Source organism: Halopolyspora algeriensis (genome assembly GCF_003337235.1).
Lineage (GTDB): Bacteria > Actinomycetota > Actinomycetes > Mycobacteriales > Pseudonocardiaceae > Haloactinomyces > Haloactinomyces algeriensis.
This window is the reverse complement of record NZ_QPJC01000001.1, coordinates 623,079-680,749: the sequence shown is the minus strand read 5'-3', so window position 1 is coordinate 680,749 and position 57,671 is coordinate 623,079. Positions and strand designations below refer to the sequence as shown.

Sequence of the window (57,671 nt, the reverse complement as noted above, 5' to 3'; positions counted from 1 at the left end):
ACTCGCCAGCGCCACCGGCCCCACCCAGCGCCCCTTCGGGAACCGGCCGCGGCGGGTGAACCACAACACCCCGGCGGCCGCGGCAGCGGCAACGGAACCGAAGCCGATCATGAACCGGAAACCCCAGTAGGTGACGGGCAGGTTCGGGGTGTAGTCGATCGGTTCCCCGGCGAGCTCGCCGAGCCGGGGATCATCCGGGTAGTGGGTGCCGTACTTCTCCCGGTACTCGGGCAGCAGTTCCTGCACGCCCTTGACCTCGCTGGTGACGTCGCCATTGGCGAGATAGGACAGCAGGTAGGGCACGGTGACGCTCTTGACGCTCTCGCAGTCGGGGCGGCCGACATCGCCGTAGGCGAAGACCGAGAAACCGGCGGGTTGCTCGGTGTGGCACAACGCCTCGGCGGAGGCCATCTTCATGGGCTGCTGGGAGAACATCAGCTTGGCCTGAACGTCACCGGAGACCGCCAGTCCGGCGAAGGCCACGACGCCGACCCAGGCACCCAGGCGCATCGAGGCGTGCCAGAGCCCGCGGTCCTCGTTGTCCACAGCGGACTCCCGGTGGTGCCGGGCGATCTTCCAGGCGGCGATGCCGACCAGGAAAGCACCGGCCACGGCGAAGCAGCCGAAGAGCGTGTGCGGGAGCGCCGCCAGCACGGTGCTGTTGGTGAGCAGCGCCCAGACCGAGGTCAACTGCGGCTTGCCGTCGACCATCTCGATGCCGACCGGGTGCTGCATCCACGAGTTCGCGGCCAGAATGAAATACGCCGAGAACACAGTGGCCAGGGAAAAGGCCCAGACGCAGGCCAGGTGCACGCCCTTGGACAACCGATCCCAGCCGAAGATCCACAGGCCCAGGAAGGTCGACTCGACGAAGAAGGCCACGATGCCTTCCATCGCCAGCATGGAACCGAAGACGTCCCCGACGAACCGGGAGTACTCGCTCCAGGCCATCCCGAACTGGAACTCCTGGACGATGCCGGTCACCACGCCCATCGCGAAGTTGACCAGCATGAGCTTGCCCCAGAACTTGGTCATCTTCAGGTAGCGGGGATTGCCGGTGCGATACCACGCCGTCTGCATCCCGGCGACCAGGATCGCCAGTCCGATCGTCAACGGCACCATCAGGAAGTGGTAGACCGTGGTGATCCCGAACTGCCATCGGGCGATGTCGAGCACGTCCACGGGATTCACGGTGCCCGCGTGGGCCGCCGGTCCCGTAGAGCCGAGCGTCCTGTTGCCGCCGGACACAGGTCCCGTTCGGCCGGGGACCTTCGTCCCGCGTGCCGGAATCCGCCCCCGGAGCGAGCCGCGTGAACACCGCCACCCGGATCGCCAGTTGTATCAGGTGAAATCCCGGCACGGAAGGGCCGTGCGTGGCCTCGGCACCGGAAGGTGGCCTCGACGAGGCGGTCGCCTCAGCGCAGGGCCTCGGCCACGGTGGCGCTCGTCTCCAGTACGAGAGGGCCGACCTCGTCCGGGGACAGCGGTTCCATCGTGATGACACCGACGCTGGCACGCAGTCCCGGCACACCACGCACCGGAGCCGCCAAGCTGTAGGTACCGTGCTGCAACTCGCCGGTGGCGGCAACCCACTGCGGCCCGCCCTCCGGCAGGTCGACCGCTCGCCCCGCGGCACCGCGATGCACCGGATGGCGGGTCCCGGCCCGGTACGACACGTGATAGCTCGTCCACGACGGCTCGACGACGGCGATGGCCTGGGCCTCGTTGCCGTCGGCGACGGTGAGGTGCACGGTGGCACCGACCCGCTCGGCCAACTCCCGCAATGCGGGCAGCGAGGCGGACCGCAACTGCGGCAACACCCGCCCGGCCAGCCACAGCACCCCCAGCCCCAGGCGCACCTTGGAACCTTCCCGGCGCACCAGGCCGCGAGCCTGCAGCGGCCCCAGCAGGCGGTACACGGCCGCGCGACTGACACCGACGGACGTGGCCAGATCGCTGATCGTGGGTGCTGCACTGTCGGCACCGGCGATGGCCTGCAGCAGGTTGAGTCCCCGCTCCAGCGTCAGGGAACTCTCCTTGGCCTGCGGGGGCTCCGCCGGGCCCGGGGGCCGGTTCGCCGGAGGCTGGGCTGTCCGGTCGGCATGCTCACCTCGATGCACTCGAGCCGAGCGGCCCGATCGCGATGGCCGGCCGGGCCCGGGGACGTGTCCGCTCACCAGATCACCTCCGAGCCGCGGGCAGGATCGTGCCCGTCACTTCACCGAGCCCGATCACCGTCCCCTCCGGGCCGGGAGCGCTCCCGGCCAGTGTCACCCGATCGCCGTCCTGCAGGAAGGTGCGTTGCTCACCGTCGTCCAGGGTGAGCGGCTCCGTACCGCCCCACGTCAGCTCCAGCAGGCACCCTCGCTGTCCGGGCTCCGGCCCGGACACCGTGCCCGAGGCGAACAGATCGCCCGGACGCACGGTGGAACCGTTGACCGTCATGTGCGCGAGCTGCTGGGCGGGCGACCACGCCATCTCGGCGAACGGCGGCCGGGACACGACGGTGTCGTTGCACTGCACTTCCAACCGCAGGTCCAGCCCCCACGGCTCGGACTCGACGAGGTAGTCCTGCAACGCCTGCTCGGGCTCGGGTACGGACACGCGCGCGCTGTCGAGCGCCTCCAGCGGGGTGATCCAACCTGCGACCGAGGTGGCGAACGACTTGGCCAGGAACGGCCCGAGCGGCTGGCTCTCCCACGCCTGAACGTCCCGCGCCGACCAGTCGTTGACCAACGCGACGCCGAAGACGTGCTCACCGATCTCGGCGGTGGGCACCGCCGAGGCCTGCTCGCCGCCACAGACGAATCCCACCTCGGCCTCGAAGTCCAGTCGCCGTGTCGGCCCGAACACGGGACGCGAGTCGCCGGAAACCTTGCGCTGACCGCAGGGACGCTCGATGTCGGTACCGGAGACCACCACGGTCCCGGAACGACCGTGATAGCCGATCGGCAGGTGCGTCCAGTTCGGCGGCAACGACGCGGAACCGCCCCGGAGGATGCTGCCGACGTTTTCCGCATGGTGCCGCGACGAGTAGAAGTCGACGTAGTCGGCCACGGTGAACGGCAGCATCAGCGTGTGCCAGTCCGCGCGCAGGAGTTCGGCTCCCGCGGGAGCGCGGTCGGCCGTGACGATGTCGATCAGCCGCTCCCGCAACTCCCGCCACGCCCGGCTGCCCGCAGCCAGCAGTGGGTCCAGGCAGGTGCCGTCGACCAGGCTCGCCAAGCGCGGCCCGAGAGCCTCGGCGATACCGCGCAGCGGGAGCGCGTGCCTGCCCACGCGGACCGCCACGGCCGGCCCGGAGGAGGTGCCCAGGACGCCATAGGGCAGTGTTTGCGGGCCGAACGGTTTGCCCGTCGCGAACTCCGGGTCGTCGATCCAGCTCACAGGAGTTCCAGTTCGTTGAGTTCGGTCACGGGACCATCGAGGGAGCTGGAGCCGTACGTGCCGAACACGCTGCGCACGGCATTGGCGGCCTCCTTCGACAGCGAGCGTGCTTCCTTGGCCAATGCCGCCGAGTCGGTGCTGGCCAGCGCCTCGTGTATGTCCTGCCCGGACAGCGAGCGCGCGGTGGCGACCAGCAGATTGAGAAACCCGTGGTGCGGAAACCCGGTTTCCGGGTCGGTGTGGCGAACCGCCCTGGGCATGCCCGAGGTGGTCTTGAACGGTACGTCCAGCGTGCTGACCACGGTCAGGAAGTCGGCGACGACATCGACACCGGGGAAGGATTCGTAGGTCTGGCCGCCTGCTCGCAGTTTCGGTGAGCACCCGTGTTCGGCGACCCGGCGGACACCGTCCAGCCATCCCTCGCCACGTCGGGGCTCGACGACCCGCACCACGTCCTCGGGGACGAACTCGGAAACCCGTTCCAGCCACACGTCGTCGACGTCCGAGGGGGCGGGCATCTCCACCCGCTCCAGAGCCAGCAACTCCTGCCGATCCTCGATGATCGACAGTGCCTTGGGAACTCCACCGAGTCCGTTGTCACACACCAGCGACAGCGGCACCGGCCGGTCCGGCTTCGCCTTGGCCAGCTCGGTGATCAACTCTGCCAACCGGGACGCCTGGCACAGCAACGGCCCCAGCATCCCGGAGTACTCCCCCGCGCGCGCACGGAGATGACTGTCGACCGCTTCCGGAACCGCAGCGTTGTGCGGGTGGAACAACGAGGCGTCGTCGATCAGCCGGGCGAACAGGGGTGGGATGCCACGCGGACCGGGCGCGCGGAGTTCAACAGCACTTGACACGGCAGACACGCTAATGCCGTACCGGCCAGTGAACAAAGGTGCCCGAAAAGCGCACACCCGTCGGGGTGAGTCGCCGGGCGCCTCGAGGGTATTCCCGCCGCGCCACGGCGGCACCGTGGCCGTCGGACACATCCTCGACACCACCGGCACCGCGATCGGATGCGCCGAGCGGCCCCCACCCCGACCGGTCCATGCTCCGAACGGGTCGGCTGCACCCTCGGCCGTAACTCCGATGGCGGCCTTCGCCTGTCCGCGGCGGCTGGTATGAAGAGATCCGCGTGACGATTTCCCCTCCGCGACCGTGCAAGTTAGGCTTGCCTAATCAGGAGGTGAGCAATGGGCGAGACGACGACCCGCCGCCCCGCGGCGCCGAGCCCGGCCGAACGTGCCCGGACCATCGCCATGCGGGTCGGCCGTGCCGCCCTGCTGCCGTCGAGCGACACGTCGACACGGATCCAGCCACTGCTGCACCACGTGCATCCCGACGGCACGGCCACCGTGCTGCTGGCCGATGAACACCCCCTCGTCGGTGCCGCCTGGCAGGCCCCTCGTGGCGAGCTCGGCGCGATGCTGGAGGTCACCGATCCCACACCGGTGCGGCTGCGCGAACCGGTGCGGGGACTGCTGTGGCTGAGCGGGTGGCTGCGCGTCCCCGAGGCGGCGCACGCGCACGCCGATGTTCTCGCGGTCGCCGAGCAGCGGCCCGACCCGCGCCTGCTCGACGCGGGCCACGGGGCGACCGTGCTGCGCCTGGAGCCGGCCTCGCTCGTACTGGCCGACTCCGAGAACACCTGCCCGATACTTCCCGAGGAATTCACCGCAGCGAGCGCGGACCCGTTCTGCCTCCAGGAGGACGAGTGGCTGCGGCACCTGGAACTGTCACACCGCGACGTCGTCGGGTCGCTCACCCGGCACCTGCCGGATCAGCTACGGGGCGGGCACGTACGCCCGCTCGGGTTGGATCGGTACGGGATCCGGCTGCGGGTGGAATCCGTCGACGGCGACCACGACGTGCGGCTGGCCTTCTCCCGTCCCGTCGCCGACGCCGAGCACCTCGGTCGCGAACTGCAACGCCTCCTCGGTTGCCCCTTCCTGGCCGCTCAACGCCGGCAGTGAGGTCGCGCGACAATCGTGTCGTCACCGCCGCACCACGCTCGGCAGGTAGCGTGCTGCGGCGTGAGCACGCCCTCGCACACGCGGCGCACCGGCCTGCACGCGTGGCTGGTTCCCGCTCGGCCCGACGCGCCCGCCACCGTCACCGACCCCGGCGAACGCCGAGCACTGATCGTCGAACTGGTCATCGTCTTCACCGTCACCCTCGGGGCGGCAGCCCTGCAGAGCCTGCTGTCCCTGCTCGACGCGCTGCTGCGCACCACCCCCCTCGCCGAGCAGAGCGCGGGGATCAACGCTCCGCAGGCCCACCTCGGCCTGCTGGATCTCATGCAGCAACTCGCGGGAGCGGCACACCTGTTCGCCTGGGGAGCGCTCGGCGCCTACCTGCTGTGGCGCGGCGGGATCGCACTGGCCCGCATCGGGCTCGACCGCACTCGCCCGCTCCGGGATCTCGCCGGGGGTGTGGGGCTGGCCGCGCTGATCGGCATCCCGGGGCTGGGGTTGTACCTCGTGGCGCATGCACTGGGCCTGAACCTGACCGTACAGCCGTCCACCCTGGACGATACGTGGTGGCGGGCACCGGTCCTGGTGCTGGCGGCTTTCGGCAATTCCGTGGCCGAGGAAGTCCTCGTCGTCGGCTACCTGCTGACCCGGCTGCGCCAGCTCGGTGCCTCGGAGAATCGCGCGCTGTGGCTCTCGGCTCTCCTGCGCGGTTCCTACCACCTCTACCAGGGTTTCGGCGGGTTCGTCGGCAATGTCGTGATGGGCCTGGTCTACGGCCGGATCTGGCAACGCACCAACCGGCTGTGGGCGTTGATCATCGGGCACGGGCTGATCGACGTGGTGGCTTTCCTCGGCTATGCACTGTTGCGCGACCAGGCGTCGTGGCTGCCCTGATCGCACAGCCGATGCAACGAATCGCTCGAATACCGCCATATATCGTTAATATTCTTTCGAATATGCGGAGCAATACGGCCGATTCCGCTCATGACGACTAGGCTTTCACGTCGTGAGCACACCACACGTGGCCAGTGAAGTCGGCCCGCTGCACACCGTTCTGCTGCACCGTCCGGGCACTGAACTGAAGCGGCTCACGCCGCGCAACAGCGACCAGTTGCTGTTCGACGCGATCCCGTGGGTCGACCGCGCGCAGGACGAGCACGACGCATTCACCGATCTCCTGCGCAGTCGGGGTGTCGAGGTCCTGCTGCTGCACGAACTACTGGCCGAGGCACTCGACGATCCGCGCGCCCGGGCGGCGGCGACGCACAGCGGCGTGGACGAGCGCAGGCTCGGCACCGAGATCGCCGACACCCTGCGCTCTCATCTATACAGTGTGGACAACGATACCCTGGCCCGAACCCTGATCGCCGGGATGACGTTCGAGGAACTGCCCGCCGCCGAGGGGCAGTCCCTGGTGCGGCGCATGCACCACGCACACGACTTCGTCATCGACCCGCTGCCGAACCTGCTGTTCACCCGCGACTCCTCGGTGTGGGTGGGTGACCGGGTGGCCATCACGGCACTGGCGATGCCCGCGCGGCGCCGCGAGTCCGCGCTGACCGATCTCGTCTACGCCTACCACCCGAGGTTCTCGCGCACTGCCCGCGCCTACGGTGCGCACTCGGCACCGGTCGAAGGTGGTGACGTGCTGCAGCTCGCACCCGGCGTCGCCGCGATCGGTGTCGGCGAGCGCACCAGCCCGGCCGGCGCCGAATCGCTCGCCCGCTCGATGTTCGCCGACGACCTCGCCCACACCGTGCTCGCGGTGCCGATCGCGCAGACACGCGCCTCGATGCACCTGGACACCGTCTGCACGATGGTCGACCGCGACACCGTGGTGATGTATCCGGCGGTGCAGGACACGCTGACGGCGTACTCGCTGCAGCCCGCCGGCGACGACATCAAGGTCTCGGGACCGGAACCGTTCCTGGAATCCGCCGCCGAAGCGATGGGCATCGACCGCATCCGCGTCATCGACACCGGCCTCGACCCGGTCACCGCCGAACGCGAGCAGTGGGAGGACGGCAACAACACCCTCGCCGTGTCTCCGGGCGTGGTCGTGGCCTACGAGCGCAACGTCGAAACCAACGCCCGCCTGGAGGAAGCGGGCATCGAGGTGCTGCGCATCCGCGGCTCCGAACTCGGCTCCGGCCGCGGTGGGCCCCGCTGCATGTCCTCGCCGATCGCCCGCGGAGCCCTGTAGCGCACGGAGTGAACGGAACTTTCACTCCTGCAGAAGGAACGAAAGTTCCGTTCACCCTTCCCGGGACGGACTCGCGACCCTTCCCGGACGAGGGATCCGACAGTGCCGGCCGCGAGTCCGCTTCCGGTGCCGATGCGACCGCACCGGAAACCGTGGGGCGGTGGCAGACCTTCCGCGTCACCGACTACCCGCCCGCGGTGCTGCGCCACAACTCGCGCGTGACCTCGAGGGTGTCCCGGTAACGCCGGTACCCCGCATCGTAGTGATCGCGAACCCGAGGATTCGGGGTGACACGGCGATTGACCCCGGTCCATTCCTGGACGTCGACGGAATCCCCCAGCGCCCGCGCGGCCGTGATCGCCGCACCCCGCGCACCCATCCCCGGGTCGTCCGGGATGTGCAGGGTGCGCCCGAGGATGTCGGCGAAGACCTGGGCCCAGGGCTGTGAGCGGGTTCCGCCACCACAGGCCACGAGCCGGCCTTCCAGCCCCGCGGCGTCGAAGCAGTGCCGTGCGGCGTAGGCCACGCTCTCGCAGACCGCCCGCACCACATCGCTTCGAGTGGTGCCGAGTCGAACACCACTGAGCTGACCGCTCGCACGAGGGTCGACGAACGGGGCACGCTCACCTCCGGGCGCCAGGAAGGGCAGTGCCGAGACGTTGTGCGCGCCGGGAGGGCTCTCGTCCAGCAGGGCACCGAGGTCGGCGATGGTCAGACCGAACAGGTCGAGGATCCAGTCGAGGCCTGCCGTGCCGACCATGGCGGGCATGCCGTGCAACAGCCGGTTCTCGTCCGGGGTGCACAGCCACATTCCCGAGGGTTCGGCGTGCTCGCGCGTCGCGTTCACGTCGGTGAGTACCTGGCAGGCCAGCGTGGTTCCGACGGTGAGCAGGCCATCCCCCGGCTGCTGGATTCCGCCGCCGATGGCGCAGGCGGGCAGGTCGAACGGTCCCGCGGTCACCGGCAGGCCGCTCGGAAGATCGAGCAGTTCGGCGCCGGTGGCATCGAGCTGGAACAGTTGGCGGGGTTGGGCCGGTTTGGGCAGCAGCCGCTGATGGTCGGTCAGACCACAGGCCGCGAGTGCTTCCTGGTCGTAGCAGCGGGTACCGGCGTTGAGGAACGGGACCGATGCATCGGAGGCATCCACGCTGATCTCACCGGTGAGCACGTGCAATACCGAGTCCACGCAGTAGCCGGCGACCACGGCCTGTTCGAGGGAGGCGGGTTCGGTATCGCGCAGGTACGCCAGCAGCGGTGCCTGCGCACCGGGGAAGAGACCGTTGCCGGTGCGCTCATAGACCCGGTGACTGATCCCGGTGTCCTGCCACTGCTCGACGAGTCCCGCCGCGCGGCCGTCCATCCACGAAATGGGCGGGCGCACGGGACGGCCGTCGGCATCGCGCAGCCACAGTCCGTCCCCCTGGCCGGTCAGAGCCACCGCACGGGGGCGCTGCGCGGTGCGCGCGTTCACGTCCCGGACCACGGTGGCCACAGTGGACACGACGTCGTCGAGGTCCTGCTCCACACGACCGTCCGGGTAGTGGACCAGACGGGACTGCTCGCCGGCCTCGGCCAGGATCGTGCCGTGTTCGTCGAAGCAGGCGGCCTTGGTCAGCGAGGTACCGATATCGACAGCGATGATCATGGCTGGTCCTCGGGATCGGGAAGTGCGGACTGTCGCGAAAGGGAGTGAACGGAACTTTCACCCGCGTAGAAGTGACGAAAGTTCCGTTCACCCGGTTCGGGGGTTGGCCATGTGTGCCAGTGGTTCCCCTCGGGCGAACCGTCCGACCTCGGCCGCCACGATGTCGGCGGCCCGGTGCGCGGTCTGACGGGTCGCCCCGGCCAGGTGCGGAGTGGTGATGACATTGGGTGCCTGGTGCAGCGCCCAGTCCGGCGGCGGGGGCTCGATGTCGTAAACGTCGAGGGCCAGTGCGCCGAGGCGACCACTGCGCAGCATCTCGGGCAGTGGCGCGTAGTCGAGCAGCCCGCCCCGCGCGGTATTGACGAGCACGGCTCCGTGCGGAAGCAGCGCGAGTGTGTCGGCGTTGAGCAGCTGCTTGGTTTCCGGAGTCAGCCGGGCGTGCAAGCTCACCACGGTGCTGCGCGGAAGCAGCTCCTCCAGGGGGAGCAGCTCGACGCCCTCGCGCGCCAGCTCGTCGGGATCGGCGTAGGGATCCGAGACCAGCACGGTGGCCCCGAAGGCACGCAGCACGCGAGCCACGATGCGGCCGATGGCGCCGTAGCCGACCAGCCCGACGGTGGTGCCGTCGAGCTCGACCCCTGCCTCGGGATAGGCGTAGAGGTCACCGCGCCACCGGCCGTGTTTGAGTTCGGCGTCCGAGGCCGGGATGCGGCGCAGTGCCGCGAGCATCATCCCGATCGCGTACTCGGCGGCCGCGGCGGCGTTACGCCCCGGCGCGTAGGTGACCGCGACTCCGGCCCGGGTGGCGGCTGCCAGGTCCACGTTGACGGGCCCGCCACGGCACACCGCGACCAGTTCCAGCTCGGGGGCCGCGGCGAAGACACGCTCGGTGAACGGCGCCATCTGGGTGACGCACGCGCGAGCAGCACCGAGGGCTGCGATGAGTTGCTCTTCGGTACCGCTGGCCTCCTCGACGCCACCGACAGGGCCGAAGGGCTCGACCGGCCAGGGCAGTTCGAGCGTGGTGATCTCGGGAGCGTCCAGTTCACGACGCAGGGCCGCATCGAGCAGACCGGGGCCGACGAAATGGTCGCCTGCTGCCAGAACGCGCACGGTGGGTTCCTCCTTCAGCGACCGGAGGCCGCAGATGTCGAGTGGTGGTGCTCGTAGTCGGTGATGTAGGCCACCTTGGCAGCACTCGCCGAAGTGGGGTCGAAGGTGTATCCGATCCACTCGGTGACCAGGCGTTTGGCCAGCTCGGGGCCGATGACGCGGGATCCCATGGTCAGGATCTGGCAATCGTTGGACTTGATGGAGCGCTCCACCGAGTAGGAGTCGTGCGCGACGGTGGCGCGCACCCCGTCGACCTTGTTCGCCGAGATGCACATACCGATTCCGGTGCCGCAGATCAGCACTCCCCGCTCCGCCTCACCGCGCGCGATCGCCTCGGCGGCGGTCAGCGCCAGACGGGGATAGGCACGATCGTCGGCTTCGTCGGGCACGCCGAAGTCCAGCACATCGGCAACGCGGTGGTCCCCGCCGAGCAGTTCGGCAAGGCTGTTCTTGAGCCGCACACCCGCGTTGTCGGCCGCGACGGCCACTGTCAGACCGGTCATGTCAACCCTCCTTGTCGGGATTCCGTCGACGGCTCCGCCGCACAGGCGCCGCCGGTCAGCGCTTCACCGAACGCAGTGAGCATCAGGGCGAGCGAAGTGGCGCCGGGATCGGGTGTGCCCAGGTCACGAGCGCCGAGCCGGGAGGCCCGTCCGCGAGCGGAGACGAGCTCGGCCGTGGCCTCGGCGGCCTTGGTGGCCTCCAGTGCGGCCACGGACACCGCCGGGACGACGTCGGCTCCGGAGTGCGCCTGTTCGGTCAGCGTGTCGCGGAACGGCTCCAGGGCATCCAGCAGCGTCTTGTCCCCCCGCTGCGCACCCCCGAGTTCGGCCACGGCGCCGCAGGCACTGCGGACGGCGTCGGCGAGCAGGGTCGTGTCGACCGACGAGCCCTCGCGGAGGCGCAGACCCGCACCGGTCTCACCGAGCAGCGCACCGTAGAGCGCACCGGAGGCACCGCCTGCGGCATCGGCCAGGGCGGTTCCCGCCGACAGCAGCGCATCACCGACGGAGCGCGCGTCGCCGGAGTGGCTTCCCGCTCGGTCGGCGGCGTCGACGGCAGCACGCAGACCGCGCACGATGCCCTGGCCGTGGTCACCGTCTCCGGCCACCGCATCGAGGCGGCCGAGCTCCTCCTCCTGCCCGGACACGCGATCGAGCGCGGCCACCAGCAGGGCGTGCACCACACCGCCGTGACGGGCCTCGTCCGGGACGCCCTCGCTGCGATACGGCGCTTCACGGGTTTCGTTCTCCCCGGAGACCTGCGGGATCAGCGCACGAAAGCCCGGTGTCGCACAGCCCGCGTCGTAGAGTTCTGCGAGCTCGTCGTCGAGGACCATCAGCGACAGCGACAGACCCGCCATGTCCAGCGAGGTGACGAACTCGCCCACCTCGGGACGGTGCGGTCGCAATCCGGCGCTGCGCAGGCGGCGCTCGATCTCGGGATAGCAGGCGAACAGCTCCTCGTACTTCGTGCGGCCCAGGCCGTTGAGCAGCACCGCCACGCGATCGGCACCGTCCGGCAGCTGCGGCAGCAACGTGTCCACGAGTTCGGCGGCCAGTTCCTGCGCGCTCATCCGGTCCACCGTGCGCGCGCCGGGCTCACCGTGGATGCCCAGTCCGAGCTCGACCCGGCCGGGCTCCACCGTGAACAGCGGATCGACCTGCCCCGGCAGCGTGCAGCCGCCGAAAGCGGCACCGTAGGTGCGGGTCCGGACATTGGCCTTGGACGCCAGGGCGGCCACGGTGTCGAGGTCGTCACCGCGCTCGGCCGCCGCGCCCGCGACCTTGAACACGAAGAAGTCGCCCGCCACGCCCCGGCGCGCCTCGGTGTTGTCGGCGGTCCCGCTGGCGACGTCGTCGGTGACCAGCACGGTACGGCTGTCGATGCCCTCGGCGGCCAGCCTGCGCGCGGCCAGACCGAAGTGCATCACATCGCCGGAGTAGTTGCCGTAGCTGAACAGCACCCCGGCACCGCCGTCGGCCGCGCGGGCGGTGCGATAGACCTGCTCCGCACTCGGGCTGGTGAACACGTCGCCGATCACGGCGGCATCGGCGAGGCCCGGCCCCACCAGACCGGCGAACGCCGGGTAGTGCCCGCAGCCACCACCGATGATCACCGAGACCTTGCCCGGACGGGGCGCATGACGCCCGACGACGCCGTAGGCTCCGGGCACCTTGCGCACAGTGCGGCCGTAGGCGGTCACGAAACCGTCCAGCCAGGCGCTCTTGAACGAGGCGGCATCGACGAGACCGGTCATCACGCACCCTCACTTTCGGTGGTTCGATCGCCGAAGCAGGCCAGCAGCGTGTGGCGCACGTGCTGCAACGAGGTCGCCACGACCCTGGCCGCGGCGATGGCGTCGGGCTTCGGCGGATAACCGACGCTGGGAATGGCGACCACGGCCATCCCGGCGGCGTGGGCCGCGCGGATGCCGTTGCCGGAGTCCTCGACCGCCGCACATTCGTCGCCGGTCACTCCCAGCCGGCCCGCCGCCTCGACATAGACGTCCGGGCTCGGCTTGCCACGGGGCACTTCGGCACTGGAGACGGTGGCCGTGAACCGGTCGGACAGGTCGTGACCTGCCAGCACGGCGTCGATCAGCCGCCGCGGCGCCGAGGAGGCCAGCGCGATCGGGACCACGGAACCGACGTCGACGACCATCTCGCGGGCGCCGTCGAGCAGTTCGATCTCACCGTTCCGCAGGGCGGCGACCATCTCGTCGACCACGGCCCGTTCGACCTCGTCGGCCGGTTCCGGTGAGTCGCACACGCGCCGGAGGTAGTCCGACCACTCGGGGGAGCTCATCCCCTGCACGGTCGCCGTGTCCTCGGCACTCCACTCGTGCCCGTGGCGCTCGGCGTAGCGGGTCCACATGCGCTCCCAGAGATGCTCGCTCTCCACCAGCACCCCGTCCATGTCGAATACCACCGCGCGCAGCGCCTCTCCTGGCTTGGCGAGCGGTTCCGCGGGCTTGCCGACCGTCATTGACACCCCGTCCTTTCACGAAGTTGTTGTTAAATTAACAGCATACAGTTTAACTGTCCAGGATTCCGAGACGCGGCCATACCCAACCGCCCGATCTGCCCACCGCATGGCCGTATGCTGCGCAGGAATGCGAGAACCGGACTCGCCGCCATACCGGCAGCGGCGGGAATATGACCACGAAAAGCGTGCGCAATGAGCGGGACATCGAAGGGGGCGCGCTCACGGGAGCAGCGCCAGCAACGGATCGTCGACCACGTGCTGAACCAGGGCTCGGCCAGCGCATCCGAGCTCACCGAACTGGTGGGCGTGAGCCTGATGACCGTGCACCGGGACCTGGACGAGCTGGTGCGGCGCGGATTGCTGCGCAAGTTCCACGGCGGCGTCTCCGCGCAGCCCTCCACGGTGTTCGAGGGCAGCTCGGAGTACCGGATGGGCGCACAGCGGTCGCAGAAGGAGGCCATCGCCCGGACCGCGCTGACGCTGGTGGAGCCCGGCGGCTCGATCCTGCTGGACGACTCCACCTCGGCACTGGCGGTGGCACGCCTGCTGGCCGACATCGGCCCGCTGACCGTGGCGACGAATTACCTGCCCGCCATCGAGGTGCTCAAGCAGTTGCCCGAGGTGCACCTGATCTGCCTCGGCGGCAACTACTCGGCCACGCACGACTCCTTCCTGGGGCTGCCGTGCATCGAGGCCGTCGGCGCGCTGTCGGTGGACATGGCGTTCTTGTCCACCTCGGCGATGAACGCGACCATGACTTATCACCAGGAGCACGAGCTCGTCCAGGTCAAGCGGGCCATGCTGGCCGCGGCCGAGACCAACGTCCTGCTCATGGACTCCAGCAAGATGCCGCGCAAGGCCCTGCACCGGATGGCGCCGCTGTCGGACTACGACCGTCTCGTGATCGACGACGGTGCCGACGAGGAGCTCGTCGCCGCCGCGCGGGACGTCATTCCGACCATGATCGCCCCGATCGAATCGTGAATAACATCTTGCGAGTTAATATAACTGTGTGCATGATGCTGCGATAACACCGTGCGTGCCGCGCATCACAGGATCCCGATGAAAGATCCCACCAAGAGATCCCCGTGCAGCTCCGCCGGTGGCCCAGCACCTTCTCAGTCACTACGGAGGCGGGAGCCATGGCACAGCAGCCACCTGCACCAGACACCCCACAGGATGACGGCGTCCCGGAAGCGGGCCTGAACACCGATCAGGCGAGCGGACACCACCGCACGTGGCTGGAGCGCATCGGGATCCCCAAGCCCCTGTTCTGGGGATTCGTCGGAGTGTTGATCTTCATGATCGGCGACGGCGTGGAGATCACCTACCTCACCGACTACCTCAAGCGCCCCGACGGCGGCGGACTGCCCGGTTCCCAGGCGACCTTCGCCACCGTGACGATCTACGGCCTGGCGGTCATGATCGCCTCGTGGTTCTCCGGAACGCTGTCGTCGATCTGGGGGCCGCGACGGGTCATGTGGCTCGGCGCGGCCTGGTGGATCGTGTTCGAGGTCCTGTTCCTGTGGGTGGCCATCCCTTCGCAGAGCTTCGCGCTGATCGTGACGGTCTACGGCATCCGGGGCTTCGCCTACCCACTGTTCGCCTACGCCTTCCTCGTCTGGGCGCAGGTTGCCAGCCCGGTGGGCATGCGTGGCTCGGTCGCGGGCTGGTTCTGGTTCGTGTTCACCGGCGGGCTGCCCACACTGGGTGCGGCGGTGGCCGCGCTGGCGATCGGACCGCTGGGAATGAGCCTGCACGCCACACTGGTGCTGTCGCTGGTGCTGGTCGCCATCGGTGCGGCCATCGGCTGCTTCGGAGTCCGGGAACCGCACGGCACCCGACCCATCGCCGACGAGACCGTCGAAAACCCCACCAGCTTCAAACGCCTCTTCGAAGGTGTGGACATCCTCTGGCGCGACCGCAGAACCATCTCGGGCGGGCTGACACGGATCGTCAACACCGCCCCGGAGTTCGGCTTCTTCGCCATGTTCCCGTTCACTTTCGGACCCCAGGCCGTGGACGGTGGCTTCCTGACCGCCGCACAGGTGGCCGCACTCAGTTCCATCGCGTATGCGGCCAACATCGCCGCCAACCTGTTCTTCGGGGTCTTCGGCGACTACTTCGGCTGGCAGCGCACCGTGACCTGGTTCGGCTGCGTGGGTTGTGCGATCGCCACACCGCTGTGGTACTTCGCCTCGATCGCCTCGGGCAGCTTCGCGGTGGCCGCCGCACTGGGCATCGTCTACGGCATTCTGCTGGCCGGTTTCGTACCGCTGTCGGCACTGATGCCCTCGATGGTTCCGGGCAAGGACAAGGGATCCGCGCTGGCGGTGCTCAACTTCGGCGCGGGCGGTGCCGCCTTCCTCGGCCCCATCACGGTCTACGCGCTGTATCCCTTCGTCGGCGGCGGTGGCGTGGCGATCGCCTTCGGCCTCATGTACGTGCTCGTGGCGTTCCTGTCCACCACCGTGAAGGACCCCAGCGACCCCGGAGAGGCCAAGAAGACCCGGCCGGCCACGACCGCCGCACCGTCCCAGCCCGCGGTGGGATGACCCCCACCTCCTGCCGAAGAAGGTGCGGTCACCGCGGTCGATGGCCGCACCTGCACGACATCCCCGGTACGGCAACCAGAACAGGAGAACCACCTCATGAGCACCGACCCGTTCTCGCTGCACGGCACCACCGCTCTGGTCACCGGAGCCGGCCGGGGAATCGGCTTCCAGATCGCGCGGGCACTGAGCAACCAGGGCGCGCGCGTGGTCGTGGGCGAGATCGACCACGACAACGGTCCCCGGGCCGCCGAGGAGATCGACGGCGAGTTCGTGCCTCTCGACGTCACCGACTCCGGCCGGATCGCCGAAACCGTCGAGTACATCGTCTCGACGTACGGCGCTCTCGACGTCTCGGTGCACAACGCCGGAATGGTGCGCAACGAGCCCGCCGAGTCGATGAGTGACGAATCCTGGCGCGAGGTGCTGGGACTGAACCTGGACGCGGTCTTCTACTGCTGCCGGGAAACGGGCAAGGCCATGCTGCGGCAGGGATCGGGGTCGATCGTCAACATCGCCTCCATGTCCGGGATCATCTCGAATCACCCGCAGGCACAGGTTTCCTACAACGCCTCCAAGGCGGGCGTGATCACGCTGACCAAGTCCCTGGCCGGGGAGTGGGCCTCCCGGGGTGTGCGGGTCAACTCGATCTCCCCCGGATACATCGGCACGGATCTGCTCAAGCAGGTCGAGCAGACCCAGCCCGAATGGTTCGGGGCCTGGATGGAGCAGACTCCGATGGGGCGTGTCGGCGAACCTCACGAACTCGGGCCCCTGGCGGTGTTCCTGGCCTCGGAGGCCAGCAGCTTCATGACCGGGAGCAATGTTGTGGCAGATGGAGGGTTCACCTCCTGGTGAGCCTTCGAGAATGTGAGGGCCTCGCTGCGTTGGTGGTCACCTACCGACGTCTCAGGCGGCGCCTTGCCGCGTTGGACCTCTCTTGAGTATGCCGATACGCGGCGAGAGGCCCTGCCTTGCAATGCATCCACCTGAAACGCCGGGGTGGGGCACTTTCCGTAGGGACCACATTGCTCACCGTGAAAGCTGACCGCAGCCCACGGGGCCGATTCCGGAACGCTTTTCCGACTCACCGAGGAAAAATGACGACACATTCCGAGCCGATCGAGCTGGTGCTGCTGGATGTCGGCGGACCGATCTACGACGACGCCGTCTACCGCGACGCGCTCCTGCGGGCCACCCGCGAGCTGGCCGACGGCGAGATCGACGAGGCCGAGTTCCGGGCCGCCTACGATGCCCAGCGCCAGCGCCAGTCCGGGTCGCTGCGCAGCACGATCGCCGAGCGGTTCCTGACTCCCGGCGATCGGGAGCGGCTGTCCGCACTGGCCGCACGGTATTGGGACCACCCGCCCGACGCGCTGTACCCGGACGTACTGCCCGCGCTGCACGAGCTGGCCGGGCAGTACCGGCTGGCCATCGTGGCCAACCAGCGCGCCCTGGTGCTGGAGGCGCTGCGGCGCGACGGGATCGCCCGCTACATCGACGTGTGGGCGATCTCCGAGATCGTGGGTGCGGAGAAGCCGCACCCGGCTGTCTTCCGCCACGCGCTCGACGAGGCGAGCGTGCCCGCGGGCCGTGCCGTGCATGTCGGCAACCGGCTCGACACCGATGTCCGGGGCGCGCAGGAAGCGGGCCTGCGTACCGTGTGGGTACTGCGCGGCGAGGCACCGCCGGAACCGACCGACGAGCAACTCGCCGAGCCGGACACGTCGATCCGCACTCTCGCCGAGCTCCCGTCGGCGCTGGAGCGGTTGTCGGCGGTCGCACCATGAGCGGCGATTCTCCGGGCGACGTCGATGCCCCGCTGGTCGCCGGGGTCGACGTGGCCACCGCGACCGTGCGCGTGGAGGTACGCGATGCCGACGGGAAGCCGGCCGCCGCCGCCTCGGCTCCGCTGCCCCGACCGGTGCGCGGCCCCGGCGGAGAGTCCGAACAGGACGCCGGAAGCTGGTGGCCTGCGGCGCGAGCCGCGCTCGGGGAGTGCACGAGGAAACTGGGGCGGCGACGGCACGCGGTGCGGGCGCTGGCGATCGCGGCGACCTCGGGAACCGTGGTGGCCGTTGATGCGGCCGGTGACCCGGTCGGCCCGGCGCTGATGTACGACGACCGGCGAGCCGAGTCCGAGGCGAGCATCGCCCGCGAGGCCGGATCCCGGCGCTGGGAGCGCATCGGGATCACCCCGTCGGCCGGTTCCGGCCTGGCCCGCATCGGCTGGCTGGCCGCCCACGCCGACGACCCGAAGGCGCGGTTGCTGCACACCCCCGACCTCATCGCCGAGCACCTGGTCGGCCGACCGGTGGCCACGGACACCAGCCATGCGCTGAAGAGCGGCTACGACCCGGTGAACGCGGAATGGGCGGGCGAGGCGTTGACGGCGCTCGGGGTCGATACCGACCGGCTACCGGACGTGGTGCGCCCCGCGCAGCCGTTGGGCCGGGTCTCCCCTGCCGCTGCCGCCGAGACGGGCCTGCCCGCAGCCTGCGAGGTGCGGTCCGGAATGACCGACGGGTGCGCGGGCCAGCTCGCCTCCGGAGCAGTCGACCCCGGGCGGATCGTCACCGTGCTCGGCACGACACTGGTCGTCAAGGGAGTTTCCGCCGAGCTCGTGCACGATCCCACCGGAGCCGTCTACAGCCACCTGCATCCGGACGGCGCCTGGCTGCCCGGCGGTGCCTCCAACACCGGCGGTGAAGCACTGTCCGATGTGAATCCAGGACGGCTCGCCAGGTTGGACCGCGCGGCTGGGGAGCACGGCCCGTCCGGCACCGTGTGCTACCCCCTGCGCCGCGACGGTGAACGCTTCCCGTTCCCGGCACCACAAGCACGGGGCTTCCTGCTCGAGCCGGCGAGCGACGAGATCGACCTGCACCGGGCGAGGCTGGAAGGTGTCGCCTTCTGCGAGCGCCTCGCGCTGGAGCGGATGGGCAAACTCGGCGTTGCCGTCACCTCACCGATCCTCACCACCGGCGGCGGTGCCCGTAGCCGATTGTGGTGCGGCATCCGGGCTTCGGTGCTCGGGAGGCCGGTCGCCCGCGTGCCCCGAGCAGGGACCGCGCTCGGAGCCGCGCTGCTGGCCGCCACCGGCACACTGCATCCGGACCTGAGCACCGCTGCGCACGCCATGGTGCCCGCACCCGAGCGGATCGACCCGATCGTCGAGGAGGCCGGGCCGCTGGCCGCGAACTACCGGAGGTTCCTGGAGGCCCTCCACGAGCGTGGATGGCTGAACTCGTGAGTGGCGCTGTCCTTGCCGAATTCTCGCCCGCTCTCCGGATCGAGACGGTCCCGCCACACCGGTACGAGTCTCCGCACTGTTCAGCGATCCGGGCCCGGGCATCGCGCCGGACATGCTGGGAAGCCCGCTCCCAGTCACCCTGTAACCAGTAAGCAGGCAATCGAACGGTGATCCGTGCCACCGAGGCCTGCCGGTATCGAAAGTCGTCAGCGAAGAGTCGGACAGAACCAGCACCACTCGCGACCTGTGGCGTGCGCACACATGAAATGCCCGGGGAGAAAGGAAGTTCGCCGACCGCAGAAACGAGGCCAGGGGCGGGAATGCGCGTGACAAGAGAGATCGAGGGGACTGCGCCACCGCGGCGTTCGCTGCTCGGCCGTGCAGCACTGTGGGCGTTGCGGGCGCTGCTGGTCGCGGCGGCGGTCTACGTGGGCGTGCAGGTGCTGGTGCTGCTCGACCTCGCTGTCATACCCGTTATCGCCGCGTTGCTGTTCACCGCACTGCTGTGGCCGCTGAACAGGATGCTCAGGCGCCCGATGCCCAATCTGCTCGCGGCATGGATCACCCTGATCATCGCCGTTTTCGTCCTCGGCGGCATGGGCTACCTCATCGGGATGCGGATCGCTGCGACCCTTCCGCTGTTGATCGATCAGCTGATCAACACCGTCCGCCGGCTCGGTGATCTGCTGGCCCAACTGGGCTTCGGGCAGGTGACGCTGAACAGCATCGAGAACGCCGTCGTCAACTGGCTCCAGAGCCACCGCAGCATGCTGAGAAATGTCGCACGGACAGGGGCTCGCTACCTGATCAATCTCGTGACCATGCTCCTGCTCACCATCTTCGTGACACTGTTCTTGCTCTACGAGGGAGAGCGGGTCTGGCGCTGGCTGATCTCGCCACTCGAGCAGGGTCCCCACCGGCGGCGCATCGACCGCGCAGGGCATGCCGCTTGGAACACTGTCACCGGGTATGTGCACGGCACCGTTGTCATCGCGATCATCCACGGCATCGTGATCGGGCTGACCCTGTTCCTGCTGGGGGTGCCACTGGTCCTGCCCCTGTCGGTACTCGTGTTCCTCGGCAGCTTCATCCCCATCGTCGGAGCGATCGTGGCGGGCACGATCGCTGTCCTCGTCACCCTGGTCACCCAGGGAATTGTCGAAGCACTCATTCTTCTCGCGGTTCTGCTTGTGGAAAATCAACTGGAAGGCAATGTCCTTCAGCCGCTGGTGATGAAGAACTACGTCCGCCTGCATCCCTTGGCGATCGGCCTCGTTCTTGTCGTAGGGGGAATTCTGGCCGGGCTCGTCGGCATGATCATCGCGGTACCGACCGCGGCAGTCGTCCACCGCATCTGGACGCCGCTGATGGGAAGCGACGAGCAGGAAGAGCAGACGGCAGAACACCTGCCGGAAGGCTGGACACCCACGGAACGACCATCGAGCGAGGAATCGTGACGGAGGTTGTGTGCCGGCCGGAGAGCAACCGGTCCTTCGATGCTCGCGAGTGAACGTTCCGGCCGGAATCGGCCGTGGGCACTCCGCACTCCGGCAGGCACCACTCCCGGCAGCGGCCGTTGCTGGTGCCGACGAGGCGCGTGGAGGTGACAATCGGTGTGGTAATGACCACAGACGATCACCGGCGAGGCTGATGTGGCAGACGGCGTGGAGATCGACACGGGTACGTTCGGGCGGCTCGACGTGCGGGGATGGCAGGTACATCCGGAGCCGCCGAGCACGGTGGACGCCTCGGCCGACCGGCGTGCCCTGCTCCTGGTCGAAACCGGCCACCTCCTGGTCTGGGCAGCACTGGCCGCCTACGCCGTGCTGGCCGTACTCGCCCTCACCGCAGGCGGCCCGGAACCGCTCGGCGGGCAGTGGTGGTTGCCCATGTTGTGGATCGGCGGGCTCGTGGGCTTCCCGCTGGGATTGCTGTGCATCCGGTTCGGCGAGCGCGTGCGCCGCAGGACCGGCTTCCCCGTGCCACTGGCCGTGTACGACGTGGTCACCAAAGGGGCCGAAGCAGCGCGCAACGTTCACGAGATGTTCGAGATGATCGCCCCGGCCGAGCAGCGGCCCGGATTCGTGGGCGACACCCACCACGTGAACGCCAGGCGGCTACGCCTGATCGCCCGGCACTGCGAACACGCCGCCCGGGCACACCGGTGGCACATGCCACCGGTGGTGCTGCACTACCGCATCCGCTACATCACCAAGCTCACCATTCCCCTGCTGGAATCGGCCGAGCGGACCGCGGACCGGATCCTGGGCATGGAGCCACCGCGCGACCCGGAACGGGAGTGAGAGAGCAAGGCTCCTGTGCGCAGGATTACACAATTGTGGTCGGCATCGAGCACAGCGGCCCAAAATTCCGCAGGAATACGGTAAGGCTCGCCTTCACCCGGCAAGGCAACCCTGTCTCGAGCAAGGACAGGCTTTTCTTGGCGAAACCCTCTTCTCTCAGGTGAGGCAAACTTTTTTGAGGACACCCTTATTTGAAACACCGGCAAAATTCTGATGTATATTCGCGGTATGGCTTTGAGCACGAAGAGGATCGAACGTCAGGAATCGAGGTTCAACGAACTTCTCCAGGATCAGGTCCGCAACGAGTTCACCGCCTCGCAGCAGTACATCGCGGTGGCGGTGTGGTTCGACAGCGAGGACCTGCCCCGCCTGGCCGCGCACTTCTACCGGCAGGCTCTCGAGGAGCGCAACCATGCCATGATGATCGTCCGGTTCCTCATGGACAACGACATCAAGCCGACGATTCCCGCTACCGAGAGCGTCCGCAACGACTTCACCGAGACCCGTGAACTCGTCGCTCTCGCGCTGGAGCAGGAGCGCGAGGTCACCGAGGAGATCACCACCCTCGCCAAGGCCGCGCGCGACGAGGGAAATTACATCGGCGAGCAGTTCGTGCAGTGGTTCCTCAAGGAGCAGGTCGAAGAGGTCTCCCAGATGTCCACCCTGCTGACCGTCGTCGATCGAGCGAAGGGCAACATGTTCGAGGTGGAGAACTTCCTCGCCCGCGAAGGCGTCGGGGAGCACGGGGAGGACCCGACCGCACCGCCTGCTGCCGGGGGCGCCGTGTGACTCACGGCGGCGCCGGCGGAGCCGGAAACTCCGGCTCCGCCGGCGCCGCTGCGACCGGCCCTGTCACTGCACAGGCCCCTGCCTCAGGGGGCCGCTGCCTCAGCGGACGGTGATCTGACGACCGCGCAACCCCTCCCTGGCACGGCGTTCGGCCGCATCGAGCGGCTCGGAATCGAGCGAGGTGAGCACCTCCTCCAGGCGGTGGCCCATCGCCGCCGCGGGCTGCTCCCACTCGCGCGCGTGCTTCTCCCGGTCCACGTCCCACACCGGCACGAGCAGCCCGTGCGCCCGGAAGGAGCCCGCATAGCGGCTGTCGGCATCCAGGGCGAGCTCTCCCCGCGCCGACAACCGAGCCAGCGCGGCCAGCAGCTGCTCCTCCGGATCCGGCCGCACCCAGCGCACATGCGCCTTCTCTCCCGCATCCACCCAGTACGCCGAGTGCACGCCCTCGGCGTCGAGCCGCCGGGTCGGCATGATCGCCGCGTTGGCCCGCTCCAGCGACAGCGCCACGTCACCCGTGGGCTCCACGTCGTCGGGCATCCACCAGGAGAAGTCGTCGTACAACTCGGCGTCGAGCAGCGCATCCGGATCGACGAGATCCTGCAACCGTGCCGGTACGGTGCCCTCCGGGGCGTCCTCCGGGCCCACTGCAGGCAGCGAAGCACCGGGCTCGGCCTGCTGCGCCCACTCCACGGCTCGCGCCAGGTCCCGGCTGACATCGCCGGAGCGGGTCTGAACCTGCAAGCCCACGAACGCCTGCCCGTCGCTGCGCACCATGGCCGCCGCGGCCATCGGCAGCACCGTGGCCAGTGTGACCACGCGGTCACCGGACCGCAGCGACAACTTCGCCGTCGCCGAGGGCACGAACTCCCGCAACGCCACGAGTTCGCACTCGGCCGCCAACCCCGCGAACGGGCGGGACACGATCACGTTCGCGGCACCACCGGCCGCACCATGGCACGCCTTGTAGCGCTTGCCCGAGCCGCACGGGCACGGCTGCCGCCGCCCTGTGCCACCCTCGGTACCCGGCTGCTCGGCCACCGTTCGCTTCGCCACCGGATTCCTCCTCACCTGGACATTGCCGACTCACCGGTCATCGTCGCCCGCTTTCGCGGGGTGATCTGCGGCCTCGGAGTGACCGAGACGCTATCACCGGTTCGACACGGGTGCGCCGACCGGAAACGGCGGTCGGCGCGCGAATCACCGACCCGGGTCGCGGTCAGCGCGGAGCGACGGCGGAGCGCTCCGGACGTGGAGGCGTGGGAGCGCCACGCACCCCCAACACGCGCAGACGGGGGATCGCGGTGGTGTCCACCGGTACGAGCAGCCGCGTGAGGTACTTGACGACGCGGATGGTCACCACGGCCAGCACAACCACCGCGGCGTTGGTCCAGGCATGCAGCACCACCCCGTTGGCCAGCGCCTGCACCCCCTCGGTGAACCCCCACAGGAACGTCACCCAGCCGAGAACCACACTCGCAGCCCAGGCCGACCACCACAGCCGCACCAACCAGGACGGCTTCGGACGCGTGCCCGGATCACGAACGTGCTCGGGAACGAGAGCAGTGTGCTCCAGCTCGGCCAACGCCGAACCGGGCACGAACAGATTCAGGCCCGGTACCAGCACCCCGGCGACGAACTCCGCGTCCGAACGCGCGGGACGCACACCGGCCCGCGCGGCCGCGCAGGCGCGCGCTCGCAGCGCCCACAGCACCACGGCCACACCGCTGAGCATCCCCACGACCCAGGTCAGCATTCCCGCCGTGATCACGAGCGCATCCGAGAAGGCGAGAAGGGACCGCGACAGGGCCTCGTTCCGACTGCGCAGCAGCAGCGCATAACGCCACAACTCCGCGGCGGTGGCCACCCCGGCGAGGCCGGCCGTGGTCCACAGCACCGAGGTCGCCGTGGCCGACAGCGACTGCACCCGTTCAGCCGGATCGACACGGGTGCGGTTGGGCAACGCCAGCGGCCACCGCCACGCCACCTGCGGAAACCCCCAGCGCGGTACGGACGGGTAGGACGGCGGGCCGGTGTAGCGGCGCAGTGCGCTCCGCCTCCGTGGCGGGCGCTGCCCACCCGGTGGAGTGGCCACCCACTCCACCGGGACACCGGAACCGGGCGACTGCCGCCTCACAGCACGTACGGCTCGCTGTCGGGGTTGTCGGCGACCACCGGCCGCCCACCGGCGGCCCAGCCGTTCATCCCGCGCTCGACATTGACCGCATCCCAGCCGTTCGCATTGAGGTAGGCGGTCACCTTGGACGAGCGCCCGCCGGAGCGGCACACGACGTAGAGCTGGTCGACCTCCGGAATCTCGTCGAGCCGTTCCGGGAGTTCACTCATCGGGATATGCACCGCACCGGGCGCGTGTCCGGCCTCCCACTCGTCGCGTTCGCGAACATCGAGCAGCGCGCCCTGCGGCAGTTCCGCCGGAAGTTCCTCGGGGTGCACTCCGGGAACCCGGCCGTGCATCGGTGTAGTCACACCCCGATGCTGCCACGGATCCCGCGGTTTCTCCGCGAGGGTGCCCGCCCGGATTTCGGAAGCACCCGAGCCACCTGGCTCGGTGGATCCGGCGCGCGCGGGAATCCGGTGACCGAACTCCACCTGTGCCACACTGCGACGAGTGGTACGGGTCACCGCAACCGCACGAAAGGACGGGACGCGCGATGGCCGAGGAGATCCGCAGCGATCCGATGGCCGGCGGGCGCCACCCGGTCGAGCGGGAAGCTCGGCAGTCCCCACCGGACAGTCCCTCCCCGGCAGGCAGCGAGCCGACCGGGGAAGGGCCCGTCGGCGAGAGCGAACACGCCGCCGGAGAGACCGACCAATCGGCACCGCACCATCGCCGCCCGGAAGGGGTCGACGATGCCACGCTGACCGCGGTGGGCACGGTGACCGAGGCATTGGAAACCGTCGAACGCGCCCGCGGGCGTCTCTACGACTTCCACCAGTTGACCGGTGCGGCCGACGCCAAGCTCGCCGAGGGAGTGGAGCAGCTGCGCCGCAGCGGACACGTCGAGCTCGCCGCCGAGATCGAACGGGAACTGGTGGGGCGCAATGTCCTTCCGGGCAGATGGACCTACCAGATCGTCGAGGACTACGACGACGGCTACTGGAGCTGCTTCCGCAGACACGAGCAGCACGCCCGTCGACTGCTCCTGGGCGGCCGGCGGCACGTCTACGAAGCGGAGATGAAAGAACGCGAGCGCAGCAGGCGAGAGGACGGTTCGCCCTTGCCGTGGCATGCCGCCACCCCGGATTCCGGGACGTGAGAGGGTGCTCCGGGAATTCGGCCAGGGGTCACTGAGCCGACATCCGGGCGGTGCCCTCAGCGGTGGTGACGTCCCCGCGCATGCGGCTGCCCGCCCTCGCCGCCGGAGGACTCCAACCGATCGTGGACGAAACCCAGCCGGTCCGGGGCGTGCATCCGCAACATCACACGCGCGGTCCCCGGCGGTACCCGGTGCCGGGTGGCACGGCTGACCACGAACGTCACCAGAAACGCGATCGGCACCGTGATCGCCGCCGGCTGCTGCAGCACCGTCGCCCACCAGCTCTGCGTGTCCGCCACGAACATCCCCAGCACGACCGCCGCCAGCACCAGGGAACCACCGGTCAGCAGCCCGGCTGCCGCCCCGGCCGCCGTCAGGCGGCGCCACCAGACGCCCAGCACCAGCAACGGAAAGAACGTGGACGCCGCCATCGCGAAGGCCAGTCCCACACTCTGCGCGATGTCCCTGCCCATCGCGCTCAGGGCCAGGGCGGCCGGGATCGCCGCCGCCCCCAGCGAGATCAGCCGCACGTCCCATGTCCGACCCGGCAGGACATCATCGGACAGCACTCCCACCACGCTCATCACCAGGCCGCCGGACGTGGCCAGGAACGCCGCGAACGCACCCGCCGCCGTGATGGCACCGAGCAGCCCACCGGCCCAGTTGCCGAGCATCGCACCGGGAAGCTGCAGCACCGCCGCATCGGTTCTGCCCGTGACCAGCAACTGGGGCGCATGGAACCGCGACAGCAGGCCGAACACCGTCGGGAACAGGTAGAACGCGCCGAGCAGGGCGAGTACGAACAGCGTCGTACGCCGGGCGGCGTGCCCACTCGGGTTCGTGTAGAAGCGCACCAGAACGTGCGGTAGTCCCATCGTGCCCAGAAAGGTCGCCAGGATCAGCGAGTACGTCTCGAACAGGCCGCGAGCGCCATCGTCCTGCGGCAGCAGCCAGGACCGGTTTTCCGCTACCGCATCGTCGACCACCGGAACCGGCGCACCCGCGGGAAACCGCAACTCGGTACCCGCCGAAACCGGATACTCCCCCGGGGAGACGTAGACACTGCTCGGCCCCGGCGCAGGATCGTCGCCGAGCACACCCGCGCCGGTACCGCCCTCGACCCGCAACCACACCGGTTCGGTGACCTGCAGCCGCACATCGATGGACAGGCGCACCGTGGTGTCCCGTTCGAACACCGGCGGCACCGCCTCGTCGAGCCCGCGCCGATGCTGCGAGTCCCCGTCCAGGAACACCAGGCACAGCACGAAGGCGGGCACGGTGATCGCACACAACTTCACCCAGTACTGGAACGCCTGCACCAGGGTGGCCGCGCGCATCCCGCCGAGCACGCCGAGCAGCACGAGGACCGCCACCACCACGATCCCGCTCCAGTACGGCATGTCCGTGATCGTCGACAGGGTCAGCCCGGCCGCCTGCAACTGCGGGACCAGATACAGCCAGCCGATCAGCACCACCAGTACGGTCGCCAGTTGCCGCAGCCGGTACGAGTCCAGCCGTGCCTGGACGAAATCAGGCAGCGTGTAGGCCCCGGACCGGCGCAGGGGCGCGGCCACGAACAGCATCAGCACCAGGTATCCGGCGGTGAAACCGATCGGGTACCACAGGGCCTGCACACCGTCCTTGAGCACCAGCCCCGCGACACCGAGAAACGATGCCGCCGACAGGTACTCACCGGAGATCGCCGTCGCGTTGCGTTCCACGCCCACCGTGCGGCGCGCGGCCAAGAAGTCCGATGTGGTGCGTGCGCTCCCCGCTCCCCGGGCCGCGAGCGTGAACGTCACCGCGGCGAGCACGGCGATGCCGCCGAGCGCCCAGAGATCCGGTTCCATCTCGCTGCCCCTGTCAGGGTCGGTTTCTCACCACGCACGGGTGATCCATGCACCACCGTGCCGCGCGGGGCCCCGACTCGGGCGACCACCGGCGAGCACTACTTCTCCACCATTCGCAGAAACTCGCGCTCGTGCCGCTCGGCATCGCGCGTGCTGAGGTAGCCGATCAACACCATGAAAGGGAACGGCAACACCCCCAACAGCAGCCAGGGCAGGCTCACCCCGAACACGGTCGCCTCCGCGACCGCGGGGACGAGCCAGAACAGCACCGGCAGGCCGCACAGTGCCACGGCGATGATCCCCGCCAGGAGCAGCGAGCTGCGCAACTGCACCTTCATCAGGTGACTCACCAGCGCCTCACCGACGCTGTTCTGCTCCTCCAGTTCCATCATCGTGCGGGGAATCTCGCGGGTGCCTCGGCGGTCGGCCAGCACCACACGCTTTCGGCGCGGCACGCGCGGATCGGTCGCTTCGGAATCCCTGCCCGTCGTCATCTCAACCCCACCCCGGGCGCGGGGTGTGCACGAGTCGGTCCTTGAGCTCCCGGGTGTGGCGGCGACTGACCGGCAGTTCCCGCAGCTCACCACCCGTACGCAGCAGTACCGAATGTCCGGACGACGACGTCCGCAGCTCACTGACCAAGCCCAACGCCACCAGGTACGAGCGATGGATCCGGACGAATCCCGCTTCCGCCCACTGTTCCTCCAGCTGGGCCAGCGGCATTCGCACCAGGTGCGACCCCTCGGTGGTGTGCAGCCGCGCGTAGTCGCCCTGAGCCTCGACCCACAACACCGACTTGCGGGGAATCAGCTTCGTGGTGCCACCCAGCTCGACCGTGATGAAGGCGTGGGGGTCGGTCTCGCCCCCCTCGATCGCGCGTCGCTCGCGCCCGGATTCGACCTGCCTGTCCGAGCCGGCGGAAGGATCGGTCACCCGCTCGACGAACCGCAGAGCACGATCCACCCGCTCGGGATTGGCGGGTTTCATGATGTAGTCGATCGCGCCGAGCTCGAAAGCCTCCAGCGCGTTCTCCTCGTGCCCGGTGATGAACACGAGGGCGGGTGGATTCTTGAACGCCACGACCACCCGGGCCAGTTCCATCCCACTCAGCCCCGGCATCGCCACGTCGGCGAACACCGCATCCACAGCAGCCTCGTCGGCACCACCCGACCGGAGCCGCGCGTCGTCACTGCGCAGCAGCCGCAGTGCCTCGGGTGCGTCGGAAGCGGTCACGACCCGACCCACTCGCGGGTTGCTCTCGAGCAGATGCTTCATTTCGTCCAGGCCGGCACTCTCGTCGTCCACCGCCAGGACGACGAGACCCGAAGTGTGCTCCTGAATACTCACTGCAACGCCATATCCTGCCGTGCCGATGGACATCCTGTCCACGATCAAGCCCGGCACCGGCGTGCCGCGCTGTGCCGGAACACCACCCCGCTTGCCGAACCGGCCGTGATCCGGCCACGCACAGCCGTCTCGTCCGTCGAGCAGCCCTGCGGCAGCAGGCAGTTCGGCCCACCGGAGCCTCACATACGGTGCTCAACCTACGACCCCGCGTTCACCTCCGAAACGGCGGGGTGTCAAAACCGGCACACGCGGTCACAGGCCGAATCGGGACCACAGAGCGCGCTGCTCCAGCTCGTCGACCGCCGCCAGCATCGAACCGGCCGCGGCAGCGGCGATGCCCGTACCACCGGACCGACTACCGGGCCCACTCACACCCAGGCGCGCAAGCAGTGGTTTACGCGGTTCGACCTGCACCACGTGCGCGTCGGGGAACCGTTCGCGCACGATCTCGCGCAGCGTGCCGGTTCCGTCGACAAGCCCCAGCTCCTTCGCTCGAGCACCGGACCACACCTCCCCGGAGAACAGTTCGTCACCGGAAGCGTCGAGTTTGTCGCCACGGCGGGTGCGGATCCACTCCGCGAACTGCTCGTGCATCTCCGTCTGCAGCGACTGCAGCCACTCGACGTCCTCTTCCTTTTCCGGGCGGAACGGGTCCAGGCGCACCTTGCGGTTACCGGCCGTGTGTATCCGGCGCTCCACCCCGACGCGATCCAGCAGGCCCTCCAGCCCGAATCCGGCACTGACCACACCCACCGAACCGACCATCGAGGTCGAGTGCGCATAGACCTCGTCGCCCGCGCAGGCCAGCCAGTACCCTCCCGAGGCGGCAAGGTCCTCACAGAAGGTCAGCACCGGCACGTTCTTCGACTCGGCCAGCTCCCGGATTCGCTCGGCCACCAGAGCCGATTGGGTGGCCGCACCGCCGGGAGAATTGATCGACAGTGCCACCGCGGACGTTCGATCGTGACTGAACGCTCTGGTCAGAGCGGACTCGACGGTGTGCAGGGAGATCGACGACCGATTCACCGGTGACGGCGTCGGCGTGATCACACCGTGCAATCTCACGACGGGCACGACGGGCCCGCGCTCGGCACGTTCGGCCAGCTTGGCGGGCAGCCGGGAGGACAACTTCTCGCTGAGCACGCTGGTGAGCTTGTGCGGCACCCTCTCGTTCATGCCCCGACGTTACCGGCTCTACCGCACGGGCGTGGGTTCTTGCTCCGGCACGTCGAGGTCCGCGTCCTGCGCCGAGCCGTCCGGCAACGGTTCGGGCGGAATCGGATGCACACCGGGAGCGAATTTCGGCACGCGCATGATGACCTTCATTCCCGCGCCCTGCTCGGTCTCGACCACCAATCCGTAGTCGTTGCCGAACGTGGCCCGCATCCGGTCGTTGATATTGCCGAGGCCGACGTGCGCACCGGTGAGATGTGATTCGCCGAGCTCGGATTCCAGAGCCCGCGGGTCCATGCCGACCCCGTCGTCGTCGACACTGATCAAAGCCTCGTTGCCGTGATCGGCGGCCACCACCGAGACCGTGCCGCCACCCGGCTTGCTGAGCAGGCCGTGTCGCACCGCGTTTTCCACGAGGGGTTGCAACGCCAGGAACGGCAAGGTCACGGGCAACACCTCGGGGTCGATCCTGAGCTGTACCTTCAGCCGCTCCGGACCGAATCGCGCCCCCTCCAGCATCAGATAACGATCGATGTTGCGCAGCTCCTCGGCCAGCGTCGTGTACAGGCCGGTGGTGCGGAACGAGTAGCGCGTGAAGTCGGCGAACTCCTGCAGCAGTTCCCGCGCCTGCTCGGGGTCGGTGCGAACATGCGAGGAGATCGTGTTCAACGCGTTGTAGATGAAATGGGGAGAGATCTGCGCGCGCAGTGCGCGCACTTCCGCGCGCGCCAGCTTCTCCTTGGACTCCTGCAACTCGGCCAGTTCGAGTTGTGCCGAAACATGATCGGCGAGTTCCTCGGCGGCACGCAACAATCGCTTCTGATCGCCACCGGTGATCACCACCAGCGCACCCCGGTTGCGTCCCTCGACTTCCAGCGGCACCACCACCGCGTGCCGCATCGGGCACGGGCGCTGGTCACAGGGCACATCGGAGTGATCGACGTATTCACGTTTGCCGCTGCGCAGTACGCGCTCGATCGGGGTGGTCACGTCGTCGTAGTGGTGGTTGGCCTCCCCGTCCCAGGTCAGCAGAGTTCCGTCGGCATCGACCACTCCCACCGCGGCGCAGGACAGCAACTCGCGCAGATACGGCGCGGTCTTGTCCGCCGACTCCTGGTTGAGGCCACTGCGCAGGTAGGGGGCGGCACTGGTCACGCGATGCAGCGCGGCCAGCGTGGCATCCTCCATCGACGTGCTCACCCGGCGCGATCGACACAGCATGACGAACATTCCGAGTACGCCAAGTGCCGCGATCAGGGTCAGCACTGTCCGCTCAGTCAGCAGCTCGGGCACGCGACCATACTCGTGACGAGCCGGTCGGTAAGCAAGGATGCACACCGCTTGTCGAGCTCAGCGGCTCGTAATGATCGGTGAGCGGCAGAGCACTCTTCCACTCAACGGAAATGCGCACGCTGTTCGGCCGTGCGCACGGCATCACGCCACCGGCTGCAGCGGACCGTTCATGTCGGGTTCGGAGTAGACCTCGATATCGCGGGCCACGCGGCCGGCCCGCTGCCGGGCGGTGACGAATCCCCGGACGACCCCGACCCAGCGCTCCGGCGGACGCTCGTCGGAATCCCCGGGCGTTTCCGCCAGCACCGTCCACGGCCGCCGCACCAGCCAGCGGAGCGGGAAGAACAGCACGATCAGCGCCAGGGCCACAACCAGCTGGATCGGGACGTACACCGACGACGGGGTCCAGACGACGAACCCGACGAACAGCAACAGCAGAATCACCCCCATGGCCACGCCCGGGCCGGGGCCACCGCTGATGTCGTGCTCCCACTCGTCCACATCGATCGGATTGGACCACTCGATGTTGGTCCGGACATTCCACATCCGCCCGTCGGAGCCACGCACCACCCGGTTCATCGCCGCCTCCCTGCCCAGGCCGGGCCACTCGCATCGGTCGGGGTGCCCGGCCGTGCCGCCGTCCGGCCGGTTCGATCATCAAACGTGCGGCCACCGTACCGCGATCTCCCTCGGTCCCGCGGGCGATATCACCCGTCTCACCGAGTCACATATCGTCCGCACGCGGTGCTCGGTACCGTGGCGAACCTGCGGATCGGCGATACCACAACACCATCACCGGAAAGGTGCCCGGATGAACCTCGACGAAGCACGTTCCGCCGTGCGCACACAGCACCACGCGGTGCTGAGCACCATGCGCGAGGACGGCACACCGCAGATGTCACCGGTACTGGCGACGGTGGACGGCGCGGGCCGGGTCGTCGTGAGCACCTCGGCGGGCACGGCCAAGGTGCGCAACCTGCGGCGTGACCCCCGCGCCTGGCTCTGCGTGCTTCCCGACCGGTTCTTCGGCTCCTGGATCCAGGTGGAGGGGGACGTGCACATCGTCGAACTCCCGGAGGCGTTGCCCCTGCTGGAGGAGTACTACCGCAGCATCTCGGGCGAACACGAGGACTGGGGTGCCTACCGTGCCGCCATGAAAGCCGAGAACCGGGTGCTCATCCAGGTGACACTGACGCGCGCGGGACCTTCTCGCCCGAGTTGAGCACCGGTGCCCACCCCCGTCGAAGCGGGCACCGCGGATGGGTTACAGTGGTTGTCACAAGCAGCCGGAAGGGGCCGAGCGGAAATCCGAACGGTCGCCGGAAGGATCTTGCGAACACATGCGGATGTAGCGCAGCGGTAGCGCATCAGCTTGCCAAGCTGAGGGTCGCGGGTTCGAATCCCGTCATCCGCTCCGACAACGGGCCCGCCGGAGATGTACTCCGGCGGGCCCGTTTCGCTGTTGCGGCCCTTACGACGAAAGCGGCCGGGAAGCCCGGCACCGAGCACTCTCACTCGTCCAGTCGGAAGCCGATCTTCAACCCGACCTGGAAATGCGCGACGTTGCCGTTCTCGACGTGGCCCCGGACCTCGGAAACCTCGAACCAGTCGACCTCCCGCAGTGTCTGGGAGGCACGTCCCACTCCCCTGCGGATCGCATCGTCGAGACCTTCCGAGGAGGTGCCGACGATCTCGGTCACCCGGTAGATGTTGTCAGCCATACCCGGATCGTCGAGTCGTCCCCACCGGGCCGCAACCGAGAGACCCTCGGCCCACTCGTGCGAGTGATGGCAGCCCGCGTGGTCGGAGCGATACAGCCGGTCGTTCAGACGGCGAGGCCGGTGGGGCAGGCGACACCGGTGCCTTCGATCCCGCAGTAACCGTGCGGGTTCTTCGCGTCGCTGAGGTACTGCTGGTGGTAGCCCTCGGCATAGTAGAACTCACCCAGCGGGGCGATCTCCGTGGTGATCGCGCCGTGGCCTGCGGTCGTCAATGCCGCCTGGTACTGCTCGCGGCTGGCCTCGGCGGTCACCCGCTGCTGCTCGTCGGCGTAGTAGATGGCCGACCGGTACTGCGAACCGACATCGTTGCCCTGCCGCAGACCCTGAGTCGGGTCGTGGTTCTCCCAGAACACGCGCAGGACCTGCGAAAGGCCGATGACCGCAGGATCGAAAACGACGAGCACGGCCTCCGCGTGCCCGGTCAGACCGGTGCACACCTCTTCATAGGTGGGGTTGGGGGTGTATCCGCCCGCGTATCCCACGGCGGTGGACCACACGCCCTCGGTGCGCCAGAAGGTGCGCTCGGCTCCCCAGAAGCAGCCCATGCCCACCACCACGGTCGACATTCCCTCCGGGAACGGCGGCACGATCCGGCGCTCGCCGTACACCGCGTGGAACTCGGGCACCGCAAGCGGCGTGGACCGCCCCGGCAAAGCCTCCTCGGCCTCGATCATGCGGGTCTTGTTACCGAACAACGCCATACCCGCACGATACCCACTCACCCGGGCCGGGTGGAGCGTCATGCGGACACGTCCCGGTGCACCGGACGGCGCCCGCACCGCCGGACATCTCGTCAGCGTGCGGTCCCGGCGGTGGCGACGGTGGCGAGAAGAGCCTGCAAGGTGGCACGCGAGACGTCGGGGCCGAACTGTGCCGCGACAGCCGCCTGCCCCGATGTGGACAGTCGTTGCCACGCCCGGTCGTCGGTGAGCAGCCGCACGATGCCGTCCGCGAGTCCGCGCGCATCGTCGGCGATCAGCACGTCACCGCCCGGCGTGAGGTGCACACCCTCCATCGCCGGCGCCGTCCCGACCACGGGCACCCCCGCTCCGAGGCTCTCGCCGACCTTGCCCTTCACCCCGGTGCCGAACCGCAGCGGAGCCACCGTCACCCGGGCGGCGTCGTACAGCGGCGCGAGATCGGCCACCCAGCCGTGCACCTCGACACCGTCTCCGTCCAGGCGCAGTATCTCGGCGGTCGGGTTGCCGCCCACGACATGCAGCACCGCCTCCGGACAGCGCTCGCGCACCAGCGGCATGATGTCCCGAGCCGCCCACAGGACGGCGTCGATGTTCGGCGGGTGATCGAAATCGCCCACGAACAGGACATCGCGGCGACCGCCCGGATACCGCGATCGGCACTGCACCTCGTGCACCTGGGACAGCACGCGGACATCGGCATCGGGCACCGATTCGCGCAGCAGAGCCTGCTCGGCTTCGGACGCCACGAGCGTGACGTCGCAGGCGTGGACGAGCCCGAGCTCCCGTTGCCGGGACACGAAAGCCCCCCGCCGCAAGGCGTCCGCGAACGCGGCATTCCCCTCGGCGTCGGCCAGTTCCGCCTGCCGCTGAAGCCGCCGGAAGTGCACCCCGGCGGTGTCGTGGACGAGCACGCATCGCGGTGCCGAGATCCGCAGCTCCTCCGCCAGGCTCCAGGCCGACCACGACCGTGACACCAGGGCCAGATCGATCCGCGAACCGGCCTCGGTGAGAAAGGCCCGCTGCAGGTGCGGTTCGGGCAGTACCGTCACCCCGAGCTGCTGCAGGGCGGCGGTGTAGGAATCCGCGGGCGTCCGGTCGGCGGGGAGGAACACCACGCGGCAACCGAGCCCGACGAGCTGCTCCAGGATGTGACGCATCCGCCCCGAGCCGGAGTCGACATCCGGGTGCGGCACCCGCTGATCGGTGACCAGCACCAGCGGGCCGAAATGCCCCCCGCTGCCCCGCTGCCGAGCCAGCCACAGACCGGCCGGCGTGCCTTCCGACACATGTTCGGCGAAGAGGGTATCGGCCCACTTGTCGACGAACACTCCACGGTTGAGCTCCCGGTGCTTGTTCGCCCCCCTGCCCGTGCGGGCGGCGTGGGAGGTCCCCTCGTGGTGCACGACGGCGGCCCGAGGTTGCACCACCGTCCGAAACCCCGCCGCACGCACTGCGAAAGCGAGATCGACGTCCTCGTAGTAGGCCGGTGCGTAGCGCGGGTCGAAGCCACCGAGCTGCCGGAAGAGGCCCGCCCGCACCAGCAGCGCCGCACTCGAGCAGCAATCCACGTCGCGCAGCACGTTGTACACGGGCGCATCGGCATCGTCCTCGCGGCCGAGATGCCGAACGGTGCCGTCGGACCACACGGCGCTGCCGCATTCCCGCATCCGGCCGTCGGGGCCGAGGAGTTTCGCGCCGACCAAACCGATCGACTCGTCGGATTCGAGCGTGGCGACCAGGATGTCCAGCCAGGACTCGGTGACCTCGGCATCGTTGTGCAGGAAGAACAGGTACTCGCCCCGTGCCTGCTCGGCACCGAGATCGCATGCCGCACCGAACCCGAGAATGCGTTCGGTACGTACCGACCGCACCCCCTCGCAGGCGGCCAGATGTTCGGCGCTGCCGTCGGCGGAGGCATCGTCGACCACGATCACCTCGAACGGCACCGAGACCGGGTGCCGGGCGAGCAAGCGCAGGCACCGGCGGGTGTGCGGCCACTCGCCGTGCACCGGCAGGATCACACTGACCAGCGGATGGTCGCTGCGCGGCACGCGAAGCGGCCCGGTCTCCCCGCCCTCCGGTGAGTCCGAAAGTCCTCCCCCACCCCCGAACAGCAGCGCACGGACCACCCGGCGAAAAGTGCCACGCGGCGCGATCCGGTCGAGGGCACGCCGAGGTGCGACCGGGCCTGCCGCGCGCTGCTCGGCGTCGGCGACCCGTGCCTCCAGGTCCGCCACGGTGTCGCGCAGCCACTCCATCCGCGCCGAGTCGCGCCGGCCGGTCGCCTGCGCCTCGTGCAACTCGGCACCGAGCCGGTCGATTTCCAGGCGCAGGCGGGCCTGCTCGTGCGCGCTTTCGTTCACACGCTGCTCGGCGTCGGCGCGAAGCGACTCCGAGCGCGCGAGCGAGGATTCGAGCTCTGCGATCTCGGCCCGTTCACGGCGGCAGAGCTCGTTGAGCCGGGCGATATCGACGGTGGCGGCGTCCCGCTGTTCGACGATCTCGGACACGTCCCCGTCGGGACCCGATGCAGTACGCTGCACCAGCCCCTGCTCGGCGTCGAGCAGGGCCGCCACCGCGGGCAGCCGCGGCAACTGGCGATCCGAAGCCAGCCCCAGCAGGTAGGTGTACGGCACCCCCTGGTGCACCGACCAGGAACCCGCGTCCTGCCTGCGCAGGGTCTGCAACCGGACCCCGTCGATGGCGGTGTCCGGATCACCGGGGTCGGCGGGGGTCATCAGCGAACCGACCGCGACGTTCTGCTTCAACATCGCCACGTGGCGGAAGAACTCCTCCAGCAGCGACTCGAACTGCGGCGCGGCGAGTTCCTTGATGTGGAAGGGATTCTCGTTGCCCTGCCGATCGTGGTACATCGTCGTGTCGGGGGTGCTCACCAGAAACAGCCCCCCGCCTGCCAGCCGGGCGCGCACCAGCCGCAGCACGGCCGCGTGGTCGGCGACGTGCTCGATCGCCTCGAAACACACGATCACGTCGAACGGTCCGCTCTCGGCGAGCAGTTCGGGATCGGTGATCGAGCCGGTGCGAAAGCTCAGGTTGCGGCCGCCGTAGTGGTGCTCGGCGTGCTCGACGGCGTCGGTGTCGATGTCCACCCCGACGACGTCGGCGGCTTCGGCGGCCAGCATCGAAGCGCCGTACCCCTCGCCACTGGCCAGGTCGAGCACCCGCTTGTTCCGGACGAACCGGGCCGCCATCGCATAGCGGTGGTAATGCTCGTAGATCGCCTGCGCGTTGTCGGCCCACGGCACGCAGCGTTCCCCGGTCCAGTCGATCAACCGCCGCTGCTCCCGCCTGTTGCGACCGCTGCTGTCGTCCATTCGGTCCCTCTTGGCACAGCCGTAGCCGACGCTTGCGCGTCACTGCACACTCTCATCGCAGAATACCGCCCTTACCAGCGGTTATGTGCCGAAGTAGCCCGAATGGAGCCGTGCGGAGGAAAGGGCTTTCACCCGCTTTTCCTGCCGGAGTCCTCCCGGCCCGGCTTCGCGAGCCGGTCCGGTACCGACGGACAGACGGAACCGCTCACCTGATCGGGGACAGCACTACCCGCGGAGTGTCGATGCCGATGTTGGAGGGCACCCCCGTGGACGGTCGCCGGTATCGATCAACAGCAAGGTAGGTGTGCTCATGCCACCGGCATTCACGGAGTCGATGTTCCCGCCGCTGGCCCTGGGGTTCTTCGGGTTGGGCACCGGATATCTCATCTGAGGTCCGCAGGAGCTTTTCGGCTTCCCGCAACGAGGCGAGTCGGTCGACCGCGCCTCCGGTACCTGGGCGATCTGGATGCCCGGTGTCTGCCAGATCGTCACCGGAATCTTCCTGTTCGCCGGGCTGACCCTGTTCCAGGTCTTCACCTACGATGCACCGCTGTACATGGCGGCGCTGGCCTTCTCGGCCTACGGGATCCACTGGCTCGCGCTGGGCTGGAACCGCTACCGACAGCACGATCCCCGGCCCAACGTCGGCATGGCCGTGGCGTTCGTGATCCTGTCGGTGCTGGGAGCCGTCGTGTTCTACGCGGTCGGCAACTGGGCCGTCGGCATCCTGTTCACCGGGCTGACCTGGGTGTATGTCAGCGAGATCCCCGCCAGCCTCGGCACCACCCGCGGCGAGCGCTCACTCGGCGCGGCACACACGGCCACCGGCATCTGGCTGATGTATCTCACCTTCGCCGTGGTGCTCAACTACGCCCTCGGCTTCGGCCTGCCCGCCTGACCTGATCCCGCCGACCCGGCCGAGGGCGGTCCTCACCTGCCCACGGCGTAGCCCTGGGCGCCGCGGGCGTTGGCGGCCGCACGCAGCAGCCCCGTCTCCGGGTCGCGGGAGACCGCCGACAGCCGCCCCAGCGCCCAGGGCCCGGCGTCGACGACCTCGTGACCGCGTCGTTCGAGGTCGGCGATGCGTTCGGGACCGAGTCGCGACTCCACCATCAGCCTGCCCGGCTGCCATGTGCGGGGATAGAACGAGGTCGGGAACGCGCGGGAATGCCACGCGGGGGCATCGATCGCCTCCTGCAGGTTCAACCCGCCGTGCACATGAGCGAGCCAGAAGCACAACTGCCACTGATCCTGCTGATCCCCACCGGGCGTGCCGAACGCGAGAACCGGCACCCCCTCCCGCAGTGCCAGCGACGGACTGAGTGTGATGCGGGGCCGCTTGCCCGGCACGAGCGAGTTCGGCAACCCCTCCTGCAGCCAGAACATCTGCGCACGGGTCCCCAGACAGAACCCCAGTTCCGGAATCGCGGGCGAGGACTGCAACCACCCACCGGACGGAGTCGCCGAAACGATATTGCCCCAGCGATCCACGACGTCGAGATGCACCGTGTCCCCCCGGCTCTCCCCGGACGGTGACACGGTCGGTTCTCCGAGGCCGACGCCACTCGGATCCTCGGGACCCCCGGCTCCGCGGCCCTCGGCCACGAATGTCGGTAACCGCACCCGGCGACCGCCGGGAGAACCCGGCCGCAGCTCCAGGGAAGCGTGCTCATCGATCAGCCCTCGCCGGGAGTCGGCATAAGCACGGGAGAGCAGGTCAGCCACCACGCCCGGTTCCGCGGAATCGCCGTACCACGCCTCCCGGTCGGCGAAAGCCAGCTTCGCCGCCTCCACCGCGACATGCACCGTGTCGGCGTCGGGCAGGCCACCGGTATAGCCGATCCGGTCACCCATACCCTCCAGCAGGCGCAACTGCTGCGCCAGGACCGGCCCCTGCGACTCCATCCCGACCTTCGCCAACGTCCAGCCGCCCGGCAGGTCGGTCAGCACCGTGTCCGCATAGGTCGCGCGGAAAGCGGCCATGTCCTGCCCGGTGAGCAGCCCGGCATGGTCGTGTCCGGAATTGTCCCGCACGGGGGTGCGCACGAACTTCTCGATCGTCTCGGCAACAAAGCCCTGCGACCAGGCACGGCGCGCGGCGTCGATCCGCGCCTGACGATCACCGCCCACCGCGTCGGCCTCGGACAACAGCCGCTGCCAGGTATCGGCCAGGGTGGGGTTGCGCAGCACACTGCCCGGCTGGGGTGCGGCATCGTCGACCAGCCACAACCGCGCCGAGGACGGCCAGTGTTCGCGGAACATCTCGCGCACCGTGCCGATGGTGGTGCTGAGGCGCTCGACGACGGGGACCCCGGTGCGGGCGTAGGAGATCGCATGGCCGAGGACCTCGCGCAGCGACTTGGTGCCGTGGTCGCGCAGCAGGGTCAGCCAACCGTCCCAGGCCCCCGGCACGGTGGCCGGGAGCAGGCCGCTGCCCGGGACGAGGTCCAGGTCGAGCTCGTCACGCAGATACGGGACGGTGGCCGCGGCAGGAGCGGGCCCCTGCCCCAGCAGAGCGCGCGGGTGCGGATCACCGGCCGTGGCGAACAGGATGGGAACCTCCCCTCCGGGGCCGTTGAGGTGGGGTTCGACGACCTGGAGGACGAATCCTGCGGCGGTCGCGGCGTCGAACGCGTTGCCCCCGTCCTCCAGGACGGCCATTCCGGTCGCGGAGGCAAGCCAGTGAGTCGTGGCGACCATGCCGTGCGTGCCGGCCAGTTCCGGGCGAGTGGTGAACATCATGACCACCCTAGACGCATGATCCCGGACCGCCCATCAACGATTGTTGTCAAGCAGTGACGGGACGGTGATCGGCCATTTAGGCTCACTGCCCGTGGAACAGCGACGTCTGGGCGAATCCGGTCTGGTGGTCAGCGCCGTGGGCCTCGGTTGCAACAATCTCGGCAGGCCGGGTACAGCGACCGAGTCACCGGCAGGTGCCCGAGCGGTGGTGGACCGGGCACTGGAATCGGGAATCACCTTCTTCGACGTGGCCGATGTGTACGGTGCCCCGCGCGGACGCAGCGAGGAGCTGCTGGGGCAGGCACTGTCCGGCAAACGCGAGCACGCCGTGATCGCCACCAAGTTCGGCATGGACATGCAGGGAGCCAACGGTCCCGACTACACCGCCCGCAGTTCCCGCCGTTACGTGCGCCGCGCGGTCGAGTCGTCGCTGCGGCGCCTGGACACCGACTGGATCGATCTCTACCAGCTCCACCGGCCGGACCCCATGACGCCGCTGGGGGAGACCCTGTCGGTGCTCGACGACCTCGTCCACGAGGGCAAGATCCGCTACGTCGGGCACTGCAACCTGGCCGGATGGCAAACCGCCGACGCGGCGTGGACGGCCACCTCGTCCGGGCTGACCACCCCGGTATCGGCGCAGAACCACTATTCGCTGCTGGAGCGGGAGGCCGAGCGTGAGGTGATTCCCGCCTGCACCCGATTCGGCGTCGGAATCGTCCCGTACTTCCCGCTGGCCAACGGACTGCTGACCGGCAAGTACCGCAAGGATCAGCAGCCACCGGCGGGCAGCAGACTTTCGGGCCGCGACCGGGTGCTCGCCGACGCGCCGTGGGATCGCATCGAACACCTGCGCACCTTCGCGGACGAGCGAGGGGTGTCGATGACCGCGGTGGCGATCGGCTGGCTGGCGGCACAGCCCGCGGTCGGTTCGGTGATCAGTGGTGCGACCTCACCGGAACAGGTCGAGGCGAACGCCCGTGCCGGGCAGTGGCGCCCCTCGGAGGACGACCGCGGCGAACTCGACGCGATCTGCCCTCCCACCCGCAGGTGAACCGAGCCGGGTTACCTCCGAAGCGGTCAATCGGGGACCCGGAGTGACAATGCGTCGTCTCAAGCCCCGAAAAAAGCCACTGATGGGCGAAGCGCGTCGGAGCGACATCGACCACCATCGGTCCATGGAACTCCTCGGGCTCGTCGCCGCATTCCTCGGCCTCGCGCTCCTGGCAGCACTGCCGCTGATGGCGTTGTTGCTGGTGGCCGGGTCACGGGCGCGGCGCAACTCCCGAAACGAGCATCGATCCACGCGACGCTCCGGGGTCGATCACAGGTCGCCCACGTAGGGAACCCGGTACTGCGCCTCAGCCGACATCCAGCGACGGATCGCCAGCGTGGCGCGAACATCATCCTCGTTGTACTGCAGCAGGCGCTGCCGCTGCGACTCGTTCGGCGCGGCCCCGTCCAAGCCCACCGCGTCGCGATACCAGCGCATCGAATTCTCCCCACCGGCCTGCGCATCCCGCCAGGAAAAGCCCGCGTTGGGAGCGATCACCTTCAGGCCCTTGCCGTTCGGGCACAGGAACCGATCACTGACCACGGCGAACAGGTCCACCCACTCGTCGGAATCGATGAACTCGCGAACCTCTTCCACGGTGGGGATGCCGGGCTTGCCCGCGAACCTCTCGGCCGAGGCGAGCATCCAGCGGTTCTCCGCAAGCTCGTTGTAGCAGTAGGCACGGAAGGTCAGGCCTCGCGCACGGGTGCGGTCCCGCACCGAGGTGAACCACGACCAGAACTCCGCGAACGAGCGGGCCTCGTCGTCGGACGGCAGCGGATCCCACGTGGCGAAGCTCCGGTAGCCCTCGACCTCGCCGAGATCGGTCTCCGTGCCCGTGGCGGTCCGGGAAAGCCAGCAACCCCACAGGTAGGCGCCGGAATCGGCGTAGCTCTCCATGTCGACATCGACCTCGACATCCCCGCGGGGAACGTCCAGGGACGGGACACGGCGAACCAGGGGAAGGTCCCGCAGCCACGCCTTGGCCAGCAACACCGCATCCGAGACCTTGGCCGCGCTCAGCGGCAGCGCCTCGGCGACGGCCGGAGTCACCTGCGCGAGCTCGTCCACGGTGGAAACGCCTGCATCGCGCAGCAGCACGGCGTCCTCCCCACGCACCACCAGGCTCACATCCCTGGCCGCCCGCAACTCCTGTTCACAGACCGGCCACCACGGGCACCCCTTGCACTCCGAGATCCGCGACGGTCGCGCGAGCGGCTCGGCTTCCGAAGCCGCAGCACCCGCCACGGCAAGGCGATCCGCGAACCGCTCGTCGTACTCGGACAGCACGCTGTGCCCACCGGGGCAGTTCGGCGTTTCCAGGTCGTGCCAGAGCACCACGTCGGCATCCGAGCCGATGACCCCGCCGACCACGTGGCCGGAGGCATGCATCCCGCACGCCTGCAACAGCCGCACACTGTGCGCCAGGCGAAGTTGGTCCCTCGGCTGTGCACGCCCCTTACGTGACGGGTCCGCCCGCGCCGAGTGCGGCTGCGGGTCCGTCAGCGGCGACGTCCGTGCACCCCGGCCGGGATCCGTCACCTTGTGCCGGACCACGAGGACCGGTACGTAACCGTCACCGCTGCGCACAAGCAAGTCCACCCCACCGCGCCTGCCTCCCGTGGCGTCCTGGGGGAGCTGGGCCGCCGACACGTAGGGCACCGCGGCGCGCATGGCCGCCAGGGTCGCGCGCTCGCGGCTGCTCCGGCTCGCCTCCCGGGGGATCTCCGTCCAGCCCGGGCCCAGCAGCCGGCCCAACCTGTCCGCGAGATCGCGACGGTGCTCGGTGGCATCGGCGATGCGCTGCTCCACGCCCGGGTCCGGTGGTGCCTGCGGAACCGCACGCGCCGTCGGTTCGTGCTCGAGATGCACGCGGCGACGGCAGCGTGTCACCACCCCTCCGTCCAGCAGCACCTCGGAATCCACGCTTGCAGGGTATGTCCTCAACCCGGCAGGTGCGCCGGTCACCCCGGTCACACTCCCCACACACGCGGTCAATGTCACACAGGGCGCTGAGCTCGTCCTGCGTTGCAGTCGTGCCGATCGGCCCAGCGCACTAGACTGATCACACGAGAGCCAGCCACGCGGCCCGAGGGGCCGGTCGGAGGTGTTCGCTGCGATGGCACGTTTCACGAGGAACCCAGCGGACGAGCAGAAGTCCGCCACCCCCGGGTCGTCCTCACCACGCCGGTACCGCAAGGATGTGGCACAACGAGCAAAGCTCGATCGGAAAACCGCGAAGACCACGGCGAAATCCGAAAAGCAGAAGGCCAAGGCCACGGCCAAAGCCGAGAAGGCCGCTGCCAAGGCCCAGAAGAAAGGCGAGCACGGCCGGATCACACCGGGCAACACGAAGAAGGCCGTCGGTGTCTTCAAGATCGTCGCTCCGGTCCTCGCCCCCTACATCGCCAAGGCCGCTTTCACCGCGCGGGACGGTTACGACCGGATGCGGGCCCGCCGGCTCGGTGTCCCCGTCGGGGATCTGGCGCGTTTCTCCGGCAGGGGTGCGGCCCTGCACGCTCGGATCGCAGGTGACGCCGATGCGCTGCAGGACCTGCGCACCAGAACCGACGGGCACGGCGACGGTGATTCCACGACCTCGCAGGTGAACGTCGAGCGGTTCACCGACAACGCCGAGAAACGGCTCGGGCAGCTCACCAGCGCGGTCCGGGCCGCCGAGCGGATGCCCAGCAGCCGCCGCCGGGCCGCCCACCGCTCGGTCGCGGGCGAGCTCAGCCGGATCGAGGACGACATCATGCGACGCCTCGAGCTCTAGTGGCATCCGATCACCGGAACGGAGCCGAACGACGCAACGTGCGAACCCCGGTGAACCCGCGGGTCAGCTGCCGCTCTGCTCGGAGGAATCCGATCTCACCGCGGTACTACCGGATCCGATGGACGCCTCCTCGTGGGGCCCGTTCGAGCGACCCGGGGTATCGGTGTCCCCCTCGTTCTCGGCTCGGGAGATCTCCAGCTGGAACTCACCGGCGTGCTCCTCGGTTCCCTGCGCCACGGCCGCTTCCAGCACCTCGGCACCCTTGGCCTCCCGCAGAGCGATCGGGTCACTGCGCAGTTCCTTCATCATCGCGAAGCACATCAGGACCATCACGACCGTGAACGGCAGCGCACCGATGAACGTGAGGTTCTGGACACCGGTCAGGGCCTCGTCCCCACCGCCCCCGATCACCAGCATGATCGCGGCGACCGCACCGGTGGCGGCACCCCAGAAGATGACGACCGGCCGGGTCGGCTCGATGGATCCGCGCTGGGACAGCGTGCCCATCACGACCGAACCCGCGTCGGCACCGGAGACGAAGAAGATCGCCACCAGGATCATCACCAGCACCGAGGTGATCGCACTCAGCGGCAACGCGGCGAGCATGTCGAAGGTCTGGGCCTGCGGGTTGCCCTCGCCGTAGACATCGACGCCATCACGCTGCAGACCGATCGCCGCGCCGCCGAAGACGGCGAACCAGACCACGCTGACCACGCTCGGGACCAGCAACACACCGCCGATGAACTGGCGGATCGTCCGGCCTCGGCTGATGCGGGCGATGAACATCCCGACGAACGGTGTCCAGGAGATCCACCACGCCCAGTAGAAAATGGTCCAGGTCTGCAGCCATTCGTTCATCTCGGCGCCTCCGGTGGCGCCGGAGCGCGAGGCCATGAGCCCGAAATGACTGAAGTAGCTGCCGATCGAGGTGGGGACCAGATTCAGCATGAACACGGTCGGCCCGACCACGAACACGAACAACGCCAGCAGGGCGGCCAGCACCATGTTGATGTTGGACAGGTACTGGATCCCCCGCGCGATACCGGAGACGGCCGAGGCGATGAAGCAGATCGTGAGCACGATGATGATCAGGACCAGGATGATCGTGCCGGCACCACCGATCCAGCCTGCCTCCTGCATCCCGGTACGGATCTGCAGGGTACCGATCCCCAAGGAGGCCGCCGAGCCGAACAGCGTGGCGAACAGCGCCAGGATGTCGATCAGCTTGCCGATCGGCCCCTCGGCGTTGCGCTTGCCGATCAGCGGGATGAACACCGCGCTGATGAGCTGCCTGCGCCCCTTGCGGAAGGCGTTGTAGGCGATCGCCAGGCCTGCCACCGCATAGATGGCCCACGGGTGCAACGTCCAGTGGAACAGCGAGGTCGCCATCGCGGTGCGGATGGCCTGATCCGTCGCCTCGGGCGCGACGACGGTTTCGCCACCGGGCCCGGGGACCGTGGGCACCACTCCCGGAGGCGGATTGACGAAATGCGAGAGCGGTTCGCTGACACCGAAGAACATGAGACCGATCCCCATGCCGGCGCTGAACATCATCGCGATCCAGGAAACCGTCCGGAACTCCGGTCTCTCGTCGTCACCGCCCAGCGGAATCCGGCCGAACCGGCTGAACGCCAGGTACAGGGCGAACAGGACGAATCCCGTGGCGGACAGGACGAGGAACCAGCCGACGTTGCTGATCAACCACGTCAGCGCACCCGACGCGAAGCCGCTCAGCGAATCCGTCGCGACTCCGCCCCAGGCGACAAGGCCGACCATGATCGCCGCGACGGTCCCGAAAACCACCCAGTCGGTAGGTTGACGTGCTTGCGATTCCGGAACGGCCCGACCACCCGGATCTCGGCCCGAGTTCCCGGGGCTTCCCTGCTCTTGTGAGGTTTCCGTCGACACAGGCATTCGACGCCGACTGCCGCGACGCCCCTCCTTTCCAGTGCTCGGGCACGGTTGCCCGGAGCACCGGCACGGGCACACGCACTCTTCCACGCATGCACACCGGCATACCCGGGCAACAGGCAGCGCACGGGCCGACCTCGGCCACCGGAAAAGCAGCTTGCCCGGCAAGCCGGATCGTTTCCGAGGTCGCTGTCAGTCCCCGGGTAGGTTACGCCGCGTCACACGAGACACCAACTCCCGTACACCGGATGCACAAGGCGTGCGAACCCGGTCTCATCCGACCGGCCGCGTTCGGTGGCTCATCCGGAGCTCGCCCCACCCGTCCGGCCACTACCGGAGGAATCGGTGTCCCCAGAACCTTCGGAGTCGGCGCTCTTGCCCGAGGACCCGGTGGATTCGGCCGGGGAAACACTCAGCTGGAATTCGCCCTCGTGTTCCTCGGTGCCGGTGATGACCGCCTGCTCCAGCACCTCGGCCGCCTTGGTGTCCCGCAGCATGAGCGTGTCCGTGTTCATGTCCTTGACCAGGGAGACACACAGCAGGAGGACCACCAGCACGAATGGTGAAGACGCGATGATCGTGATGTTCTGCAATCCGGTGAGGGCATCGCTGCCTCCCGACAGCAGCATCACGGTCGCGACCGCTCCGATGACCAGGCCCCAGAACACGACCACCCAGGTCTTCGGATGCACACTGCCGTGCTGCGACAACGAACCGATGACGATCGAGGCGGAATCCGCACTGGTGATGAAGAAGTTGATGATCAGGATCATCGCCACGACGGAAACCACCGTGCCCCACGGCAAATTCTGCAACATGCCGAACAGCTGCGCCTCCGTGTCACCGGCGGCGGCCAGGTCCGTACCCGTGCGCTGCATCTGGATGGCGGTGCCGCCGAGGATGGCGAACCAGATCAGGCTGATCACGCTGGGGACCAGCAACACACCGCCGATGAACTGGCGGACGGTGCGCCCCCGGCTGATGCGGGCGATGAACATCCCGACGAACGGCGACCAGGAGATCCACCACGCCCAGTAGAAGATCGTCCAGTTGGACAGCCAGGTCTGCATCTCCGCGCCACCGAAGGCGCCCGCACGCGAGACCATGCCCCCGAACTGGGAGAAGTAGGTGCCGACCGAGGTCGGGAGGAGATCGAGGATGAACACCGTCGGCCCGGTCACGAGGGTGAACACGGCCACGAACGTCGCCAGCACCATGTTGCTGTTCGACAGGTACTGGATGCCCCTGGCCACGCCGGAAACGGCCGAAGCCACGAAAGCACCGATCAGCAGGGCGATGATCACCACGAGAGTGGTGGAACCCGCCTGACCCAGCCATCCGACCTGCTGGAGTCCGGAGCGGATCTGCGTGGCACCGAGTCCCAGGGAGGCAGCGGTACCGAAGATGGTCGCGAGGATGGCCAGCGTGTCGATGACCTTCCCGCCGAGCCCGCCGGAGCGCTGGTTGGCGAAGAACGGCGCGAACGCCGAGCTCAGCAACTGGGGGCGCCCACGGCGGTAGCTGCTGTAGGCCAGTGCCAGGCCCACCACCGCGTAGATGGACCAGGGGTGCAGGGTCCAGTGGAACAGCGACGTGGCCATCGCGGTCCGTGCCGCCGCGTCGGTGCCCGCCGGGACCGTGCCCGGGGGTGGGTCGGCGAAGTGGCTCAGCGGCTCGCTGACCCCGTAGAACATCAGACCGATGCCCATGCCGGCGGCGAACATCATCGCGATCCACGAGGCGGTGTGAAACTCCGGCTCCTCGTCCTCGGCCCCCAGCCGGATCCTGCCGTACCTGCTGAACGCCAGCCACACGGCGAAGATCACGAAAGTCGTCCCCGCGAGGACGAAGACCCAGCCCGCGTCACGGACGAGGAAGGTCAGCGCGGCACTCGCGGTGTTGGCCAGCGAGCTGGGAAAGGACGCACCCCAGGTGACGAAGGCCAGGGCGATCACGGCCGCGACACTGAAGATGCGCCAGTCGGTACGCCCCGGTTGTTCGGCAAGTCCTTGTTGCTGTTGGTCGTTTTCCGCTTGCGTTCCGCTCGCATCCGTCGACACAGGCATTCGGCGCCGGCTGTCGCGACGCCCCCTCCTTTCCAGTGCTCAGATACCACTATCCGGACACCGCTCAGGTACCCTTACCCGGAAAACCGGCAGTGGAAACACGCGCATCCCGCGTCCTCGCACCAACATGCCCGAACCACCGGTGGTCCGTAAAACCGTGACCCATTCACAAAAGCGGGGCAACCCGCAGACACTCAGGTGTGGGGAAATCGGCACCCGGCCGGTCCCGTGGCGCGGTATCGCCAGGATCGCTCACGAGCTCGTTCCGCACCCTGCGCGACACCGGCTCGGCACCGCCACAGCGTCCCATCCGGACGGATCGCCCGGTGAGCGGTAACCGGCCGCACGGCCATGCGCGTTCGGCACACGCGTGATCCGCGGAAAACCACAGCAGAACTCCGCGATGTGAAATAATCCGGCCCATCGCCGAGCGGTCGTCGGCATTCGGTGAGTTGCAGCCATGTACCGGTGATCGCTCGGCTCGGACGGCCGCAATGCCCCACAGTGGCTCCATCCCGGTGGCACCACTCCTGAGGAGCCCTCCTCACCGGTACGGAACCCACCGCGCGTGGAGATCACCCTGACGCATCGAGTGCAACCGACGCCGGAACTCACCGCGAATCCGCGGATTGCTCCGCAGGATCGGCAGCACGCTGACGGTGATCTTGAGCTCCCGCAATGCACGCAGCACCGCGAAGCCCGACCACCCGGTGATGTCGAAGCCGTACGTCTCGGCCAGTCGGGCATATGCCTCGGGAGGATGCCCCAACCGCAGATACCCCACTGCCATCGGCGTCAAGTCCCACTCGGGCGGCCCTACAGCCAGCGAGTCCAGGTCACACAGCACCGGACCGTCCGAGCCCGCGATGAGATTGCCCAGGTGCGCGTCCCCGTGCACCACGCTACGGGGCAGGGGGAAGGAGAGCTCGGCCAGGCGCCGCTCGATCTCGTCGCAGCGCCGCTCCAGAAAGTCGTGATCGGCGGGATCGAGTTCCTCGGCGTCGCGGAGCCTGCGTCGGACATCGGACATCGGCTGCCAGTCCGGCAGCGCGTGCGGTATCGGAAGCCGGTGCACCTGCCGCAGGAGCATTCCCAGATCACCCCCACCGGGCGCCGGCCCGGACCCTCCGACCGCTTCCCACAACGTGGCCAGGTGCTCGCCGACCCGCAGCGGCTGCTCGACACCGGGCAGCAGGCGGACGGTGGGCATCCCGGAAGCGGCCAGCCACCGTGCCGCCTCGACGACGTTCACGGCACGATACGAAAACGACGGTGCCAGCACGATGCGGACGACCACCGGATGCTCATGCAGCAGGAACACACCGTTGTTGACGAAGCGCAACAACCGTGCGCCGCGGGGATCGAGCCCCACCGAGGTGCACACCTCGTTCAGCGCCTCGCTCAGTTTCGGCCGGGTGTAACGGCCCTTACGCACGGAAGTGGTCGCAGAAGCCATGCTCGTGACACTCGCCGCAGGCCGCTCAGATTTCGCGGGACTCGCGGAACAGGCGCACTTCCTCGGAGAACTCGCGCGCTTCGGAATTCATCCGCTGCTTTCCCGCTTCCACCTGCAAGGGATACAACCTGTCCGGCACCCGGGCGGACTTGACGTTGGCGCCGAATTCCAGCGCCCGCCTGCCGATCTTGATGCCTTCCTGCACGTCACCGGCACGAATGTGGTTGGTGGCCTGCAGACTCAGCCCGAACACGTGTGTGCGCTGCATGTCGGCCCCGTATGCCTGGTTGCACTTGATCGTCTCGGCCACCGCCATCGGCGCGTAGCGTTCCGGATGGAACTCGGCGAGAGCATCGTGCGCCGATCCGGCCATGCCGTGCAGGTCGTTCTCACCGAAGAAGCGGACCCACTCGGGAGCCTCGGACATATCCGCCCGGGCGAATTCGTCCTTGGTCCGACCGAGCATCTTCTGCACCTGGTCGGGCCTGTCGAGCATCCCGTATGCCCACCCCTCATTGGCGCACATGACCGCCACGGTCAGAGCCGATCCCGAATCCTGGGCCGCGATCTGCCCGAGCTGGAACAGCTTCAACGCCTCGTTGGGCTGGTGATAGTGCAGGTAAACCCGCCCCATCCGGTACAGCACGCTGGCCACCAGACTGTCGTCTTCGGCCTGCTTCGCGAATTCCAGCGCCCGCCCGAAATGGCCGCGCGCGGGATCCATCAAACCGGTGTCGAACGAGGTCCATCCTGCGAGGCTGTGCATATCGGCCAGCGATACGAACAGCTTCTGCTTGACCTGGTCACTGGCTTGGGCGCCCAGCAATTGCTGAGCCCAGGAAAGTTGGGCGACCACCGCATCCCTGCAGGTGCCACCGCCGTAGCGATAGTCGAGGTCGCGCAATGCCTTGGTGGCGGCCTGTATCTGTTGCACGTCGGTCATGCCGATACGCGAGGGCGCGGGTGTCTGCACGCTGACAGGCAGCCACCCTCCTTCCTCCGCGCCGAAGACGGACGCTCCCATAGCAACCGCCGCGGCATGGGACAGAAACTTCCGACGCTTCACCGTCTCGTCCTCCTCAGCCTGGGAGTCGCTCGGGGAATGTGCGACTCTCACTGCCGTCGCCCCGTCATAGGCGAGGCCCATGTACCCCCTCGGAACACCGAGCCCGTCGGCGATGCGGGCCAGCACGTCATAAGCCATGACCTGGCGGCCCTTGAGGATCTCCGAGACCTCGGATTGCGACTGACCCGTTGCCGCCGCAATCTGGCGCTGGGAGACACCGTGGCGACGCAGCAGCTTGTAAATGTCGCTGATGTTCCGGCTGGCCAGCGCGTCGCGCATTTCCCGACCGTTCCAGACGTCGGGTGTAACGAGCGAGCCGCTCGAACCGATGGTGTTCATATGGACCCCTTTACGCTTTTCGGGCGTCGGTCGCAGAGTAAAACCCTGCCTGCAAGCCGGTGAAGTACGTATCGGTGGAGGTGATCGGCGGAGCAGAACTCCGCCGACCGCTCGTCGGCACGGTTTGTCCGGTCGTCGCATTACATCTAGCCACACCGGAATCACGGATTCCAATCTAGTCATCGGTAAGCAACCGAGCACGGAGAGGAATCCGCACAGTGGGATCCTTCGAGCAGGCACACGGTGAGACCGGTGCGAGACCCGGATTTCGTCCGGGGCATTGCCCGGTCGAGCCGTCCCCCGAACCTGCCGAGCGACATCACTGGAAACGGTTCCGCCGGGGCGCGATGGCCGCGTGCCGGCCTCTTCACCGTGCTGCCCAACCGGGACAGGGTGGTTCTCGCCGGGCCGCCCGGCAGAACCGTGGTGCTGTCGGTCCGATGGCCGACCGACTCGGCACTACGGCCTGCCGTTTGATCAGGCGAGAAAGTGACGGTGACGTAACGATGGACGAGATATTGGGACAGGTGCTGCGCAACGCGGTGTGGGAGCGGCTCGATGTTCTTACCGAGCTCGCGGACCGCGCGGACGCCCCGTCCCTGCTCTCCGTAGCGCGCTCCGAACTCCCTCGGCTCACCGAGGGATGGCGAGCGCTGCTGACCGCTCACGAGCCCGACGAGCGAGGTCATTGCCCGGAGTGCTCGACACGCTGGCGCCAGCGGAAAGCACCGTGTTCGGTGTGGCGTTCGGCCTATGAGCACCTGGTGGCCGGTGGCCTCGCGCCCCGTCCCGCGCGGCACCTGCGCCCGGCGCACATGGTGCGCACGGCCGTGCCGGTGCCGTGAAGCGGCGGCCTCGGCCTCGGACGGCACCCCGCAAGCCGGACTCAGGCCGAGCAACCGCCAGGCGGCCGGCGATCGACATGCCGTGACCCCCGACCACGGCAGAGCCGGTCGTCGGCCGCCCCCGAGCAGCGATCGCTCCGATCGCCGACCAGCACAACTCCACAATGGGCGTTCCCGAAGGAATGCTGCGTACGGCCATCACGGCCGTAGCCACCGAACTTCCGCGGGCCGGTGCTGACGTGACTCCCCTCCCCCGACCGGTATCGGCCTGCGGATTCCAACTCTCCGGCGTGGCGTGTTCAGCGAGTGGACGCCGGAGCTGTAGCCGGGCCTCGGCTCTCGTTTCCCCGGGCGAGAGCCGAGGCCTTTTCACCGGCGGCGAAGGCGGGCGCGGGCGGCGAAGTCCCCGTCCAACCGTGTTCCGCCGGCGCACTCCCCGTGTGCCCGCGGCCGGGTGTACTGGGCGGGCACCATCATCCACGGCTGGCGGGATCCCAGCAGTGGGGAATACACCGGGACGAATCCCTGATCCACGAGCGAAACGGCGAAGTCGACAGCGACGTACCCCCGCTGATCGAGCACCCCCGTACCCTGCCAGGGCAACAGGCCCGAGCCACCGAGGTAGGTGAATCCGCACCGGCCCCGCATGGCCGCGCTGACGGTGAGTCGTACACGGTCACCGAACAAATCGTCGTAGCCGAGTGCCTCGTCGGTGCGCAACGTGGCCAGGTACCGGATCACGTTGTGCCAGGCTCGGCGCAGCACCGCCGCACGTGCCTGCCGGACCTCGGGTGATACACCGCCATCGGTGAGGTTGTACACGTCGGCATAGACCAGCCGTGACCATGCGAGCCGGTCCGCATTGCCGGGCACGGGAACGGGAACCGAGTACACCATGGACATCAGCATCTCGCGGAGCATGCCGAGCGAACGCGCGAGCACCGCGGCATCCGGGCCGTCCACGGAGGAGGCGAGCTCGGTGATGGTGTCCAGCGTGCGCAATGGTTCATCGGTGATGTCGAAGCCACGCAACATGTCCTCGAGCAAGCGCCGGTGCCGGACGAACAGCACTCTGCGCTCGCGCATCAGACCCGGGCCGCGCCGCTGCCGGGCCACCTCGTCGATCTCGGCGATCGAGGCACACCCGTCCATACCGGCGAGTTCGAGGTACTGGCGGAGCTTCCGCCCGTAGGCTCCGGTGGCCGAGAGGGGGCGGGGACGGAAATGCCGTCCGTCGGTGAGGATGTTGAAGTGCAGCCCCGGGGGGTAGACAAACCGGACCGCGTGCTGGAGCTCCCGGAGCCGAACCAGTGCGCCGAGTTCGGCGAGGTCCGGCAGCGGCCCGGACGCCTTGAGCCGGTTGAGGGACTGCTTGATGGGAAAACCGAGCAGCACCACTTCGATGGGGCTGCCGCGTTCCAGGAACGGGACGGCGTCGCGGCGCATGTCCTCGAGCCGGTAATTCGACCGCGAGCCCTTCAGGAACTGCTTACGAGTGAACAGATGATGCAACTGCCGCACCGTGCGGTCACGCTGCTCGGCGTGGGCAGAACGCTCGGGATCGGCCGTGGCGAACTTCGCGTGAGCACTGCGCGCGGCACGCTCCGCCGCCCGGTCGGCGTCGGACACCACGGACTCCACGATGGCCAGTGATTCCTTCATCGTCAGCTGAGCCGCCCAGCGCTGTGCCACGCGATTGGTGCGCAGCGCCGAAACCTGCACTTCTTCCAGGGAGTGCGTGTGGGACAGCGTGGGGCCGCGCGCCGAGAGCGCCGATCCGGTACGCGGCCGCGGCGAGGTCTCGAAAGTGGCGATCACCGGCGCCGCGTCGGCGACCGGCTGCTCCGACCGACGTTCGGTCGCCATTCCGGGGATCTCCACCGCGACGGCCAGCGCTCCGGAAAACTCCTTGGTGATCGCGATGCGGTTGGCCAGCATGTCGTCGAACGCGGCAACCAGGTCGATCTCGCCGAGTTCGCGGAGCTGTTCCACTTTCAGTTCCGAGATCGGCCGGACTCGATCGTCGGGCAGGAACAGCAACTCGGTATCCGGTACGCCGGCCGTGTCGAGCACCTCTCTGGTGTATTCGCGCACACGCCTGCGACGGCTGGTACCGAACACGACGCGTCCCCCGGCATCGTGCACATCCCACACGAACCGTGCGAGGCCCGCGTTGACGGTGTCGGTACGCAACTGTTCTCCCGAACGAGCGAAAACCCGGAAGAACTCGGCGTGGACCCGCTGCCAGTTCACCCCCGGGTACTTCGCGGCGAGCCCGCAGGCCTCGACGAAATTGCGCCAGGTCGAACCGGAGTAGGTCGGAAGCACGCACAACGCTTCCGGGTGTGCCAGTTCGGCGATCCCGTCCGGGGCGCCCTCGCGGGGGCCGGAGATCGCCCGCGCGGCGTCGAGCGTGCGCTGCAACGGAACGATTGCGCACAGATCCAGGTCGATCATCACGGTGGGTTTCGGTCTGTGCGGCTCCCACCTGCGGATCCGGGTGCGCTCCTGCACGGTGCGCAGGACACGTTTGAGGGCATCGTCCTGCTCGTCGGGGACCGTGTGGACGAAGCACTGCAGGGGATGCTCACCGGAGAGAACGTCGGCGGTGTGCGCTTCCAGGTACCGCAGTTCCTCGGCGACCACCCGGTCGACACCTGCTCGCACTTCCCCCTGCGAGTAGCCACCCACCGCTCGGCCGGGTACCTCGTCGGAGCCGCGGAATCCGGCACCGAGCATGTCGAGCGTGCGGACCAGCGCGCGGACACCCTCGCGGATGTCGGTGGCACCGAGTCGACCCGCATCCCGCACATCCACGTGTTCGGTGACCACGATCCTGCCGGTGGCCTGCAACTCCGGTGAGAGTTCGAACCCGATGCCTGGTCCGTGCAGGGCCAGCAAGGCGGTGTGGTGATTGTCCAGAGCAAGCCGGAACGCGCGCAGGGGTGGCCGGATGAAGTGCTCCAGGAAGTAGGCGAGTTCATCCTCCCGGTGCTCGAACCGGTGTTGCAGGACCTGATGGAGCAGCCCCCCGTCCAGACCGGGAGCCGGAGTGACCAGTTCGAGCACTCCCACTGCGAACGTGCCCCCGGGGTGAGCCGGATGCGGCGGGGTGGGCCGGGAGACGGATTCGGACGCAGGCAGTGTCATCGCTGCGCGCCGGGTCGCGCAGTGCATCCGCAGCAGAGGGTCGGCTTGCACGGTGGCGACGAAACGCGACCACTCGGGGGTCGGTACCCGCTCCTCTTCGGCCGCCGGTGTCCGCGGGTGGGTGCCCCCGGGTAATCGCCCGTGCAGCGACCGGGCGAGGTGATCCAGCCATCCCCGGTCGTCATGCCGTCGCGTCCGCCGTAGCCGGACCAGCGTCCGGTACAAGTCGGACCATGTGGGTTCGGAACCGAGCGATATCCCGGTGCCCGCACCCTCCCCGGCGAGGTACGTCCGGCCGGAACGGCGGATGAGGTACAACCCGTAGCCACCGCTTCGAAGGAGCGCATTGCCCGCATCGATCCCCAAGGGATTCGTCCCGACCGGTGCCGCGAAACCATGGCCGGCACCGTCGCGTGTCGAGGAGTCCGCACGCATGTCCACCTCCGGGGCCCGGGGTCCGTCCAGGTCTGCGAGTGGTTCGGCGGGACCCTGCCTCAACACTGCGATGTCACCGGGGCGGAACGTGCCGTCCCGCGGCGGGCAGCCGTGGGCGGCACGATCGCGGGGACCTCCGGGGAAGCGGGCGGTACGGATCCCGCATCCGGCCGAGCACGGGAACGGTCCGCACGGATCGAGCGGGAATGAGCCACGGTAGCCGGAATCGGTGCCCACAACGGAAGCACAACACGACAGGGACCGGAAAAACGAGAGCCAACACGGCAGTGACTCACGATGACACTGGAAACCCGATTCGTGCACATCTCGATCACGCTAAATAGCTACCATGTGCGCGGGCAATGTGACAGTACGCATACGAAAGCCCCTGTTCCCCGTGTCGGCGAAGGGGGAATTTCCTCTACCGGGTGTACCGACGTCGCCATCCCGCGCCATTTCCACGAAGGCAGCACCGCGGACGGACAACCCACCCAGGTGACACACACTCGGCCGGTCCACACAGCGCGCTCCCGGCATCGGGGCGAAACTGGGGCAACGCGGCCTGCTCCCGGTACGCGAGCTTTCGAGCTCACGAGCTGAGCCCACGAGCCGGCGGTACACGAGCCTTCCCCGGAAATGTCGTGAGCTTGCGAGCCATCCCGGTAGCGAGTCCCAGTGATACGGCACGGTCGTGGTCCTTCACGATGGACCTCGGACACGATCAAGGAGTCATCTTGCCCACCGAAGTAGCTCCCTTGCGACGCAAGCCGGTTCAGCAACGCAGTGCCCAGCGCGTCGAAAAAATGCTGGAGGCCTGTGGCCAGCTCATCGACGAGGTGGGTTACGACGGGTTAACGACAACGCTCATCGCCGAGCGAGCGGGCGTCGCGGTCGGTTCGCTGTACCAGTTCTTCCCGGACAAGCGGGCAGTCGTACAAGAACTGACGTTGCGTAACCTGGACCGATTCGTACAGACCGTCTCCAACCGGTTCGAGCATGCCGAGATCGTGCACTGGTGGGACGCCGTGGACGCGGTCTTCGACGTCTACATGACGATGCATCGCGAAGTGCCCGCCTTCAGCCGCCTGCACTTCGGTGATGTGGTGGACCTGCGGTTGCTCGACGACAGCAAGGACAACAACGCGGTCATCGCCGACAAGCTCATCGAGCTGATCGCCGAGCAGTTCGAGATGGACCACGCCGATCTGGAGTTGCCCCTGTCGGTGGCTGTCGAAGCCGCCGATGCGGTGCTGCACCTGGCGTTCCGACGCGACCCCACGGGCGATCCCGCACTCGTGGCCGAGGCCCGTGAACTGGTGCGGGGATACCTGTCGAGCCGAATCCCCGGAGATCACCCGAAGGACTTGCCCTCTCCCCGGTAGGTGGGCACGGTGCCGACAAGCCTGGTCTTCGCCGTTCCCGAGCCGGACGGTGCGCTCTTCTCCAGCAGGTGGTACCGGGAAAACCGTTCGGCGAGTTCTCCCGCCTTGGCATGCCGGAACCACACGCGGTCGCCGAGGCGCAGGCGGTCAGCGGCCGGTCCGGTCACCGGTGTCTGGACCTCCCCGGCGCCTTCGGCGGCGGTCAAGCGCAGCCCGGCGGGCAGGTACGGCGTGGGCACACGGTCGGCTCCCGCGGGCCCGGAGGCGAGGTACCCACCCCCGAACACCGTCGCCACGCGCGGGCCGGGCCGGCGCACGACCGGCAGGGCGAACAGCGCGGCCGGGCGCGGCCGGAACGTCCGATAGGTGTCGAACAGGGTGGGCCCGATCAGCCCCGATCCCGCCGCCACCTCGGTCACGGCCGGTTCGGCCGCGGTGCGTTCCAAGCTGCCGGTTCCACCTCCGTTGACGAACTCCAGCGGCACCAGTTCCCGCACGGCTCGCACGACGGCCGCACGCCGCTCGGCAAGCTCGGCCGCCGAACGGCGCTGGACCCAGCGCACAGCGGCCGCGCGCAGCGGTCGCCGTGGCGGCGCATCACCGAGCCCGGCGATCTGCCCCTCGTAGGCCATCAACCCGACGATGCGGTAGTTCCCGCGGTCGAGCACGGCCTCGACCAGTGCACGAGCCTGGGCTTCGGTGCGGACCGGAGAGCGCAGAGCACCGATATGGGGATTTCCCCGCAGGACCGAGCCGAGCAGCGGTGCGTCCGCCAGTGGTTGCCATGCGGCATCGATCTCCAGGCACAACCGGATCTCCGGCCGCGAAGCGCCGACCGCGGCGTCGACGAGATCGAGATGCCGGGGCGCATCGACCGTGATCGCGATGGCATGTGCCGCACCGGGATCGGCGGCGAGCGCGCGCAACGCGGCACGGTCGGCGGTCGGATAGGCCACCAGAATGTCGTCGCCGAGTCCCTCCCGGTACAGCCAGAGCGCTTCGGCGAGGCTGTAGCACATCAGGCGGGAACATCCGGTCAGCTCGGTAGCGTATCGGATCAGTGCCCGGCAGCGCACGGACTTGGTGGCCCATCGCACCGGTCGGCCCGAAGCCCGGCGCACGAGCTCGGCCGCGTTGTACCGGAGGGCATCGAGGTCGATCACCGCGAGCGGGGCGTCGAGCTCACCGGTCGCCGCATCGAGGTCGTCGATGCCGGGCCCGTTCGGCTCGGAAGCGCCCGCAGCGTGCCCTGTCGAGCCGGAAACGGGTGTACTGGAAGTGGCTGACACCACTCCACGGTAGGACGAAAACTCTTGCAAAGCGAATGTAATTCACTTAATTTGCTCGAAACTCACCCGTGAGAGCGATACGGTGATGACGCGAACCCCATGGGCGAACTGGGCGGGTACGGCAACCGCCACCCCGGCCGCGATCGTGCGACCGCACGACATCGAAGAGACCGCCGCCGCCATCGCCTCCGCC

48 protein-coding genes and 1 tRNA gene (2 of these 49 cut by a window edge) are annotated in these 57,671 nt (G+C 68.5%); 20 read left to right on the top strand and 29 right to left on the bottom strand.

Going from position 1 to position 57,671, the window contains the following annotated elements; all coding sequences use genetic code 11:
* From DFQ14_RS03245 to DFQ14_RS03230, 4 genes are all read right to left on the bottom strand, one after another.
* A protein-coding gene (locus tag DFQ14_RS03245; protein ID WP_114451453.1) for a cytochrome ubiquinol oxidase subunit I crosses the window boundary here: on the bottom strand, positions 1 to 1,182 show its 5' portion. 345 nt of this gene lie to the left of the window's left edge; 1,182 of the gene's 1,527 nt are visible here — the first part of the coding sequence; its start codon is at positions 1,180 to 1,182; its stop codon lies off the left edge, out of view.
* 233 nt (positions 1,183 to 1,415) lie between these two features.
* Entirely contained in the window at positions 1,416 to 2,120 is a 705-nt protein-coding gene (locus DFQ14_RS03240; protein WP_114451452.1) for an IclR family transcriptional regulator, read from the bottom strand.
* A 61-nt stretch (positions 2,121 to 2,181) separates the two neighbouring features.
* Positions 2,182 to 3,387 (bottom strand): fumarylacetoacetase, encoded by a 1,206-nt coding sequence (fahA, locus tag DFQ14_RS03235; RefSeq protein WP_114451451.1) that lies wholly within the window; start codon positions 3,385 to 3,387, stop codon positions 2,182 to 2,184.
* On the bottom strand, positions 3,384 to 4,247 hold the full coding sequence (locus tag DFQ14_RS03230) for a hypothetical protein (RefSeq protein WP_114451450.1): 864 nt from the start codon (positions 4,245 to 4,247) through the stop codon (positions 3,384 to 3,386). The genes fahA and DFQ14_RS03230 overlap by 4 nt, the downstream gene beginning before the upstream one ends.
* Positions 4,248 to 4,583: 336 nt before the next feature.
* Here DFQ14_RS03230 and DFQ14_RS03225 point away from each other — a divergent pair, with 336 nt between their 5' ends.
* The 3 genes from DFQ14_RS03225 (at position 4,584) to DFQ14_RS03215 (ending at position 7,566) form a co-directional block, all read left to right on the top strand.
* Positions 4,584 to 5,363, top strand: a complete 780-nt coding sequence (locus DFQ14_RS03225) for a DUF2470 domain-containing protein (protein WP_114451449.1) — start codon at positions 4,584 to 4,586, stop codon at positions 5,361 to 5,363.
* A 60-nt stretch (positions 5,364 to 5,423) separates the two neighbouring features.
* Positions 5,424 to 6,257 carry a CPBP family intramembrane glutamic endopeptidase gene (locus DFQ14_RS03220; protein WP_114451448.1) on the top strand — a complete coding sequence of 278 codons (834 nt, stop codon included), beginning with the start codon at positions 5,424 to 5,426 and terminating at the stop codon, positions 6,255 to 6,257.
* A 127-nt stretch (positions 6,258 to 6,384) separates the two neighbouring features.
* Entirely contained in the window at positions 6,385 to 7,566 is a 1,182-nt protein-coding gene (locus DFQ14_RS03215; RefSeq protein ID WP_114451447.1) for an arginine deiminase, read from the top strand.
* A 184-nt stretch (positions 7,567 to 7,750) separates the two neighbouring features.
* Here the strand turns inward: DFQ14_RS03215 and DFQ14_RS03210 are convergent, their stop codons facing one another.
* The 5 genes from DFQ14_RS03210 to DFQ14_RS03190 form a co-directional block, all read right to left on the bottom strand.
* Positions 7,751 to 9,211 carry an FGGY-family carbohydrate kinase gene (locus DFQ14_RS03210; RefSeq protein ID WP_114451446.1) on the bottom strand — a complete coding sequence of 487 codons (1,461 nt, stop codon included), beginning with the start codon at positions 9,209 to 9,211 and terminating at the stop codon, positions 7,751 to 7,753.
* A gap of 87 nt (positions 9,212 to 9,298) precedes the next feature.
* Complete coding sequence (locus tag DFQ14_RS03205; protein ID WP_114451445.1) at positions 9,299 to 10,324, bottom strand: 2-hydroxyacid dehydrogenase; 1,026 nt, start codon at positions 10,322 to 10,324, stop codon at positions 9,299 to 9,301.
* A gap of 14 nt (positions 10,325 to 10,338) precedes the next feature.
* Positions 10,339 to 10,818 (bottom strand): RpiB/LacA/LacB family sugar-phosphate isomerase, encoded by a 480-nt coding sequence (locus DFQ14_RS03200; RefSeq protein WP_114451592.1) that lies wholly within the window; start codon positions 10,816 to 10,818, stop codon positions 10,339 to 10,341.
* A 5-nt stretch (positions 10,819 to 10,823) separates the two neighbouring features.
* A complete protein-coding gene (locus tag DFQ14_RS03195) occupies positions 10,824 to 12,584 on the bottom strand; it encodes a dihydroxyacetone kinase family protein (protein WP_114451444.1) in 1,761 nt (586 codons plus the stop codon).
* A complete protein-coding gene (locus tag DFQ14_RS03190) occupies positions 12,584 to 13,312 on the bottom strand; it encodes an HAD family hydrolase (RefSeq protein ID WP_114451443.1) in 729 nt (242 codons plus the stop codon). Before DFQ14_RS03190 ends, DFQ14_RS03195 begins: the two co-directional genes overlap by 1 nt.
* A 192-nt stretch (positions 13,313 to 13,504) precedes the next feature.
* Between DFQ14_RS03190 and DFQ14_RS03185 the strand changes: the two genes are divergently transcribed.
* The 8 genes from DFQ14_RS03185 (at position 13,505) to DFQ14_RS03150 (ending at position 22,209) form a co-directional block, all read left to right on the top strand.
* Positions 13,505 to 14,296, top strand: coding sequence for a DeoR/GlpR family DNA-binding transcription regulator (locus DFQ14_RS03185; RefSeq protein ID WP_114451442.1), 792 nt, complete (start codon positions 13,505 to 13,507; stop codon positions 14,294 to 14,296).
* A 158-nt stretch (positions 14,297 to 14,454) separates the two neighbouring features.
* Positions 14,455 to 15,867: an MFS transporter gene (locus DFQ14_RS03180; protein ID WP_114451441.1), complete on the top strand. Its 1,413-nt coding sequence runs from the start codon at positions 14,455 to 14,457 to the stop codon at positions 15,865 to 15,867.
* 96 nt (positions 15,868 to 15,963) lie between these two features.
* Positions 15,964 to 16,722, top strand: coding sequence for an SDR family NAD(P)-dependent oxidoreductase (locus tag DFQ14_RS03175; RefSeq protein ID WP_114451440.1), 759 nt, complete (start codon positions 15,964 to 15,966; stop codon positions 16,720 to 16,722).
* A 242-nt stretch (positions 16,723 to 16,964) separates the two neighbouring features.
* A complete protein-coding gene (locus DFQ14_RS03170; protein WP_114451439.1) occupies positions 16,965 to 17,654 on the top strand; it encodes an HAD family hydrolase in 690 nt (229 codons plus the stop codon).
* Positions 17,651 to 19,117: an FGGY-family carbohydrate kinase gene (locus DFQ14_RS03165; RefSeq protein WP_114451438.1), complete on the top strand. Its 1,467-nt coding sequence runs from the start codon at positions 17,651 to 17,653 to the stop codon at positions 19,115 to 19,117. The genes DFQ14_RS03170 and DFQ14_RS03165 overlap by 4 nt, the downstream gene beginning before the upstream one ends.
* Positions 19,118 to 19,284: 167 nt before the next feature.
* Positions 19,285 to 20,574: an AI-2E family transporter gene (locus DFQ14_RS03160; protein ID WP_141921419.1), complete on the top strand. Its 1,290-nt coding sequence runs from the start codon at positions 19,285 to 19,287 to the stop codon at positions 20,572 to 20,574.
* A gap of 195 nt (positions 20,575 to 20,769) precedes the next feature.
* Complete coding sequence (locus DFQ14_RS03155) at positions 20,770 to 21,420, top strand: hypothetical protein (protein ID WP_141921418.1); 651 nt, start codon at positions 20,770 to 20,772, stop codon at positions 21,418 to 21,420.
* A gap of 228 nt (positions 21,421 to 21,648) precedes the next feature.
* Positions 21,649 to 22,209, top strand: coding sequence for a ferritin (locus tag DFQ14_RS03150; RefSeq protein ID WP_114451435.1), 561 nt, complete (start codon positions 21,649 to 21,651; stop codon positions 22,207 to 22,209).
* Between the two features lie 99 nt (positions 22,210 to 22,308).
* On the opposite strand, the gene DFQ14_RS03145 is transcribed toward DFQ14_RS03150, so the two are convergent.
* From DFQ14_RS03145 to DFQ14_RS03135, 3 genes are all read right to left on the bottom strand, one after another.
* Positions 22,309 to 23,265 (bottom strand): DUF5926 family protein, encoded by a 957-nt coding sequence (locus DFQ14_RS03145; RefSeq protein ID WP_114451434.1) that lies wholly within the window; start codon positions 23,263 to 23,265, stop codon positions 22,309 to 22,311.
* A gap of 163 nt (positions 23,266 to 23,428) precedes the next feature.
* Positions 23,429 to 24,304 carry a DUF4328 domain-containing protein gene (locus tag DFQ14_RS03140; RefSeq protein WP_114451591.1) on the bottom strand — a complete coding sequence of 292 codons (876 nt, stop codon included), beginning with the start codon at positions 24,302 to 24,304 and terminating at the stop codon, positions 23,429 to 23,431.
* A gap of 38 nt (positions 24,305 to 24,342) precedes the next feature.
* Positions 24,343 to 24,684: a rhodanese-like domain-containing protein gene (locus DFQ14_RS03135; RefSeq protein ID WP_114451590.1), complete on the bottom strand. Its 342-nt coding sequence runs from the start codon at positions 24,682 to 24,684 to the stop codon at positions 24,343 to 24,345.
* A 197-nt stretch (positions 24,685 to 24,881) separates the two neighbouring features.
* Here DFQ14_RS03135 and DFQ14_RS03130 point away from each other — a divergent pair, with 197 nt between their 5' ends.
* The gene (locus DFQ14_RS03130; protein ID WP_420810120.1) at positions 24,882 to 25,487 is read left to right on the top strand and encodes a hypothetical protein; all 606 of its coding nucleotides are present in this window, start codon (positions 24,882 to 24,884) and stop codon (positions 25,485 to 25,487) included.
* 56 nt (positions 25,488 to 25,543) lie between these two features.
* Here DFQ14_RS03130 and DFQ14_RS03125 read toward each other — a convergent pair whose 3' ends face one another.
* The 6 genes from DFQ14_RS03125 to DFQ14_RS03100 form a co-directional block, all read right to left on the bottom strand.
* Positions 25,544 to 27,337 carry a sodium/solute symporter gene (locus DFQ14_RS03125; RefSeq protein WP_114451433.1) on the bottom strand — a complete coding sequence of 598 codons (1,794 nt, stop codon included), beginning with the start codon at positions 27,335 to 27,337 and terminating at the stop codon, positions 25,544 to 25,546.
* A gap of 98 nt (positions 27,338 to 27,435) precedes the next feature.
* Positions 27,436 to 27,831, bottom strand: a complete 396-nt coding sequence (locus DFQ14_RS03120; RefSeq protein WP_114451432.1) for a hypothetical protein — start codon at positions 27,829 to 27,831, stop codon at positions 27,436 to 27,438.
* Position 27,832: 1 nt separating this feature from the next.
* The gene (locus DFQ14_RS03115; protein WP_114451588.1) at positions 27,833 to 28,717 is read right to left on the bottom strand and encodes a LytR/AlgR family response regulator transcription factor; all 885 of its coding nucleotides are present in this window, start codon (positions 28,715 to 28,717) and stop codon (positions 27,833 to 27,835) included.
* A gap of 219 nt (positions 28,718 to 28,936) precedes the next feature.
* The gene (locus DFQ14_RS03110; protein ID WP_114451431.1) at positions 28,937 to 29,860 is read right to left on the bottom strand and encodes a S49 family peptidase; all 924 of its coding nucleotides are present in this window, start codon (positions 29,858 to 29,860) and stop codon (positions 28,937 to 28,939) included.
* An 18-nt stretch (positions 29,861 to 29,878) separates the two neighbouring features.
* The gene (locus DFQ14_RS03105; protein ID WP_114451430.1) at positions 29,879 to 31,150 is read right to left on the bottom strand and encodes a GAF domain-containing sensor histidine kinase; all 1,272 of its coding nucleotides are present in this window, start codon (positions 31,148 to 31,150) and stop codon (positions 29,879 to 29,881) included.
* A gap of 141 nt (positions 31,151 to 31,291) precedes the next feature.
* Positions 31,292 to 31,729, bottom strand: coding sequence for a DUF983 domain-containing protein (locus DFQ14_RS03100; protein WP_114451429.1), 438 nt, complete (start codon positions 31,727 to 31,729; stop codon positions 31,292 to 31,294).
* Between the two features lie 232 nt (positions 31,730 to 31,961).
* On the opposite strand from DFQ14_RS03100, the gene DFQ14_RS03095 reads away from it, so the two are divergent.
* Positions 31,962 to 32,372 carry a PPOX class F420-dependent oxidoreductase gene (locus tag DFQ14_RS03095; RefSeq protein ID WP_114451428.1) on the top strand — a complete coding sequence of 137 codons (411 nt, stop codon included), beginning with the start codon at positions 31,962 to 31,964 and terminating at the stop codon, positions 32,370 to 32,372.
* A gap of 120 nt (positions 32,373 to 32,492) precedes the next feature.
* Positions 32,493 to 32,564, top strand: a tRNA-Gly gene (locus DFQ14_RS03090).
* Positions 32,565 to 32,661: 97 nt separating this feature from the next.
* On the opposite strand, the gene DFQ14_RS03085 is transcribed toward DFQ14_RS03090, so the two are convergent.
* From DFQ14_RS03085 to DFQ14_RS03075, 3 genes are all read right to left on the bottom strand, one after another.
* Positions 32,662 to 32,871, bottom strand: coding sequence for a dodecin (locus DFQ14_RS03085; protein ID WP_114451427.1), 210 nt, complete (start codon positions 32,869 to 32,871; stop codon positions 32,662 to 32,664).
* Positions 32,872 to 32,975: 104 nt separating this feature from the next.
* Positions 32,976 to 33,632 (bottom strand): peptide-methionine (S)-S-oxide reductase MsrA, encoded by a 657-nt coding sequence (msrA, locus tag DFQ14_RS03080; RefSeq protein ID WP_114451426.1) that lies wholly within the window; start codon positions 33,630 to 33,632, stop codon positions 32,976 to 32,978.
* Positions 33,633 to 33,724: 92 nt separating this feature from the next.
* Positions 33,725 to 36,967 (bottom strand): glycosyltransferase, encoded by a 3,243-nt coding sequence (locus DFQ14_RS03075; protein WP_114451425.1) that lies wholly within the window; start codon positions 36,965 to 36,967, stop codon positions 33,725 to 33,727.
* Between the two features lie 466 nt (positions 36,968 to 37,433).
* On the opposite strand from DFQ14_RS03075, the gene DFQ14_RS03070 reads away from it, so the two are divergent.
* A complete protein-coding gene (locus tag DFQ14_RS03070) occupies positions 37,434 to 37,865 on the top strand; it encodes a hypothetical protein (RefSeq protein WP_246195868.1) in 432 nt (143 codons plus the stop codon).
* Positions 37,866 to 37,897: 32 nt separating this feature from the next.
* Here DFQ14_RS03070 and DFQ14_RS03065 read toward each other — a convergent pair whose 3' ends face one another.
* Positions 37,898 to 39,706, bottom strand: coding sequence for a gamma-glutamyltransferase family protein (locus tag DFQ14_RS03065; protein WP_114451587.1), 1,809 nt, complete (start codon positions 39,704 to 39,706; stop codon positions 37,898 to 37,900).
* Positions 39,707 to 39,800: 94 nt separating this feature from the next.
* On the opposite strand from DFQ14_RS03065, the gene DFQ14_RS03060 reads away from it, so the two are divergent.
* Complete coding sequence (locus tag DFQ14_RS03060; protein WP_114451424.1) at positions 39,801 to 40,763, top strand: aldo/keto reductase; 963 nt, start codon at positions 39,801 to 39,803, stop codon at positions 40,761 to 40,763.
* A gap of 270 nt (positions 40,764 to 41,033) precedes the next feature.
* Here the strand turns inward: DFQ14_RS03060 and DFQ14_RS03050 are convergent, their stop codons facing one another.
* Positions 41,034 to 42,689: a TM0106 family RecB-like putative nuclease gene (locus tag DFQ14_RS03050; RefSeq protein WP_114451422.1), complete on the bottom strand. Its 1,656-nt coding sequence runs from the start codon at positions 42,687 to 42,689 to the stop codon at positions 41,034 to 41,036.
* Between the two features lie 277 nt (positions 42,690 to 42,966).
* Here DFQ14_RS03050 and DFQ14_RS03045 point away from each other — a divergent pair, with 277 nt between their 5' ends.
* Positions 42,967 to 43,539: a DUF6474 family protein gene (locus tag DFQ14_RS03045; protein WP_246195867.1), complete on the top strand. Its 573-nt coding sequence runs from the start codon at positions 42,967 to 42,969 to the stop codon at positions 43,537 to 43,539.
* 63 nt (positions 43,540 to 43,602) lie between these two features.
* Here the strand turns inward: DFQ14_RS03045 and DFQ14_RS03040 are convergent, their stop codons facing one another.
* From DFQ14_RS03040 to DFQ14_RS03025, 4 genes are all read right to left on the bottom strand, one after another.
* Entirely contained in the window at positions 43,603 to 45,453 is a 1,851-nt protein-coding gene (locus tag DFQ14_RS03040; protein WP_114451421.1) for a BCCT family transporter, read from the bottom strand.
* Positions 45,454 to 45,749: 296 nt separating this feature from the next.
* Positions 45,750 to 47,516 (bottom strand): BCCT family transporter, encoded by a 1,767-nt coding sequence (locus tag DFQ14_RS03035; RefSeq protein WP_114451420.1) that lies wholly within the window; start codon positions 47,514 to 47,516, stop codon positions 45,750 to 45,752.
* A gap of 544 nt (positions 47,517 to 48,060) precedes the next feature.
* Complete coding sequence (locus tag DFQ14_RS03030) at positions 48,061 to 48,972, bottom strand: aminoglycoside phosphotransferase family protein (protein ID WP_179951474.1); 912 nt, start codon at positions 48,970 to 48,972, stop codon at positions 48,061 to 48,063.
* A gap of 25 nt (positions 48,973 to 48,997) precedes the next feature.
* Complete coding sequence (locus DFQ14_RS03025) at positions 48,998 to 50,377, bottom strand: helix-turn-helix domain-containing protein (protein WP_114451418.1); 1,380 nt, start codon at positions 50,375 to 50,377, stop codon at positions 48,998 to 49,000.
* A gap of 506 nt (positions 50,378 to 50,883) precedes the next feature.
* Between DFQ14_RS03025 and DFQ14_RS03020 the strand changes: the two genes are divergently transcribed.
* Positions 50,884 to 51,222, top strand: a complete 339-nt coding sequence (locus DFQ14_RS03020) for a hypothetical protein (protein ID WP_114451417.1) — start codon at positions 50,884 to 50,886, stop codon at positions 51,220 to 51,222.
* 369 nt (positions 51,223 to 51,591) lie between these two features.
* Here the strand turns inward: DFQ14_RS03020 and DFQ14_RS03015 are convergent, their stop codons facing one another.
* Complete coding sequence (locus DFQ14_RS03015) at positions 51,592 to 54,807, bottom strand: L-tyrosine/L-tryptophan isonitrile synthase family protein (protein WP_114451585.1); 3,216 nt, start codon at positions 54,805 to 54,807, stop codon at positions 51,592 to 51,594.
* 734 nt (positions 54,808 to 55,541) lie between these two features.
* Here DFQ14_RS03015 and DFQ14_RS03010 point away from each other — a divergent pair.
* The gene (locus DFQ14_RS03010; RefSeq protein ID WP_420810119.1) at positions 55,542 to 56,189 is read left to right on the top strand and encodes a TetR/AcrR family transcriptional regulator; all 648 of its coding nucleotides are present in this window, start codon (positions 55,542 to 55,544) and stop codon (positions 56,187 to 56,189) included.
* Here the strand turns inward: DFQ14_RS03010 and DFQ14_RS03005 are convergent.
* Positions 56,159 to 57,400 carry an alanine racemase gene (locus tag DFQ14_RS03005; RefSeq protein ID WP_179951487.1) on the bottom strand — a complete coding sequence of 414 codons (1,242 nt, stop codon included), beginning with the start codon at positions 57,398 to 57,400 and terminating at the stop codon, positions 56,159 to 56,161. The two genes, DFQ14_RS03010 and DFQ14_RS03005, sit on opposite strands and share 31 nt — an antisense overlap.
* A gap of 163 nt (positions 57,401 to 57,563) precedes the next feature.
* Between DFQ14_RS03005 and DFQ14_RS03000 the strand changes: the two genes are divergently transcribed.
* Positions 57,564 to 57,671, top strand: partial view of a D-arabinono-1,4-lactone oxidase gene (locus DFQ14_RS03000; protein WP_114451415.1) — the 5' portion only. Its footprint extends 1,215 nt past the window's final position; only the first 108 of its 1,323 coding nucleotides appear in the window; it begins with the start codon at positions 57,564 to 57,566; the stop codon falls past the right edge of the window.

What these genes read in the sequence shown, in the direction of transcription:
- DFQ14_RS03225 (WP_114451449.1), top strand. Translation starts at nt 4,584, where the DNA reads ATGGGCGAGACGACGACCCGCCGCCCCGCGGCGCCGAGCCCGGCCGAA.
- DFQ14_RS03210 (WP_114451446.1), bottom strand. Translation starts at nt 9,211, where the DNA reads ATGATCATCGCTGTCGATATCGGTACCTCGCTGACCAAGGCCGCCTGC.
- DFQ14_RS03195 (WP_114451444.1), bottom strand. Translation starts at nt 12,584, where the DNA reads ATGACCGGTCTCGTCGATGCCGCCTCGTTCAAGAGCGCCTGGCTGGAC.
- DFQ14_RS03190 (WP_114451443.1), bottom strand. Translation starts at nt 13,312, where the DNA reads ATGACGGTCGGCAAGCCCGCGGAACCGCTCGCCAAGCCAGGAGAGGCG.
- DFQ14_RS03185 (WP_114451442.1), top strand. Translation starts at nt 13,505, where the DNA reads ATGAGCGGGACATCGAAGGGGGCGCGCTCACGGGAGCAGCGCCAGCAA.
- DFQ14_RS03180 (WP_114451441.1), top strand. Translation starts at nt 14,455, where the DNA reads ATGGCACAGCAGCCACCTGCACCAGACACCCCACAGGATGACGGCGTC.
- DFQ14_RS03175 (WP_114451440.1), top strand. Translation starts at nt 15,964, where the DNA reads ATGAGCACCGACCCGTTCTCGCTGCACGGCACCACCGCTCTGGTCACC.
- DFQ14_RS03170 (WP_114451439.1), top strand. Translation starts at nt 16,965, where the DNA reads ATGACGACACATTCCGAGCCGATCGAGCTGGTGCTGCTGGATGTCGGC.
- DFQ14_RS03165 (WP_114451438.1), top strand. Translation starts at nt 17,651, where the DNA reads ATGAGCGGCGATTCTCCGGGCGACGTCGATGCCCCGCTGGTCGCCGGG.
- DFQ14_RS03150 (WP_114451435.1), top strand. Translation starts at nt 21,649, where the DNA reads ATGGCTTTGAGCACGAAGAGGATCGAACGTCAGGAATCGAGGTTCAAC.
- DFQ14_RS03135 (WP_114451590.1), bottom strand. Translation starts at nt 24,684, where the DNA reads ATGCACGGCCGGGTTCCCGGAGTGCACCCCGAGGAACTTCCGGCGGAA.
- DFQ14_RS03130 (WP_420810120.1), top strand. Translation starts at nt 24,882, where the DNA reads ATGGCCGAGGAGATCCGCAGCGATCCGATGGCCGGCGGGCGCCACCCG.
- DFQ14_RS03125 (WP_114451433.1), bottom strand. Translation starts at nt 27,337, where the DNA reads ATGGAACCGGATCTCTGGGCGCTCGGCGGCATCGCCGTGCTCGCCGCG.
- DFQ14_RS03120 (WP_114451432.1), bottom strand. Translation starts at nt 27,831, where the DNA reads ATGACGACGGGCAGGGATTCCGAAGCGACCGATCCGCGCGTGCCGCGC.
- DFQ14_RS03115 (WP_114451588.1), bottom strand. Translation starts at nt 28,717, where the DNA reads ATGTCCATCGGCACGGCAGGATATGGCGTTGCAGTGAGTATTCAGGAG.
- DFQ14_RS03110 (WP_114451431.1), bottom strand. Translation starts at nt 29,860, where the DNA reads ATGAACGAGAGGGTGCCGCACAAGCTCACCAGCGTGCTCAGCGAGAAG.
- DFQ14_RS03100 (WP_114451429.1), bottom strand. Translation starts at nt 31,729, where the DNA reads ATGAACCGGGTGGTGCGTGGCTCCGACGGGCGGATGTGGAATGTCCGG.
- DFQ14_RS03095 (WP_114451428.1), top strand. Translation starts at nt 31,962, where the DNA reads ATGAACCTCGACGAAGCACGTTCCGCCGTGCGCACACAGCACCACGCG.
- DFQ14_RS03085 (WP_114451427.1), bottom strand. Translation starts at nt 32,871, where the DNA reads ATGGCTGACAACATCTACCGGGTGACCGAGATCGTCGGCACCTCCTCG.
- msrA (WP_114451426.1), bottom strand. Translation starts at nt 33,632, where the DNA reads ATGGCGTTGTTCGGTAACAAGACCCGCATGATCGAGGCCGAGGAGGCT.
- DFQ14_RS03075 (WP_114451425.1), bottom strand. Translation starts at nt 36,967, where the DNA reads ATGGACGACAGCAGCGGTCGCAACAGGCGGGAGCAGCGGCGGTTGATC.
- DFQ14_RS03070 (WP_246195868.1), top strand. Translation starts at nt 37,434, where the DNA reads ATGCCCGGTGTCTGCCAGATCGTCACCGGAATCTTCCTGTTCGCCGGG.
- DFQ14_RS03065 (WP_114451587.1), bottom strand. Translation starts at nt 39,706, where the DNA reads ATGTTCACCACTCGCCCGGAACTGGCCGGCACGCACGGCATGGTCGCC.
- DFQ14_RS03040 (WP_114451421.1), bottom strand. Translation starts at nt 45,453, where the DNA reads ATGCCTGTGTCGACGGAAACCTCACAAGAGCAGGGAAGCCCCGGGAAC.
- DFQ14_RS03035 (WP_114451420.1), bottom strand. Translation starts at nt 47,516, where the DNA reads ATGCCTGTGTCGACGGATGCGAGCGGAACGCAAGCGGAAAACGACCAA.
- DFQ14_RS03030 (WP_179951474.1), bottom strand. Translation starts at nt 48,972, where the DNA reads ATGGCTTCTGCGACCACTTCCGTGCGTAAGGGCCGTTACACCCGGCCG.
- DFQ14_RS03025 (WP_114451418.1), bottom strand. Translation starts at nt 50,377, where the DNA reads ATGAACACCATCGGTTCGAGCGGCTCGCTCGTTACACCCGACGTCTGG.
- DFQ14_RS03020 (WP_114451417.1), top strand. Translation starts at nt 50,884, where the DNA reads ATGGACGAGATATTGGGACAGGTGCTGCGCAACGCGGTGTGGGAGCGG.
- DFQ14_RS03015 (WP_114451585.1), bottom strand. Translation starts at nt 54,807, where the DNA reads ATGCGTGCGGACTCCTCGACACGCGACGGTGCCGGCCATGGTTTCGCG.